Source organism: Streptomyces sp. NPDC091416, assembly GCF_044756845.1.
Classification (GTDB): Bacteria; Actinomycetota; Actinomycetes; order Streptomycetales; family Streptomycetaceae; genus Streptomyces.
Genome location: NZ_JBIVTU010000002.1, coordinates 450362 through 507199, shown reverse-complemented (window position 1 = coordinate 507199; position 56838 = coordinate 450362). Strand labels below are relative to the sequence as shown.

The 56838-nt window shown below is 72.1% G+C and carries 48 protein-coding genes, 1 tRNA gene and 1 pseudogene (1 of these 50 running past the window's edge); 23 read left to right on the top strand and 27 right to left on the bottom strand.

Features of this window, described 5'->3' with window-relative positions; translation table 11 throughout:
- Both ACIQMX_RS09150 and ACIQMX_RS09145 read left to right on the top strand, forming a co-directional pair.
- Nucleotides 1–829, top strand: the 3' portion of a protein-coding gene (locus tag ACIQMX_RS09150; protein WP_363065720.1) for a von Willebrand factor type A domain-containing protein. It extends 773 nt beyond the left edge of the window; only the last 829 of its 1602 coding nucleotides appear in the window; its start codon lies beyond the left edge, outside the window; its stop codon occupies nt 827–829.
- Nucleotides 830–916: 87 nt separating this feature from the next.
- Nucleotides 917–1366 carry a DUF1772 domain-containing protein gene (locus ACIQMX_RS09145; RefSeq protein WP_363065722.1) on the top strand — a complete coding sequence of 150 codons (450 nt, stop codon included), beginning with the start codon at nt 917–919 and terminating at the stop codon, nt 1364–1366.
- Between the two features lie 148 nt (nt 1367–1514).
- Here the strand turns inward: ACIQMX_RS09145 and ACIQMX_RS09140 are convergent, their stop codons facing one another.
- The 3 genes from ACIQMX_RS09140 to ACIQMX_RS09130 form a co-directional block, all read right to left on the bottom strand.
- Entirely contained in the window at nt 1515–1829 is a 315-nt protein-coding gene (locus ACIQMX_RS09140; protein WP_363065724.1) for an L-rhamnose mutarotase, read from the bottom strand.
- 167 nt (nt 1830–1996) lie between these two features.
- On the bottom strand, nt 1997–2686 hold the full coding sequence (locus ACIQMX_RS09135; protein ID WP_402475988.1) for an SDR family NAD(P)-dependent oxidoreductase: 690 nt from the start codon (nt 2684–2686) through the stop codon (nt 1997–1999).
- 262 nt (nt 2687–2948) lie between these two features.
- Nucleotides 2949–3021: transfer RNA gene (locus ACIQMX_RS09130), tRNA-Arg, on the bottom strand.
- Between the two features lie 308 nt (nt 3022–3329).
- Between ACIQMX_RS09130 and ACIQMX_RS09125 the strand changes: the two genes are divergently transcribed.
- From ACIQMX_RS09125 to ACIQMX_RS09110, 4 genes are all read left to right on the top strand, one after another.
- Entirely contained in the window at nt 3330–4982 is a 1653-nt protein-coding gene (locus ACIQMX_RS09125) for a dynamin family protein (protein WP_363066131.1), read from the top strand.
- Nucleotides 4979–6973 carry a GTPase gene (locus ACIQMX_RS09120; RefSeq protein WP_363065764.1) on the top strand — a complete coding sequence of 665 codons (1995 nt, stop codon included), beginning with the start codon at nt 4979–4981 and terminating at the stop codon, nt 6971–6973. The genes ACIQMX_RS09125 and ACIQMX_RS09120 overlap by 4 nt, the downstream gene beginning before the upstream one ends.
- Nucleotides 6974–7076: 103 nt before the next feature.
- Nucleotides 7077–7655, top strand: a complete 579-nt coding sequence (locus ACIQMX_RS09115; RefSeq protein WP_363065766.1) for a single-stranded DNA-binding protein — start codon at nt 7077–7079, stop codon at nt 7653–7655.
- 280 nt (nt 7656–7935) lie between these two features.
- Nucleotides 7936–9384: an LAETG motif-containing sortase-dependent surface protein gene (locus ACIQMX_RS09110; protein WP_363065768.1), complete on the top strand. Its 1449-nt coding sequence runs from the start codon at nt 7936–7938 to the stop codon at nt 9382–9384.
- A 236-nt stretch (nt 9385–9620) separates the two neighbouring features.
- Here ACIQMX_RS09110 and ACIQMX_RS09105 read toward each other — a convergent pair whose 3' ends face one another.
- Nucleotides 9621–9860 carry a metal-sensitive transcriptional regulator gene (locus ACIQMX_RS09105; protein WP_402476501.1) on the bottom strand — a complete coding sequence of 80 codons (240 nt, stop codon included), beginning with the start codon at nt 9858–9860 and terminating at the stop codon, nt 9621–9623.
- A 155-nt stretch (nt 9861–10015) separates the two neighbouring features.
- Nucleotides 10016–10417 carry a DUF302 domain-containing protein gene (locus ACIQMX_RS09100; protein ID WP_363065770.1) on the bottom strand — a complete coding sequence of 134 codons (402 nt, stop codon included), beginning with the start codon at nt 10415–10417 and terminating at the stop codon, nt 10016–10018.
- Between the two features lie 120 nt (nt 10418–10537).
- On the opposite strand from ACIQMX_RS09100, the gene ACIQMX_RS09095 reads away from it, so the two are divergent.
- The 9 genes and pseudogenes from ACIQMX_RS09095 (at nt 10538) to ACIQMX_RS09055 (ending at nt 17983) form a co-directional block, all read left to right on the top strand.
- Nucleotides 10538–11908, top strand: a complete 1371-nt coding sequence (locus ACIQMX_RS09095) for a rhodanese-like domain-containing protein (RefSeq protein ID WP_402475985.1) — start codon at nt 10538–10540, stop codon at nt 11906–11908.
- Nucleotides 11909–11937: 29 nt separating this feature from the next.
- Nucleotides 11938–12297 carry a rhodanese-like domain-containing protein gene (locus tag ACIQMX_RS09090; protein WP_402475983.1) on the top strand — a complete coding sequence of 120 codons (360 nt, stop codon included), beginning with the start codon at nt 11938–11940 and terminating at the stop codon, nt 12295–12297.
- The gene (locus ACIQMX_RS09085; RefSeq protein WP_363065774.1) at nt 12294–13037 is read left to right on the top strand and encodes a sulfite exporter TauE/SafE family protein; all 744 of its coding nucleotides are present in this window, start codon (nt 12294–12296) and stop codon (nt 13035–13037) included. The genes ACIQMX_RS09090 and ACIQMX_RS09085 overlap by 4 nt, the downstream gene beginning before the upstream one ends.
- 34 nt (nt 13038–13071) lie before the next feature.
- On the top strand, nt 13072–13641 hold the full coding sequence (locus ACIQMX_RS09080) for a rhodanese-like domain-containing protein (RefSeq protein ID WP_363065776.1): 570 nt from the start codon (nt 13072–13074) through the stop codon (nt 13639–13641).
- A gap of 42 nt (nt 13642–13683) precedes the next feature.
- A pseudogene (locus ACIQMX_RS09075) lies at nt 13684–14322 on the top strand (GntR family transcriptional regulator); the annotation flags it as partial.
- A gap of 137 nt (nt 14323–14459) precedes the next feature.
- Entirely contained in the window at nt 14460–14978 is a 519-nt protein-coding gene (locus ACIQMX_RS09070; RefSeq protein WP_402475982.1) for a hypothetical protein, read from the top strand.
- 232 nt (nt 14979–15210) lie between these two features.
- A complete protein-coding gene (gene ettA, locus ACIQMX_RS09065) occupies nt 15211–16875 on the top strand; it encodes an energy-dependent translational throttle protein EttA (RefSeq protein ID WP_363065780.1) in 1665 nt (554 codons plus the stop codon).
- Between the two features lie 5 nt (nt 16876–16880).
- Nucleotides 16881–17303 carry a thioesterase family protein gene (locus ACIQMX_RS09060; RefSeq protein WP_187285145.1) on the top strand — a complete coding sequence of 141 codons (423 nt, stop codon included), beginning with the start codon at nt 16881–16883 and terminating at the stop codon, nt 17301–17303.
- Entirely contained in the window at nt 17300–17983 is a 684-nt protein-coding gene (locus ACIQMX_RS09055) for a hypothetical protein (RefSeq protein WP_402475980.1), read from the top strand. Before ACIQMX_RS09060 ends, ACIQMX_RS09055 begins: the two co-directional genes overlap by 4 nt.
- A 114-nt stretch (nt 17984–18097) precedes the next feature.
- Here the strand turns inward: ACIQMX_RS09055 and ACIQMX_RS09050 are convergent, their stop codons facing one another.
- Together ACIQMX_RS09050 and ACIQMX_RS09045 are read right to left on the bottom strand one after the other, a co-directional pair.
- The gene (locus ACIQMX_RS09050; protein ID WP_363065785.1) at nt 18098–19147 is read right to left on the bottom strand and encodes a DUF2804 domain-containing protein; all 1050 of its coding nucleotides are present in this window, start codon (nt 19145–19147) and stop codon (nt 18098–18100) included.
- A gap of 78 nt (nt 19148–19225) precedes the next feature.
- On the bottom strand, nt 19226–19630 hold the full coding sequence (locus ACIQMX_RS09045; protein WP_363065787.1) for a globin: 405 nt from the start codon (nt 19628–19630) through the stop codon (nt 19226–19228).
- A 182-nt stretch (nt 19631–19812) separates the two neighbouring features.
- Between ACIQMX_RS09045 and ACIQMX_RS09040 the strand changes: the two genes are divergently transcribed.
- A complete protein-coding gene (locus ACIQMX_RS09040) occupies nt 19813–20940 on the top strand; it encodes an FAD-dependent oxidoreductase (protein ID WP_363065789.1) in 1128 nt (375 codons plus the stop codon).
- A 63-nt stretch (nt 20941–21003) separates the two neighbouring features.
- On the opposite strand, the gene ACIQMX_RS09035 is transcribed toward ACIQMX_RS09040, so the two are convergent.
- From ACIQMX_RS09035 to ACIQMX_RS08965, 15 genes are all read right to left on the bottom strand, one after another.
- Entirely contained in the window at nt 21004–21456 is a 453-nt protein-coding gene (locus ACIQMX_RS09035; protein ID WP_402476498.1) for a MarR family winged helix-turn-helix transcriptional regulator, read from the bottom strand.
- 190 nt (nt 21457–21646) lie between these two features.
- The gene (locus tag ACIQMX_RS09030; RefSeq protein WP_402475978.1) at nt 21647–23002 is read right to left on the bottom strand and encodes an FHA domain-containing protein; all 1356 of its coding nucleotides are present in this window, start codon (nt 23000–23002) and stop codon (nt 21647–21649) included.
- 106 nt (nt 23003–23108) lie between these two features.
- The gene (locus tag ACIQMX_RS09025) at nt 23109–24461 is read right to left on the bottom strand and encodes a VWA domain-containing protein (RefSeq protein WP_402475976.1); all 1353 of its coding nucleotides are present in this window, start codon (nt 24459–24461) and stop codon (nt 23109–23111) included.
- A gap of 100 nt (nt 24462–24561) precedes the next feature.
- Nucleotides 24562–25878 (bottom strand): PP2C family serine/threonine-protein phosphatase, encoded by a 1317-nt coding sequence (locus ACIQMX_RS09020; RefSeq protein WP_402475975.1) that lies wholly within the window; start codon nt 25876–25878, stop codon nt 24562–24564.
- On the bottom strand, nt 25875–28664 hold the full coding sequence (locus tag ACIQMX_RS09015) for a tetratricopeptide repeat protein (RefSeq protein ID WP_402475974.1): 2790 nt from the start codon (nt 28662–28664) through the stop codon (nt 25875–25877). Before ACIQMX_RS09015 ends, ACIQMX_RS09020 begins: the two co-directional genes overlap by 4 nt.
- Nucleotides 28665–28758: 94 nt before the next feature.
- Nucleotides 28759–30093, bottom strand: coding sequence for a hypothetical protein (locus ACIQMX_RS09010; RefSeq protein WP_363065799.1), 1335 nt, complete (start codon nt 30091–30093; stop codon nt 28759–28761).
- A gap of 98 nt (nt 30094–30191) precedes the next feature.
- Nucleotides 30192–31268: a glutamate ABC transporter substrate-binding protein gene (locus ACIQMX_RS09005; protein ID WP_402475971.1), complete on the bottom strand. Its 1077-nt coding sequence runs from the start codon at nt 31266–31268 to the stop codon at nt 30192–30194.
- 11 nt (nt 31269–31279) lie between these two features.
- Nucleotides 31280–32680: a hypothetical protein gene (locus ACIQMX_RS09000; protein ID WP_402475969.1), complete on the bottom strand. Its 1401-nt coding sequence runs from the start codon at nt 32678–32680 to the stop codon at nt 31280–31282.
- 382 nt (nt 32681–33062) lie between these two features.
- Nucleotides 33063–34037: an N-acetylglucosamine kinase gene (locus ACIQMX_RS08995; RefSeq protein WP_402475967.1), complete on the bottom strand. Its 975-nt coding sequence runs from the start codon at nt 34035–34037 to the stop codon at nt 33063–33065.
- Nucleotides 34028–35293: a 6-phospho-beta-glucosidase gene (locus ACIQMX_RS08990; protein ID WP_402475966.1), complete on the bottom strand. Its 1266-nt coding sequence runs from the start codon at nt 35291–35293 to the stop codon at nt 34028–34030. Before ACIQMX_RS08990 ends, ACIQMX_RS08995 begins: the two co-directional genes overlap by 10 nt.
- 3 nt (nt 35294–35296) lie before the next feature.
- Nucleotides 35297–36199 (bottom strand): carbohydrate ABC transporter permease, encoded by a 903-nt coding sequence (locus ACIQMX_RS08985; RefSeq protein WP_402475964.1) that lies wholly within the window; start codon nt 36197–36199, stop codon nt 35297–35299.
- A 1-nt stretch (nt 36200) separates the two neighbouring features.
- Nucleotides 36201–37142, bottom strand: a complete 942-nt coding sequence (locus tag ACIQMX_RS08980; protein WP_363065807.1) for a sugar ABC transporter permease — start codon at nt 37140–37142, stop codon at nt 36201–36203.
- A 10-nt stretch (nt 37143–37152) separates the two neighbouring features.
- Nucleotides 37153–38490 carry an ABC transporter substrate-binding protein gene (locus tag ACIQMX_RS08975; RefSeq protein WP_402475962.1) on the bottom strand — a complete coding sequence of 446 codons (1338 nt, stop codon included), beginning with the start codon at nt 38488–38490 and terminating at the stop codon, nt 37153–37155.
- Between the two features lie 68 nt (nt 38491–38558).
- On the bottom strand, nt 38559–39782 hold the full coding sequence (locus tag ACIQMX_RS08970) for an ROK family transcriptional regulator (RefSeq protein ID WP_363065811.1): 1224 nt from the start codon (nt 39780–39782) through the stop codon (nt 38559–38561).
- 270 nt (nt 39783–40052) lie between these two features.
- Nucleotides 40053–41123: a mechanosensitive ion channel family protein gene (locus ACIQMX_RS08965; RefSeq protein ID WP_402475960.1), complete on the bottom strand. Its 1071-nt coding sequence runs from the start codon at nt 41121–41123 to the stop codon at nt 40053–40055.
- A gap of 366 nt (nt 41124–41489) precedes the next feature.
- On the opposite strand from ACIQMX_RS08965, the gene ACIQMX_RS08960 reads away from it, so the two are divergent.
- Complete coding sequence (locus ACIQMX_RS08960; protein ID WP_359145042.1) at nt 41490–42026, top strand: HNH endonuclease; 537 nt, start codon at nt 41490–41492, stop codon at nt 42024–42026.
- 55 nt (nt 42027–42081) lie between these two features.
- Here ACIQMX_RS08960 and ACIQMX_RS08955 read toward each other — a convergent pair whose 3' ends face one another.
- From ACIQMX_RS08955 to ACIQMX_RS08940, 4 genes are all read right to left on the bottom strand, one after another.
- Nucleotides 42082–43425 carry an FtsX-like permease family protein gene (locus ACIQMX_RS08955; protein WP_402475958.1) on the bottom strand — a complete coding sequence of 448 codons (1344 nt, stop codon included), beginning with the start codon at nt 43423–43425 and terminating at the stop codon, nt 42082–42084.
- Nucleotides 43415–44125: an ABC transporter ATP-binding protein gene (locus ACIQMX_RS08950; protein WP_402476495.1), complete on the bottom strand. Its 711-nt coding sequence runs from the start codon at nt 44123–44125 to the stop codon at nt 43415–43417. Before ACIQMX_RS08950 ends, ACIQMX_RS08955 begins: the two co-directional genes overlap by 11 nt.
- A gap of 38 nt (nt 44126–44163) precedes the next feature.
- Nucleotides 44164–44721 carry a PadR family transcriptional regulator gene (locus ACIQMX_RS08945; protein ID WP_402475956.1) on the bottom strand — a complete coding sequence of 186 codons (558 nt, stop codon included), beginning with the start codon at nt 44719–44721 and terminating at the stop codon, nt 44164–44166.
- 115 nt (nt 44722–44836) lie between these two features.
- Complete coding sequence (locus ACIQMX_RS08940) at nt 44837–47836, bottom strand: beta-N-acetylglucosaminidase domain-containing protein (protein WP_363065820.1); 3000 nt, start codon at nt 47834–47836, stop codon at nt 44837–44839.
- 310 nt (nt 47837–48146) lie between these two features.
- On the opposite strand from ACIQMX_RS08940, the gene ACIQMX_RS08935 reads away from it, so the two are divergent.
- From ACIQMX_RS08935 to alc, 5 genes are all read left to right on the top strand, one after another.
- The gene (locus ACIQMX_RS08935) at nt 48147–48419 is read left to right on the top strand and encodes a hypothetical protein (RefSeq protein WP_363065822.1); all 273 of its coding nucleotides are present in this window, start codon (nt 48147–48149) and stop codon (nt 48417–48419) included.
- Nucleotides 48420–50651 (top strand): 4-alpha-glucanotransferase, encoded by a 2232-nt coding sequence (malQ, locus tag ACIQMX_RS08930; RefSeq protein WP_402475954.1) that lies wholly within the window; start codon nt 48420–48422, stop codon nt 50649–50651.
- A 20-nt stretch (nt 50652–50671) separates the two neighbouring features.
- Nucleotides 50672–50902 (top strand): hypothetical protein, encoded by a 231-nt coding sequence (locus ACIQMX_RS08925; RefSeq protein WP_148018711.1) that lies wholly within the window; start codon nt 50672–50674, stop codon nt 50900–50902.
- A 137-nt stretch (nt 50903–51039) separates the two neighbouring features.
- Nucleotides 51040–51960, top strand: coding sequence for a LysR family transcriptional regulator (locus ACIQMX_RS08920; protein ID WP_402475952.1), 921 nt, complete (start codon nt 51040–51042; stop codon nt 51958–51960).
- Between the two features lie 57 nt (nt 51961–52017).
- On the top strand, nt 52018–53157 hold the full coding sequence (alc, locus tag ACIQMX_RS08915; protein ID WP_363065829.1) for an allantoicase: 1140 nt from the start codon (nt 52018–52020) through the stop codon (nt 53155–53157).
- A gap of 250 nt (nt 53158–53407) precedes the next feature.
- Here alc and pepN read toward each other — a convergent pair whose 3' ends face one another.
- Nucleotides 53408–55987: an aminopeptidase N gene (pepN, locus tag ACIQMX_RS08910; RefSeq protein WP_402475951.1), complete on the bottom strand. Its 2580-nt coding sequence runs from the start codon at nt 55985–55987 to the stop codon at nt 53408–53410.
- Nucleotides 55988–56100: 113 nt separating this feature from the next.
- Between pepN and ACIQMX_RS08905 the strand changes: the two genes are divergently transcribed.
- The gene (locus tag ACIQMX_RS08905) at nt 56101–56658 is read left to right on the top strand and encodes a DUF1203 domain-containing protein (RefSeq protein WP_363065833.1); all 558 of its coding nucleotides are present in this window, start codon (nt 56101–56103) and stop codon (nt 56656–56658) included.
- Nucleotides 56659–56838 lie beyond the last annotated feature (180 nt).

The window sequence follows — 56838 nt, the reverse complement described above, 5'->3', positions numbered from 1 at the left end:
CTACGAGGAGGCCGTCGACGGCCACCGCGAGGGTGCCAACAACCGTGTCGTCCTGCTCTCCGACGCACTCGCCAACACCGGCGACACCGACGCCGATGCGATCCTGGAACGCATCGACTCGGCCCGCCGGGACCACGGCATCACCCTCTTCGGGGTCGGCGTCGGCAGCGACTACGGCGACGCCCTGATGGAACGCCTCACCAACAAGGGCGACGGTCACACCACGTACATCGCCGACGAGGAGCAGGCCCGCAAGGTCTTCGTCGACCAGCTGCCCGCGCACATCGAACTGACGGCGCGCGACGCGAAGGCGCAGGTCGCCTTCGACCCGAAGACCGTGGAGAAGTTCAAGCTGATCGGCTACGAGAACCGCAAGGTCGCCGACGACGACTTCCGTGACGACAGCGTGGACGGCGGCGAGATCGGCCCCGGTCACACGGTGACGGCGCTCTACGCCGTACGCCTGCGGGACGGAGCCTCCGGTCACGTCGCCACCGCGACCGTGCGCTGGCTGGACCCCGAGTCCCGGGCGGCGCACGAGGAGACCGGCTCCGTCGAGACCGGCGCGATCGACGGCAGGCTCTGGGGCGGAAGCAGTGCCCGGCTCCAAGTGACGGCAGTCGCCGCCTACTTCGCCGACCACCTGCGCGGCGGCGGTCTCCCGGGCGCACCCGGACTGGGTGAACTGGCAACCAGGGCCGAGGAACTGGCACGGACGACAGAGGACGCCTCGGTGACGAAGCTGGCCACCGCCATCGCCGAGGCGGACCGCCTCAAGGGCGCCCGCACCGACACCGGACCGGGTGCGGGCGAAGGCGAGATGGACTGACCGGCGCATCACGCCGCGGCGGGGGACCGGCCGTGCAGGCTTGCGGATTCAGCCTGTACGGCCGGTCCCGCAGGCCATGATGGGCCCATGGCCTCCCTGTTCCTGACGCTCGCCGTGATCACGACCGGCCTCTACGCCGGCTTCATGCTGACCTTCCTCGTCGCGATCATGCCCGGGCTCGCCGCGCTGCCCGACGCAGGCTTCACCGAGGCGATGCGCCGCTTCAACGAGAAGGTTCCCGGGCCCGCCTTCCTCGTTCTCTTCCTCGGCGTCATCGCCTTCCCGGCGGTTGCGGCCTTCACCGGGTACGGAGAGGACGGGTGGCCGCTGGTCGCCGCGGCGCTGGGGTGCGCCGTTGTCTCCCACCTGGTGACGATCGCGGGCAACATCCCGCTGAACCAGGCGCTGGCCGGCTCCGAGGGCGGCGACGACAGTGCGGCCCGTACCGCGTTCGAGACCCGCTGGAACGCCCTCCACCGTGTCCGCACGGCGCTCTCGCTGGCCGCCTTCGTCCTGCTGGCGGCCGCTGACGTCTGACGGGTGCGGGGACCGTCCCGGCGGTTGTCCGACGGGGCGCGGGCACCCGCCTCGGGGGCGCGTGACGGGGTGCGGGCACCCGCCTCGGCGGACGCATGACGAGGTGCGGGCGGTCGCGGTCAGGCCAGACGGGGCGCGGGCGTCGCGGTCAGGCCAGGTGGAAGACCTCGGTGAGCGGCACCATGGCCTCGTCCGCCGCCTCCGGCTGCTCGAAGAAGCCCGCCATGTCACGCTGCCACCGCTCGTTGACCTCGGTCCCGGCCATCGCCTCACGGGCCGCGTCGAAGTCCTCCGTCTCCAGATATCCGACGAGCAGCCCGTCCTCCCGCAGGAACAGCGAGTAGTTGTGCCAGCCCGCCTCGGAGAGCGCGGCGAGCATGTCCGGCCAGACGGCGGAGTGGCGCTCGCGGTATTCGGCGATGCGGTCCTTGCGTACGTTCAGCAGGAAGCAGACACGCTGCATGATCGGGACTCCCGGGCGAGGGGCGCCGGTGCGGGGCCGCAGGGCGCCCGTACTGAAAGGTTTCAATCGAGCTCGTCGAAAGTTAGACGGGCGACGGGCGCCGGGTCAATGGCGCAGACGGCCCGGCCGCCCCGCAGGTGCGATCGACGGCCCGCGGTCCCCGGCGCCTACCAGGGCAGAGGGCCCGCCGCGTCGAAGTAGCCGCCGGTCGGCCCGTCCGGCCCCGTCCGGGCCATCCGCACGATGATCTCGGCGCCCTGCTCGACGGTCTGCGCGCCCTCGTGCCGGTTCAGATCCGTCGCGGTGTAGCCGGGCTCCACGGCGTTGATCCGCATCTGCGGGAACGCCTTGGCGAACTGCACCGTGAGCATGTTGACCGTCGTCTTGGAGGCCGGGTAGGCGACACCCGGGTAGCCCTTGCCGGCCTGGGCCAGTGAGGCGAGGCTGCTGCTGACGTTGACCACGACCGGGGCGGCGGAACGTTCCAGCAGGGGCAGGAAGGCGTGGGTCACCCGGACCAGTCCGAAGACGTTGGTCTCGAAGACCTCCCGCATCACGTCGGCGGTCAGCTCCGCGGCTCCGATGATGCCGCCTTCCGGTGATCGCACCTCGATTCCGGCGTTGTTGATCAGCACGTCCAGGCCGCCGTCGGCCTCGATGGCGGCCGCTGCGGCGGCGACCGACGCGTCGTCGGTGACGTCGAGTTGCACGAACCGTGCGCCGAGCGCGGCCGCGGCCGCCGAGCCCCGCTCGATGTCGCGCGCTCCCACGTAGACGGTGTGGCCCGCGGCAGTGAGGCGGCGGGCGGTCTCGTGGCCGAGGCCCTTGTTGGCCCCGGTGATCAAAGTTGTCGTCATGGGGCCAGCGTCCTCCCGGGGCGATGCGGCCCGCCATCGGTTTACGACCGCCGCCCCCCGGGTCGCCTGCCCCCGGGCCGCCCGCCGGGCCGCTCGCCCCTCGGGGCCCCAGTCCGCCGGATCGCGCGCCCCCGGGCCGCTCGTCCGCCGGGTCGGGGCTGTGGTGCGGTGCTTACGCGTTCGCTACGTCGCCCTCGCTACCGTGCTGTGACCTGCTGAAAAGGCCCTCCCGAAGGAGGGCCTGATATGGGCTGGGCTGATGCGCCCCCGGCAGGACTCGAACCTGCGGCCAAGCGCTTAGAAGGCGCCTGCTCTATCCACTGAGCTACGGGGGCCGGGTGGTGGCCTGAAGCCCTGGACCCGGGCGGTCCGTGACCTTGCCGGGACAAGGATAGGGCTCCGATTGTCTCGGCCCGGTTGCTTCACCTGCGTGGCACGATGTGGAGGTTCGGTGAAGCGAGACGATAATCGCAGGTGGGTGCGATTCATGCATCGCTTTTGACGCCTGACGCCCCGGGTGTTGTGCACTCGTTATGCCTGCGCCCCACTCGTCCCCTCTGTCCGGACGGAGGAACCGGCGCGCAGAGGTGTCTATACGCTTCAAAAAGGCGCCAAAATTGGGCATTCTTCGCATGTGGTGACCTTGGACGTACGGCCTCAGCTCATCGACGCACTTTCCGCCCTGCGCGACCGTGTCGCTGCCGTGCGTCTTCCACTCCCGCTCCCAGGAGCTCCACGCGCCCGGCAGACCAGGATCGAGCTGCTCGCCCAGCTCGACGACTACCTGCTGCCCCGGCTCAAGGACCCCGAGGCCCCCCTCCTCGCAGTCATCGGCGGATCCACCGGCGCGGGCAAGTCGACGCTCGTCAACTCGCTCGTCGGGCGGCGTGTCAGCGAAGCCGGGGTGCTGCGGCCCACCACGCGGACGCCGGTGCTCGTCTGCCATCCGGATGATCATCACTGGTTCGCCGACATCCGGGTGCTGCCCCAGCTCACCCGCGTATGGCTGCCGCCCGAGGAGTCCGCCGACCCCGGCCAGTGCGACGACCTCGACGGACTCGACGGGAGCGCGGCCGAGGAAGGGACCGCACTGCGCGTGGAGACCGCCGCCGGACTGCCGCGCGGCCTCGCCCTGCTGGACGCTCCCGACATCGACTCGCTCGTCGTACGCAACCGGGTCCTGGCCGCCGAACTCATCTGCGCGGCGGACGTCTGGGTCATGGTGACCACCGCCTCCCGCTACGCCGACGCCGTGCCCTGGCATCTGCTGCGTACGGCCAAGGAGTACGACGCCTCGCTCGTCACCGTCCTCGACCGGGTACCGCACCAGGTCATCGCGGAGGTCTCCCGGCAGTACGGCGCACTGCTCACCAAGGCCGGACTCGGCGAGGTGCCGCGCTTCACCATCCCCGAACTGCCCGAGTCCGCCGGCGGCGGCAGCGGACTGCTCCCCACCACCGCCGTCGCCCCGCTGCGGGCCTGGCTCACCCACCGCGCGCAGGACCCGGCGGCCCGTCAGCAGGCGGTCGGGCGGACGGCGGCCGGGGTCATCGACTCCCTCGACGTCCGGATGCCGGCCCTCGCCGGAGCCGTCGCGGCGCAGTACGCGGCCGCCGTACGGCTCACGGGCGTGGTGGAGGAGGCGTACCGCAAGGAGGGCGCCCGCGTCCGCAAGCGGCTCCAGAGCGGCGGGGCACTCGCCGGTGACGCCCGGACCCGGTGGCGCGGCTACCCGCTCTACAGCACCTCGGAGGAAGTGCTCGACGCGCTCGTGGAATCGCTCGCCGCGCTCCTGGAGTGCGCGGTGGCCGCCGCCGACGAAACGATCCGTACGACCTGGCGGCGGGAACCCGCGGCGGCCGTCCTCGGCTTCGAGTCCGCAGGCCGGGAAGCGGGCGGCTGGGGGCCGCCCGAGGACATCCGCGGCCGGATCGCCATGACTGTACGGAGGTGGCGCCGGGTCCTGGAGGAACTGGCCGAGGAGGAGGTGCGGCTCATGGAACGCAACACCGCACCCGACACCGAGACCGTTGCCGCACTCCTCGCCGCCGCCGTCCTCGGCGGACGCCGGGCCCGCACCGCCGGAGAGGAACTGGCCGAACGCATCGGCGTCCAGGGCGCCCTGCGGCTGCGCGACAAGGGCGGCGCGCTGCTCACCACCTACCTCGACCAGGTGCTCGGCGGCGAACGCGACCGCCGGCTCGCCCCGCTGGACGCGCTCGACGTGGCCCCCGAGCCGCAGGCCGAACTGATCGCCGCGTTGTCCGTACTGCAGAAGGAGAGGTGGCAGCGATGACTGCCGTCACTGACGAAGGTCCGGGACAGGGCCGAGGACCGGCACCCGGGCGTGGCCCGGACGCTTCCGGTCAGGTCGGTTCCGGCTCGGTCGGTTCCGACCCGGGTCGTTCCGGCCCGGCCGGTTCAGGTCCGGGCGGATCCGGGAGCGGCGAGCGCCCCGGGTACGACGACGGCAGGCCGCCCGGCGGCTGGGACGACGGGCTCATCGCCCGCCGGGCAGCGGCCGCCACCGAGGAGACCGCGTCCGACGAGGCCCCCGCAGCAGTCCCGGAGGAAGACGTACGGCCCCAGGTCGAGGCGTACGTGCCCTCCGACAGCCCGCTCAGCTCGCGCCTGGACGCGCTGCGCGAACTCGTCGGCCTCTCCAGGGCCCGGCTGGAGCGGGCCGACCTCGCCGAAGCGGGGCGGGTGCTCGACGAGGCGGCGGCCCGCCGACGGCTCTCCTCCCGCCACACCGTCGTCGCCATCGCCGGAGCGAGCGGCAGCGGCAAGTCGACGCTCTTCAACTCCCTCGCGGGCGCTCAGATCTCCGAGACCGGGCTCCGCAGGCCCACCACATCCTCGCCCCTCGCCTGCTCCTGGACGGACGGTGCCGCGGGGCTGCTGGACCGGCTCGCGATCCCCGGGCGGCTCAGGCGCAGGCCGCAGCCGGGCAGCGCGGCGGCGGACGAGGCGCTCCAGGGCCTCGTCCTGGTCGACCTGCCCGACCACGACTCGGCGGCGCGGGGACACCGCGACCAGGTGGACCGGGTGCTGGCGCTCGTCGACGCGGTGATCTGGGTGGTGGACCCGGAGAAGTACGCGGATGCCGCTCTCCACGAGCGCTACCTGCGCCCGCTCGCCGGACACGCGGAGGTCACCTTCGTCGTCCTCAACCAGATCGACCGGCTGCCCGGCGAGGCCGCCGACCAGGTCCTGGACGACCTGCGCCGGCTCCTCGACGAGGACGGCATGGCGCTGGGCGAACACGGCGAACCCGGCGCCACCGTCCTGTCCCTGTCCGCGCTCACCGGCGACGGAGTCGGCGAACTGCGCGAACTCCTGGGCCGGTTCGTCCAGGACCGTACGGCGGCCACGCGCCGGCTCTCCGCGGATGTGGACGCCGCCGCGGACCGGCTCCGTCCGGTGTACGTCGCCGAGGGCCGGCCGGGACTGGGTGAGCGGGCCCGGGAGGAGTTCGCCGACCGCCTCGCGGAGGCCGTCGGCGCCGCCGCCGCGGGACAGGCCGCCGAACGCGAATGGCGCCGCAACGCCGGACGGGCGTGCGGGACGCCGTGGCTGAGGCTGTGGCGCTGGTACGAGTCGACCCGTCAGCCCGGCGGCCCGGACCGGGGCGCTCTGGGCGCCCCGCCCGAGGAACAGCTCACCGCACGCCAGCGCGTCGAGCAGGCCGTGCGCACGGTGGCCGACGACGCGGCCGACGGACTGCCCGGGCCCTGGGCGCAGGCGGTGCGCGAGGCCGCCGTGCACGGGGCGCAGGGGCTGCCGGAGGCACTGGACGAACTGGCGGAGCGGGCCGGGGAGCCGGTGGGCCGGGATCCGGACGACAGCGGTAAGGCCGGTGCGGCGGCGACAGGTCGTCGAGGGGGAGCGCCCCAGGTCCAGGCGGGGCGCGGTACGAAGCCCCCGCGGCCGGCCTGGTGGCCGGCGGCCGTGCTGGCACAGGTGGCGATGACGCTGCTGCAGATCTTCGGCGGTCTGTGGCTGGCCGGTCAGATCATCGGTGTCCTGCAGCCGGGGCTGCTGACGCCCGCTCTGGTGATGCTGGCGGGCATCATCGGCGGCCCGTTGGTGGAATGGTCGTGTGCGGCGGCTGCTCGGGGGCCGGCGCGCCGGTACGGCCAGGAGGCCGAACGCAGGCTGCGCGAGGCGGCGGCGGCGTGTGGGCGCGCGCGGGTGCTCGACCCCGTATCGGCGGAACTGGTGCGCTATCGGGAGGTGCGCGAGCGCTTCGTGGCGGTGACGGAGTTTTCCACAACGGGCCGTTAGTCCACAGGCTTCAGCAGGAATTCCGCCTTCCCTTCAGCATGGGATCAGTGACCGGACGCAGGAGTGCGGTCACCGATATCCGGACCGAAGGGGAGGCGGAGTCATGAACGAGACCTTGGTGACGCTGGTGGGGAACGCGGCGACCGGTGTGGAGTTCCGGGAAACGGCGAGCGGAGGAATGGCGCGATTCCGGTTCGCGGTGACGCCGCGGCGATGGGACCGGGAGAAGGAGCTCTGGACGGACGGGCACACCAGCTTCTACACGGTGTGGGCCTGGCGCACTCTGGCAACGAATCTGACGGGTTCCGTGGCCGTGGGGGAGCCCTTGGTGGTGCACGGCAGGCTGAAGGTGCGCGAGGAGGAACGCGAGGGGCAGCGCCGGACCTTCGTGGACATCGAGGCGGTGGCGGTGGGACACGATCTGACCCGGGGGACGTCGGCCTTCCGGCGCGTGGTCAAGGGCGAGCCGGGGCTGACGGCGCGGAACGGCACGCGGAGGGCCGACGAGCCGGACCAGTGGGCCGTGCGGGACCGTCCGGCGGTGCGCGAACAGCCCGCGGACCGGGCGGAGAAGAGGGATGCGGAGCATGAGCCGGCAGGCGCTGTCCGGGCGGAACGCCCTGCCGGCAGGCGTCGGACGGTACGTCAGAAGGCCGATCCGGAACTGGTGTCGGCGCCCTGACGCCTCATCCGGCGCGGCCACCGAGGACCGCATTCCGGCCCGCCCCCACCCCTTCGTCCCCTCCTCGGTCCTCTCCCCTTCCTCTCCCGGTCCTCTCTCCGGGGCGGACGTTACCCGGGATAACGATTCCGATTCGGAATGGTTGTCAGACGGTATGACGGGGGACTGTGCTTCGCTCGGTCTTTAGGATTCCTCAGTACTCACAGGGCACTTGAGTTGGCTGGCGGGACATTCCCCACACGCGTAACGGACGCGAGGGTCTCGCCCGGAGGGGAATTCTGTGTTTTCTGCTTCTTCAGCGACCGCCTCGTCATCCGCGACGACGGCCGAACCCCGACGGACCCGGGGCATAGCCCGGCTGGCCGCTTCGGTGGTGGCATCCGGCCTGGTCGTGGCCGGCGCCCTCACCGGCGCGGGCGGCGCGGTCGCCGACGAGGCGCCCCCGCACCAGGGCGGTGCGACCGCCACCCTGGACGGGCTGAAGACGTTCGACAGCGCGGTCCTGCGCGCCGACGGCAAGAACCAGAAGCTGCCCGCAGGGCTCTTCGAGATGACGGTCGACGGCGGCGGCAAGTTCAAGACGTACTGCATCGACATCCACAACCCCACTCAGGACCAGGCGAAGTACCTGGAGACTCCCTGGAACCAGACCTCGCTCGGCACGAACAGGAACGCCGGCAAGATCCGCTGGATCCTGGAGCACTCCTACCCGAAGATCGACGACCTCCAGGCGCTCGCCAGGGCGGCCGGCACGGGCCAGCTCACCGAGCGGACCGCGGCGGCCGGCACCCAGGTCGCCATCTGGCGCTACTCGGACAACGCCGACGTGACCGCGTCCGACGGCCAGGCGGAGAAGCTCGCCGACTGGTTGCAGAAGTCGGCCACCGACACCGCCGAGCCCAAGGCGTCTCTCGCCCTGGACCCGGTCGCGGTGTCCGGCAACTCCGGCAAGCGCGTCGGCCCCGTCACCGTCCGCACCAACGCCGGACAGGTGTCGGTGACGCCGCCCGCGGACGCCGCCAGCGGCGTCAGGATCACGGACAAGAACGGCAAGGCCGTCACCACGGCCTCCAACGGCTCCCAGATCTACTTCGACATCCCGGCGGGCGCCGCCGACGGCTCCGCGTCCCTGACGGTCCAGGCCACCACCTCGGTCCCCGTGGGCCGGGCCTTCGCCGGTGCCACCAAGAGCCAGACGCAGATCCTGGCCGGCTCCAGCGAGTCCACGGTCTCCGCGAGCGCCACCGCGACCTGGGCCGGCAAGGGTGCGATCCCGGCCGTCACCGCGAAGAAGAACTGCGCCAAGGGCGGCGTGGACGTCACCACCAGCAACACGGGCGACGAAGCCTTCACGTACGAACTGGGCGGCGCGGAGCACACCGTGGAGCCCGGCAAGACCGAGACGGTCACCGTCCCGGTCGCCGAGGACCAGGCGTACGACGTCACGGTCACCGGACCGGGCGGGTTCAGCCGCACGTTCAAGGGCGTCCTGGACTGCAAGACCACCGGCAACGGCACGGACGGCCTCACCACCCAGACCGCCGAACAGCCCACCACGACCACCGCCACGGCAGGCGGCGGCACGGCGGGCGCCGAAGGCAACCTGGCCGAGACCGGCAGCTCCAACGCCACCCCGATGATCGCGGGCATCGCGATCGGCCTGGTCGTCATCGGCGGCGGCGCTGTCTTCTTCCTCCGCCGGCGCAACGGCCAGTCCGCGGGCGAGTGACGAGCACGTACCCCAGGCGCACAGTCACGACGCGCTGACCACGGCCCCGGTAACGCTGCGGCGTACCGGGGCCTTCGCGTACCCGCAGGCCGTGCCGTTCCCGGCTGAGCTGCTTCCTGTCGCGCTGCTTCCTGGCCGCGCAGCTTCCTGCCGTGCTGTTCCCGGCTGAGCTGCTTTCTGTCGTGCCGTCCCGGTCGAGCTGCCCCCGCCTTGCGCCGGGGCCGGTCCGCCCGTGATCAGGCCAGGGTGAGGAAGAGCTTCTCCAGTTCCGCCTCGTTCATGGCGGGGGTGCCGCCGTCCTCGGGGGCGGTCAGGCACTCGCGCATGCTGCCGGCGATGATCTTGAAGCCGGCGCGGTCCAGTGCACGGCTGACAGCGGCGAGCTGGGTCACCACGTCCCGGCAGTCGCGGCCCTCCTCGACCATGGCGACGACCCCCGCCAACTGTCCCTGGGCGCGGCGCAGACGGTTGAGCACCGCGCGGGCCGAAGCCGCGTTCCCGAGGGTCGCGTCCGCGACGGTCGCGTCCGTAGTGGTGGCATCCGTGGCGGTCGCGTCCGCGACGGTCGCTTCCCGGGCGGTCGCTTCCCGGGCGGTCGAGGCAGCGGTCCCGCCGCTGTCCTGGGCGGGGTTCATCGGTCGAGTTCCGCGACGAGCCGGGCGAGCGCGTCGTCCAGTCTGCGCGTGGCCTCGTCCGCGACCGGGGCGATGGTGTCGAGACCGGTCATCGTGACCATGGTGGCGGGGTCCAGTGCCTGCACCACCGTCCTGGAGCCCTCGGTGCGAATCACCACGTTGCAGGGCAGCAGGAGTCCGATGTCGCGGTCGGCGTCGAGGGCTCGCTCCGCCAGCTGCGGGTTGCAGGCGCCCAGGATCAGGTAGTCCTCCATGTCCCGGCCGAGCTTGGCCTTGAGGGTCGCGGTCACGTCGATCTCGGTGAGCACTCCGAAGCCCTGATCGGCAAGGGCCTCACGAGCGGCGGCCACGGTACGGGCGAAGTCGGCACGGACGCGCACAGTCCTGTCGTATCCCATGATCTTCCTTCCTGAGAGCGGAGAAATGGGTCGATTTCACTCCGACTATACCCCCGGGGGTAATCTGTTACGGTGGTTTTAATACCCTGGGGGGTATCGAGTTCAGAGAGTGAGCAACGCATGTTCTTCGTGGAAACCATCGAGATCGAGGGTTTGGGCAACCGGCACTATCTGGCCGGGGGCGCCCAGGCCGCGGTCGCGGTCGATCCGCCGCGTGACATCGACCAGGTGATCGCGGCTGCCGCGCAGCGCGGGGTGCGCATCACGCACGTCGTGGAGACACACATTCACAACGACTACGTGACCGGCGGACCGGAGCTGGCCCGGCTGACCGGCGCCGCCTATCTGGTGCCGGCCGCCGCCCAGGTCTCCTTCGCCCGCCTCCCCGTCAGCGACGGCGACGTGATCGAGGTCGACGAGGAACTGTCCGTACGAGCCGTGGCCACTCCCGGTCACACCCCGCACCACACCGCCTACGTCCTGGAGGACGGCGGGACACCGGTCGCCGCGTTCACCGGCGGTTCCCTGCTCATCGGCACCGTGGGCCGCCCCGACCTGGTCGAGCCCCGCCTCACCGAACGCCTCGCCCGTGCCCAGCACGCCTCCGCGCACCGGCTGGCCGCGGAGCTGCCCGACGCCACCGCGGTCCTGCCCACCCACGGGTTCGGCAGCTTCTGCTCCTCCGGACAGGCAGAGGGCGACGCGAGCACCATCGGCCGCGAGAAGACCGTGAACGCCGCCTTGTCCCAGGACGTCGACTCCTTCGTCGCCGACCTGCTGGCGGGCCTGGAGGACGTCCCCGCCTACTACGCGCACATGGGCCCTGCCAACTCGGCCGGCCCCGCCCCTGTCGACCTGACCTCGCCCCGCCGTGCGGACGCGAAGGAGATCGCCGACCGCCTCGCGGCCGGCGAGTGGGTGGTGGATCTGCGCAACCGTGTCGCGTTCGCCCAGGGCCACGTGGCCGGCTCGTTCAACTTCGAGGCCGACGGGAAGATCGCCACCTACCTGGCGTGGATGATCCCCTGGGGCAAGCCCGTCACCCTGCTCGCCGAGACGGCCGAGCAGCTCGCCGAAGCCCAGCGCGAACTGGTCCGGGTCGGGATCGACCGTCCCGCAGCCGCCGCGACCGGGGCCCCGTCCGACTGGCTGCGCCCGGGCGACGCTCCGGCCTCGTTCCGCCGCGCGGACTTCGCCGGCCTGGCAGCCGAGTTCTCCGGGGCGGCGCACGCGCCCGTGATCCTGGACGTGCGCCGCGATTCCGAGCGGGCGGGCGGGTACATCGAGGGCTCGGTCCACATTCCCGTGCACGCACTGCACCAGCGGATCGGCGAGGTGCCCGCCGGAGAAGTGTGGGTGCACTGTGCCGGCGGCATGCGGGCCGCGATCGCGGCCTCGCTGCTGGACGCGGCCGGGCGCGACGTGGTCGCCGTCGACGACGGCTTCGACCGGGCCGCAGCGGCCGGGCTGACCATCCGCACCGCAGCTTGAACCCGCATCCGACCGAGAGGAGCCCCGCCATGCCCGTCCTTCCCACCGGTCCCGGCCGGCTCGATGTCGGGGAGGCCCACCGCATGTTCCGCGAAGCCACCGCCGTCCTCCTGGATGTGCGGGAGGCCGAGGAGTGGCGGGCCGGGCACGTCCCCGGTGCGCTGCACCTGCCGCTGTCCCGGCTGACGGCCGGAGCGAAACTGCCGGGCACGGCGGAAAAGGCGCGCCTCGTACTGATCTGCCGCTCCGGGAAGCGTTCGCAGGACGCCGCCCGCCTGCTGTGTGAACGGGGCTCGGACGCGGTCGACGTCACGGGCGGCATGAAGGAATGGGTGCGTCAGGGACTGCCGGTCCAGGACACTGCCGGGGCGCCGGGAACAGTCATATGAGCGTGCTCCTCCTTGCCCTGGTGGCGGGAGCGGTGGTCGGCCTGGCCCTGGGCGGACTGGGCGGTGGCGGCAGCGTCCTGGCGGTTCCCGCGCTGATCTACCTGCTCGGCTTCAGTCCCGTGGCCGCCACCACCGCCAGTCTGATCATCGTCGCCGCGACATCCATCAGTTCCCTGGTCGCCCACGCCCGGGACGGCAACGTCCGCTGGCGTTCCGGTCTGCTGTTCGCCGCCGCAGGCATCGGCCCCGCCATGCTCGGCGGCCTCGTCGCCGGCCACCTGCCCGCCCCGGTACTGACCGCCGCGTTCTCGGTGATCGCCGCACTCGCCGCCTGGCGCATGCTCCGCCCGAGCAGCCCCGCACCGGACCATCCACCACGGCCGGCCCGGGCAGCAGGGGCCGGAGCGGGCCTCGGCGCCGTCACCGGCGTACTCGGCGTCGGTGGAGGCTTCCTCGCCGTACCGGCCCTCGTCGGTGTCCTCGGCCTGCGCATGAAGGCAGCCGTTGGCACCAGCCTCCTGGTCATCGTCATCAACTCAGTCGCCGCGCTGGCCACCCGCACCGGCACCGCCGAGGGGCTCGACTGGGCCGTCATCGCTCCCTTCACCGGAGCCGCGATCCTCGGCGCCTGGGACGGCAAACGCCTCGCCGCGAAGATCTCCGGCAACCGCCTGCAGCACGTCTTCGCCTACGTACTGCTCGCAGTGGCCGCCCTCATGCTCCTCGACACCCTCGTCTGAACCATCCCACCCGAACCGAAGGACAGAACGAACCATGACCCCGACTCTCACCACCACCGACGTCCGTGAACGCCTCCACACCCTCGTCGTCATCGACGTACGCACGCCCGGTGAATACGCCGGCGGACATCTGCCCGGAGCCCACAACATCCCTCTCGACGACCTCGAACACGCGCTGCCCACCCTCCGCGAGGCGTCCGGCCGAGGCGACCTCCTCATGGTCTGCGCCTCCGGAACCCGCTCACAGAACGCGGGCGCCACGCTGTCCCGCAACGGCATACCCGCTGCCAGCCTCGAAGGCGGAACCGCCGCCTGGGCCTCGACAGGCGGCGAACTGCACCGCCCGGCCACCACGACAGCGACCACCTGGGCCATGGACCGCCAGGTCCGGCTCACCGCGGGCTCCCTCGTCCTGCTCGGGCTGCTCCTCGGCCAGGTGATCCACCCCGCCTTCCAGCTGCTCTCCGCCGGCGTCGCCGCCGGCCTCGTCTACTCCGCCCTCTCCAACAGCTGCGCCATGGCCACCCTGCTCGGCAAGCTCCCCTGGAACCGCGCCGGCCGTGCCGGCCTCGACGACACCCTCACAGCCCTGCGCAACCACTGACCGCGACGCGGCGGCACCCCGGCCCGTACGGGGAATCGGGGCATTCGACGGCGACAGCCGGTGCCGGGCCCGCCACCCGGGCCGCGCCCGGCGAACCAGGGAGTTCTGGAAGGCCGTGCGGGTTCCGGTACCTATGTAGCCGAGCCGAGCCGAGCCCCGGCCGCGCGTCCGGGTGGTGCGTTCCTCGGCCCGCGAGCAGCGTGACGATTCCCCGTTCCGTGTCGACATGCAGGCTGTGGGCAGGCATGGGGACGGGGAGAGTCGGACCGAGGCCAAGGTCCCGGCGCCGGCGGAGATCGCGGCGCGGCTCGGTGTCGCCGAAGGCGATCTGTGCGTCCGGACCGTTTACGAGTTCCTGGCCGATGGCAAGCCGGTGCAGTTGTCGACGAGCTGGGAGCCGTGCGACCTCACTGCCGGCACGCTCGTCGTCCTTCCCGAGGGAGGGCCGCACGCCGGGGCAGGCGTCGTGAACCGTATGGCTGCGATCGGGGTCACGGTCAGCCATGCCGTCGAGCAGCCGGAGCCGCGGCAGGCGACTTCGGAGGAGGCGTCTCTCCTCGGCATTCAGAAGGCCGCTCTTGTCACCCACATCAGGCGGACGTACTACAGCGACCAGGGGCGGCCGGTAGAGACGGCTGACATTGTCGTGCCCGCCGCCTATGCGAGATCGTTTACGAGATATCCCGGTCAGTCGTCACTAGGTTCCGGATGGGCGCCAACTTGGCTGTGTGCCTCAGTTGGCGTCGAACGCCGAGCGGGCTTCAAGGGCCGAGTGGAACGCACGGACGGGTGCGAGCTGTCCGAGGGAGGGTGGGACCGTGACGGCAAACAGTGAGCGGGAGCGCTGGGAGTGGGTGCCGGCGGTCGGCGTGGGGCCCTTGCGGTTCGGGATGAGTCCGGCCGATGTCTCCGTCGCGCTCCAGGTCCTCGCCCCGCAGGAACGGGTTGGCGGACCGTACTCACAGGAGAACTTCGCCGACGGGGTGAAGGTCTTCTACGACGACGACGGGGGCGGGCTGGCGTGCGTGTCCTTGGATGCGTGTGTGGGCCCTCAGGCCTTCCTCGCAGGTGTGGCGCTGGCCGGCCGTGATCCCGAGCAGGCGCACCAATTCCTCCTGGATCACGCCTCTGAGCACGGAAACTGCTTGCTCTACACGCCCGATGACTCCCCTGCCTTGGCTGATCTCGGGTTGCTTCTGCGGGCTCAGCGGGTCGGCGATGTGCTCTTGTCGCGGCCGCTCTTCGTGATCGAGGAGTGGCTCGAATCGGAGTACTACCGCGACCGTCTCCCGCTGGAAGGCGTCGCGGTCGTGCACGTATGGAACGAGCCCTCGTAAGGCGACTCGCGCGTGATTGTGCCGTGGCGTCTCCGGTAGCTCTGGGCCGTCTGTGGGCCGTGCGACGCCGCCCGAGGCCGACAACCAGCGACCGACAGTGACAGTCCAGCTACCGGGGATCGGCCGGAATCCCCAGGTCAGGCCCACCCACCGATACGGGTTTCCGTCAAGAGGTAGCCGTCAGGCAAGATGGGGTGTATCTGCCCACTCATCGATTGCCGGACGGTTTCTCTTGGCTGAGTACATCTACACGATGCGCAAGACACGCAAGGCGCACGGCGACAAGGTCATCCTTGATGACGTGACGCTGAGCTTCCTGCCCGGCGCGAAGATCGGTGTGGTGGGTCCCAACGGTGCCGGTAAGTCCACGGTGCTGAAGATCATGGCGGGCCTGGAGCAGCCGTCCAACGGTGATGCCTTCCTGTCGCCCGGGTTCAGTGTCGGCATCCTCATGCAGGAGCCCCACCTCGACGAGTCGAAGACCGTGCTGGAGAACGTCCAGGACGGCGCCGCCGAGATCATGGGCAAGCTGAAGCGGTTCAACGAGGTCGCCGAGCTCATGGCGACCGACTACTCCGACGCGCTCATGGACGAGATGGGCAAGCTCCAGGAGGACCTGGACCACGCCAACGCGTGGGACCTGGATGCTCAGCTGGAGCAGGCCATGGACGCGCTGGGCTGCCCGCCCGGCGACTGGCCCGTCACGAATCTGTCCGGTGGTGAGAAGCGCCGCGTCGCGCTCTGCAAGCTCCTCATCGAGGCGCCCGACCTGCTGCTGCTCGACGAGCCCACCAACCACCTCGACGCCGAGTCGGTGAACTGGCTGGAGCAGCACCTCTCGAAGTACTCCGGAGCCGTGGTCGCCGTCACCCACGACCGGTACTTCCTGAACAACGTCGCCGAGTGGATCCTCGAGCTCGACCGCGGCCGCGCCATCCCGTACGAGGGCAACTACTCCACGTACCTGGAGAAGAAGGCCACCCGCCTCAAGGTCGAGGGCCGCAAGGACGAGAAGCGGCAGAAGCGGCTCAAGGAAGAGCTGGAGTGGGTGCGGTCGAACGCCAAGGGGCGCCAGACCAAGTCCAAGGCGCGTCTCGCCCGGTACGAGGAGATGGCGGCCGAGGCGGACAAGATGCGGAAGCTGGACTTCGAGGAGATCCAGATTCCGCCGGGCCCGCGGCTCGGTTCCATCGTCGTCGAGGTCGAGAACCTCTCCAAGGCCTTCGGCGACAAGGTCCTCATCGACGACCTGTCGTTCACGCTGCCGCGTAACGGCATCGTCGGCATCATCGGTCCGAACGGCGCGGGCAAGACCACGCTGTTCAAGATGATCCAGGGCCTGGAGACGCCGGACAGCGGCTCCATCAAGGTCGGCGACACGGTCAAGATCAGTTACGTCGACCAGAGCCGCGCCAACATCGACCCGAAGAAGACGCTGTGGGCGGTCGTCTCGGACGAGCTGGACTACATCAACGTCGGTCAGGTCGAGATGCCGTCGAGGGCGTATGTCTCCGCCTTCGGCTTCAAGGGTCCGGACCAGCAGAAGCCGGCCGGTGTGCTCTCCGGTGGTGAGCGCAACCGCCTCAACCTGGCGCTGACGCTCAAGGAGGGCGGCAACCTGCTGCTCCTCGACGAGCCCACCAACGACCTCGACGTCGAGACCCTGTCCTCGCTCGAGAACGCGCTGCTGGAGTTCCCCGGTGCGGCCGTGGTCATCTCCCACGACCGCTGGTTCCTGGACCGCGTCGCCACGCACATCCTGGCGTACGAGGGCGAGTCCAAGTGGTACTGGTTCGAGGGCAACTTCGAGTCGTACGAGAAGAACAAGGTCGAGCGTCTCGGCGCGGACGCGGCCCGCCCGCACCGTGCCACGTACAAGAAGCTCACGCGAGGCTGATCGTCTTGGCTCGACACATCTACAGCTGCCCGCTGCGCTGGTCGGACATGGATGCCTTCGGGCACGTCAACAACGTGGTCTTCCTCCGCTACCTGGAGGAGGCGCGCATCGACTTCATGTTCCGGCTGGCGCCGGGCGACGGTTCGCCGTCGTTCGCCGGCGGGTCCGTCGTGGCCCGGCACGAGATCGACTACGTGCGCCCGCTGGTCCACCGGCACGCGCCGGTGACCGTCGAGTCGTGGGTCACGAAGATAGGTGCCGCCTCGCTCACGATCGCGTACGAGATCAAGGACCCGGAGCAGGTGTACGTACGGGCGTCGACCATCGTCGTGCCGTACAACCTGGCCGAGGAGCGGCCCCGGCGGATCACCGCGGAGGAGAAGCTCTTCCTCCAGGAGTACCTGGCCGAGGAGCCCGCGGCGGCATGACGGTGTCCGTGCAGTCGTTGCAGTTCGCCGACACGAGGGAGGCCGCGGATCTCGCGGCCTTCCTCGGCCGGCTGCTCCACTACGACCGTGCCGCGGCCGTACGGCTGCAGGCGGGCGGCGGCGCGCTGGCCGTGTTCGGCCGGCCGCCGTCGTTCGAGGTTCTGGCGATCAGGGCGGCGCGGCTGGCGGACACGCATCAGTTCGACGTGACCGTGTCCGCCGGAGAGCTCCTCGAGTCGCTGGAGGAGTCGACCCGCTCCGGCGCCCTGCCCGCACCGGTGACGGGGCCGCCCTGGACCGGTGTGCTGCCTCCGCGCGGCGGCTGGCAGGAGCAGCCGGGACTGCCGGGTCCCACCGCTCTGGGTGCGGCGGTGGGCGAGGCCGTCGCCGAGTTCCGTACGCGGGACGGGGCGCTGCCCGAGGACCGGCGCACACGGGCGGAGCGGGACCTCATCGGACGGGACATCTGGTCGCGGACCGTCGGCGGTACGGAGCTTCCGCTGCGCGCCGTGCACGCGGCGCAGGCCCTCGGGTTCCTGCGTGCCGCCCCGGACTTTCCCGTGGCCCTGCTGGCGTCCGGCGCCTGGCTGCGGCTGCGTACCCCTTACGGGTCCATCGCCCTGCGGCGGTCGGGCGCGGCGGGAGGCCTGGGGACGCTTGCCGTGTCCGTGGGCGGGTAGCACCCGCCCTCCGTGGGCGGGTAGCACCCGCCCTCCGTGGGCGGGTAGCACCCGCCCTCCGTGGGCGGACAGCACCCGCCCTCCGTGGGCGGACAGGACTGGCGAGAAGGCGCGTCACCAGCGCATGTGGACGTCCTCGGCCCAGCCCAGCAGGCGTTCGACGGGAATCTCGGTGCCGTCGTCGGTACGGACGCGCCCGTCGTAGTGGCCGAAGCACTGGTCGGTGCGGTTGTCGATCAGACCGGTCTCCGTGCGCGTCGACCGGTTGTGGAACGGGGTGAACGTCAGGTCCACCTGGCCGGACGACGGCGTACGGATGGTCCAGGGTGCGAGGTGGTCGGCCGGCGACCACTGCCAGTCCAGCTCCTCACCGATCTTGGTGAGCCGGCCGTCCACGCAGAGCCCGTTCTCGGTGGAGCCCGTGCCCGCCGTCCAGCGTCCGCCGAACTGGAGGCCCACCGTGTGGCCGCCGGTGCGTCCGGACGCGGCTCCCCAGTTCCAGTCGACCGTGCGCGGCCAGCGGCCGCGGCCGTGGTCCAGGACGGCCCAGGTGTCGTCGCCGTCGAACTCCAGGTACTCGGTGCCGATCCGGACCCGGCCCGACGCGGGGAGGGCGGTGTGCTTGGAGGTGTACTGGAAACGCCGTTCGCTCCACGGCACGACGACGGAGAGCGACTCGTGGTCCGGAGGCCGGGCGACCAGGAGGTCGACCTCCAGCGGCAGCAGGTCCTCGGTCAGGCAGCGGGCCCTGAGCCGGGTGCCGGCGTTCTCGTCGCGGATCTCGACCCGTACCTTGCCGCTGGACGGCCGCTCCGGGCCCACCACCACGTCCCGGGAGCCCGGGGCGCCCGCGACGGTGTCGGGGAGCTCGACGCCGAAACCGCCGGGGATGATCGCCGTGCGCTCCGACTCCAGCCCGCCCGGTGCGTATTCGAGCAGGTAGACCGTGTTCAGGGCGAGGAAGTCGAGATCGCTGACGGTCAGCGCCACCAGATGGGTGGGCGTCGTCACGCACCAGTACTCCCACCGCTTCGTCCGGCCCCAGCCGCGCAGGTTCGCGCGATGAAGAGGCGCCCGGGACCAGCCGACCGCAGCCGGGTTCAGGCTGCCGTCGGGCAGGCAGAGGTCGACCGGCTCGGTGATCTCGCGTTCGGACGTCGTCATGCGCGGATCCTATAAGGGGCCCGGCCGGCCCGGCCGGCGTGAGGTGGAGTACCGGATTCCGTACGCCTCGGCCGCGGGTCAGCCCTCGGTGTTCACCATCGACGCGGCCGCGTACGTGAGGTAGTCCCACAGCTGGCGCTCGTGCTCCGGGGCCAGCCCGAGCTCGTCCAGCGCCACCCGCATGTGGCTCAGCCAGGCGTCGTGCGCGGCGCGGTCCACCCGGAACGGCACATGCCGCATCCGCAGCCGGGGGTGGCCGCGCTCCTCGCTGTAGGTACGGGGACCACCCCAGTACTGCATCAGGAAGAGCGTGAACCGCTCCTCGGCCGGGCCCAGGTCCTCCTCCGGGTACATCGGCCGCAGCAGCGGGTCCTCGGCCACGCCCTCGTAGAAGCGGTGGACCAGGCGCCGGAAGGTGTCCTCGCCGCCGACCGCCTCGTAGAAGGTCAGCTCCTGCAGCGTGTCGCGCGGATTCTCAGTCACCCGTCCATGGTCGCAGACGCGTCGGCCGGGCAGGTGGCCCCAGGGGGCATGGATCGCGTCGGCCGGCCCCCGCCGTGAGCCCGGGGTGGTGGCTGCCCGGTCACTTCGTTGAAGTTCGTGATGCGAACTACTATGGTTCGTGTCACGAATGATTAATGCGGTCGTCGGGAGCGAGGGAACTGATGAGCGGAAATGTGCGGGCCGGGAACGTGAATCGTACGGTGGTGGTCATCGGCGGGGGATACGGCGGTGCGGCGGTCGCGAAGGCGCTCGACGAGGAGGCCGACGTCATCCTCGTCGAGCCCAAGGACGCGTTCGTGCACGCGGCGGGTTCACTTCGCGCGCTGGTCCGGCCGGACTGGGCGGACAACATCTTCTTCCCCTACGACACCCTCCTGCGGCGCGGCACCGTCCGTCGCGAGCGTGCCGCCGCCGTGGATCCCGGCGGGGTCACCCTGGCCTCCGGGGAGCGGATAGAGGCCGCGTACATGGTGCTCGCCACCGGCTCCGACTACCCGTTCCCGGCCAAGACGGAGACCGACCTGTCCGGCGAGGCGCTGCGGCGCATCCATGAGGCGCACGCCGAACTCGCCGCAGCCGAGCGGGTCCTGATCGCCGGGGCCGGCCCGGTCGGGCTGGAGCTGTCCGGTGAGATCAAGGCGGTCTGGCCGGACAAGCACGTGACCGTCACCGACCCCGCCGACCAGCTGGTGCCGGGCTTCCTGCCGGAGTTCCGTGAGGAGCTGCACCGCCAGCTGGACGCGCTCGGTGTGGAGCTGCGGCTGGGTACCGCCCTGGCCGGGCAGCCGCCGGCCGAGCCGGGCCGGGCCAAGCCGTTCACCGTGGCCACGGCCGACGGCGGCGAGATCTCCGCGGACATCTGGTTCCGCTGCTACGGCGGGCGCGCCAACGGCGACTACCTCGCCGACGGCCGGGTCGCCGTACGCACCCCGCTGGGCCGGGTCCGGGTCACCGAGGCGCTCAACGTCGAGGGCCACGACCACATCTATGCACTCGGGGACATCACGGACGTGGCCGAGGCCAAGATGGCCGGCCATGCGATGAAGCACGCCGACGTGGTCGCGGAGAACGTCCTCGCCCAGGTGCGCGGTGAGCGGCCCACGGCCACCTACCGGCCGTCCCCCGTGCCCTCGGCGCTGCTTCCGCTCGGCCCCGGCGGCGGGGTGGGGCAGGTGCCGTCACCCGAGGGGCCGGTCATCCTGCCAGCGGCCGCGGTCAGCGAGTACAAGGGTGCGGATCTGTTCATCGGGCGGTTCGCCGCGCTGTTCGGTGTGGCGCGCGGCCGATGACCTGAAGGTCCCGCCCGGCGGGCGGCGCTGCTTTCGGCGCACGCCCAGCGGCCTTTCGTGCGCTCAGGGAGCGGGCGGGGCGCTCTCGTCCGGTTCCATGAAGACCACGGGCACCTTGTTGCTCAGCACCAGCCGTTCGAGCAGCTTCGCGAGTTGATCGCGGTCGGCCCCGTCGAGGCCCGCCGACAGGGCGTCCACCCGTCGGCAGGTCCCGGCGTAGAACGCGTCGGCCAGTGCGTCGCCCTTCGCGGTGAGGGCGACCCGGACCGCGCGGCCGTCCTCGGGGTCGGGTTCGCGGCGCACCAGGCCGCGCTGGACGCTGCGGTCCACCAGGCCGGTGAGGCTGGACTTCGCGAGCCCCAGCATCGCGCCGAGCTCGCTCATTCCGTACGGCTGCACCATCAGTACGCACAGCAACTGTCCCTGCTGTGCCGTGATTCCGTGTTCGCGGCCGGAATCGGCGTACACGGCATTCACCAGGAACGAGGAGCGCACCAATGCGGTGACGATCCCCATCTGTCCGTGCCCGGCCTTTCGCATTTCCTCAGAATACGACAGGACGAGGTGGCGGGACGTCGCCGGGAGTGCTGACATTCGTCGTGCGAACTATGTGCGCCGCCCGCAGCAGGACGGCCGGTGCGGGCAGCGAAACGGCCGGCGACGGGGTGGTCACCCCCTCACCGGCCGTCGTACGCGTCCGCGCGGGTCAGTCCCGGCGGATCGTGATCGTCGTCCACGCCCCGACGTGCACCTGGTCGCCGTCCTGGAGCGGTACGGGGACGTAGGGCTGGATCGGGTCCTCGGCGCCGTTGAGCGTCGTACCGTTCGTCGAGTTCTGGTCGACGACGGCCCAACTGCTGTCCGGCTGCTGCACCAGCACCGCGTGCTGGTGCGAGACGCCCGGGTCCTCCGGAGGCACGGACAGGTCGATGTCCGGGGACTCGCCCGTGCTGTGCCGGCGGCGGCCGATGGTGATCTGGTTGCCGGTGAGCGGCAGCTGCTGCTCCGGGGAGTACGCCGGAAGGTTGAGCCCGGTGGCCTCGGGGCCGCTGCGCTGCATCATCGCCAGGAAGTACTCGCGGTCGGGCGCGATGACCGCGGTCCAGTTCATGGACAGCGGAGCCTGGCCCTGGCCCTGGCCCGGTCCCTGGCCGGGGCTCTGGCCCTGGCCCTGGCCCGGTCCCTGGTTCTGGCCCGGGTACGGCGGCTGCTGCATCGGCGACTGCGGGCCCTGGGCCTGCGAGGGCGGGGACAGCAGCCAGTCGTCACCGCCGGTCTGCGGTGCCTGGGGCTGCGGCGGGGCCGGCGGTCCGGGCTGCTCGAAGACCGGGGGAGCCGTCTGCTGGAAGGCCGGCGGCGCGCTCTGCTGCTGGAACGGCGGCGGAGGCGAACCCTGCGGTGAGTTCTGCTGCTGGAACGGCGGCGGCGGTGAGCCCTGCGGCGAGTTCTGCTGCTGGGCGTGCTGCTGCCCCTGGGGGAACCCCTGCGGGCCGCCCTGCTGTCCGTGCTGCTGGAACGGCGGCGGAGGCGGCGGGCCCTGCTGCTGTCCTTGCTGCTGGAACGGGTGAGGGGGCTGCTGGCCCGGTCCCGGAGGGCCGGACTGGCCGGGGCCCGCGGAGAGCGGCTCGGCCGACCGGTTGATCTGCGAAGGCCGCGAGCTCTGGTACTCGAACGGATCGCGGGGCTCACGCGGCTGCGGCGGACCGGGCGGCTGCTGGGCCTGGAAGCCGGGCGGCAGGTTCAGTCCGGGGACCGGACCGGCCGGAGCGCCGTGCTGCGGAGCCAGCGGCGTGTACGACGTGGCGGTGTTCGTGAGGAAGTTCCAGCGGCACTCCTCGCAGAACGGGGCCATGGCCTCGCGCGGGGTGCGGCACTGGGGGCAGAGCTCGGCATGCTGGGTCGCATCGGGGCCACCCTGCGGATATCCGTAGCCGGGCGCGGGTGGCGGGGGCGGCGGCGGGGGAACGGCGCCCGCGGGCGCGCCCGCCCCGGCCATGCGGTGGCCGCAGACCTCGCACCAGTCCTCGGAACCCGACTGGTGTCCGTTCGGGCAGGTCGGCATGTCGGCGCTTCCCCCTCTCCTCGTCCGGCCCGTGGGCCGTCATTCTTCTTGCGTCGCCGCCCGGCGGACCTGACCGGTCGGGCGGCTCACCAGTGCGGATATGTGACTATTTCTTGACGCGAACTGTCTTCGTGGAGCGCGTTTCGAGTGTCATCTCGTCCGCTTCCGCGACCTTCGCCTTCAGTCGCACAGTACCGGTCGCCGCGTCGACGACGTCTACCACCTTCGAAAGCAGTTTCGCAGTGTCCTCGTTCCCGGACGCAGATGCCAACTGCACCGCACGGCCGAGTTTGGCCGTCGCGCCGTCGAAGTCTCCCGACTTGCGTGCATCGAGCCCCTGCTGGATGACTTGTGCCAGTTCCGCCTGACCCGTGTAGTGCGCGACCTGCGGATTGATCGAGGTCGACGCCACCATGTCGTCCGTCCACACCGCCCGTACGAGCCCCTGCGAGAGCGTCCGGGGCGCGCCTCCGGCCGGGTCGGGAAGGATCAGCGAGACGCGCGCCGCCAGCATCTCCTGTCCGATTCCGGCCTCCGGTACCTGTACACACACGTGGTAGTCGCGGGACTCGTCGCCCCAGGAACCGGTGGGGTAGTCGCCCGCGCGCGGACCGGCCTCGGTCCTGCGGTCGGTCAGTTCGGCCACCGTCGGCGCGACCTGCTTCACGAACTTGATCTGTACGCCGACCGGGGTCCAGAGCCGCAGCGCCACGTCCGCGACCTCCTTGCCCATCGCGTTCTCCATCATCTGCGTGAAGTCGGCGGCCAGCCCGGACGGGTCGGCGACGATGTCGGCCGTGCCGAGCAGCGCCGAGGCGATCGCTGTGACCTCTTTCACTTCCCAGTCGGTCCCGACGCCGCGGGCATCACACGTGAACCGGCCGGCGCACGCGTCGAGCGCTGCCCGCAGGTCCTCCGGCGCCTCGTGCTCGTTGCGCCCGTCCGTCAGCAGGATCCCGTGCCGGATCTCCACGTCGGCGGCTCCGAGCAGCCGGTCGGCCAGTCGCAGCCACGTCCCGATCGCCGTACCGCCGCCCGCGCTGAGCCGGCGCAGGGCCTCCTTCGCCTGGGCCTTCGTCTGCGCGTCCGCGACCGCGAGCCGTCCGTTGCCCGGGTAGACGTCCTTGGCGACGTGGGTCCCGGCCACCACGGCGAAGGACGTGCCGTCGCGCAGGGTGTCGAGGGCCGCCGCCGTCGCGTCGCGGGCGTTGCGCATCTTCGTCGGCGGGTAGTCCATCGAGCCCGAGCAGTCCACCATGATCACCACCGCGGCGTCGGCGGCCCCGCCGGGCAGGCGCGTGGCCGTCGCACCCGTCAGCGGAACGCCACCGGTGGTGCCGCCCCCCGTAGAGGTGACCGTGATGATGCCGTTGACCTCACGGCCGCCCTCGGGCAGATATTCGTTCTGGTACACCTCGACGGAGAACTGCGGCACGTTCGACTTGGAGAAGTTGGCCATCTGATCGGCTCCTTGAGGCTCCACATGTCAGATGAAGACAGATGTGCGGACAAAGGCATCGGCGGTGCGGGGGCGGACGGAACGGGACTCACCCGCTGGTTCAGGCGGATCCTGCCCCTTGCGGCGGTACGGCGAACGGCACCAGGGCCACTGTTACGTTGTCGTGGCCCCCGCCGTCGAGCGCATGGCCCACCAGCACCTGGGCGCCGTGCAGCGGCCGTTCGTACGCGTCCTCGGGGACCGCGGCGGCCATTTCGGCCGCGGACTCCGCGTAGTTCCACAAACCGTCGGTGCAGACCACCACGAGTCCCGGCCGGTCCGGTTTGAACGACGCGGTGTGCGGCTCCAGTTCGTAGGCGTCCGCACCGAGCCAGCCCGTGATGGCGTGGGCGCGCTCGTCGGCGTACGCCTCCGCCTCGTTCATCAGGCCGGCCGCGACCATCTGCGCGGCCCAGGAATCGTCCTCGGTGAGCCGGGCCGGTGCGGCGCTGCGGTCCGCGGGCACCCAGTACACACGGCTGTCGCCGACCCAGCCGACGACCAGCAGACCGCTCGCCATGATCGCGCCGACCAGGGTGCAGGCCGGGGCGTTCTGATGGCGGTGCGGATCGTGCTCCTGCGCCTGACCGGGGTCCTGCGCCAGCCGGTTGACCGACTCGGCGGCGGCGACGATCGCCTCGTGCATCGCCTGCTGCGGATGCGTGCCGCGCGGCAGCGACTCCAGCAGCGCCTCGTTGGCGGCGTGCGCGGCGGCGGCCGAGGCCTCGTCGGGCCGGCTGGCCGACGACACCCCGTCGCAGACGATCGCGACGACGGCCGGCGAGCCGTCCGGCAGCGCGGTGGTGGACACGGCGAACGCGTCCTCGTTGCGGTGATGGCGCAGCCCGCGGTCGCTGACCGCGGCGACCGATCCGAGCTCCTGCTCCATGTGGTCGCGCTCGCGCGGCTGGGCGTGGCCGCAGTTCTCGCAGTAGCCGTCGTTGTCGACCCGTCCGGCCCGGCAGGCCACACACACCTTGGTGCCGGCCGCAGGGCTCGGAGCCGGGTCGGGGGAGGTACGGGGATCCGCCGCCGCCCCCGGGGCCGCGGGCGCGGCCAGCTCGAAGTCGCCCGACGCGCCCGGCCCGTCGGCACGGGCAGCCGGTGGCACCGAACGCTCCGGACCCGGCGCGGAACCCGGCGCCTGCCACGGCGCGGGCTCCACCGGCTCCGGGGCAGGCCCGGAACCGGCGACCGGCGCAGGCTTCCCGGCGGCCGGGGTGGCGATGGCGATGGTCGGGCGGTCCTGCGGCGGCTCGGGCACGGCCGACAGGTCGTACCCGCACGCACCGCAGAACAGGTCCCCCGGCTCCAGCGGCTCCTCGCAGCCGGGACACCTCGACAAGGCCGTCTCCTGTGGCTTCTGCGACATGTTCACACCCACGTTCGGGGGCGGAAACGGTTGGCCCGCTCCACCAGTTCGATCCTCTCGTCACCGGGCTCGGCCAGCCGGGCGAGCATCCGGTACGACCGCTCCAGCCCGAACCGCAGGCCGCGCTCGTCCACGTCACTGCCGAGCAGCGTCCTCGGCCCCTGCGCCCCGGCGTACGGGGCCGACTGCGGGTCCGAGGACCGCGCCGTGGGACTACCGGAGAGTACCCAGTCGAGCGCCGTCCCCAGCACCTCGGTCGACAACCGCTCGCGGCGCACCGCGTCCAGACCGAGCCCGGCCAGCCCCGAGACCTGCGCCGACGCGGCCATCAGATCATCGATCAGCGGGTCGTCCGGGGCCCGTTCGCGCAGCCGGGCCCGCACCGCGGCGACCCGGGCCGCCGTGAAGTGGATCGACGCCTCGGGCACCGACTCCAGGGTCCGGACGGCCCCGCCCCGGTCCCCGGCCGCCATCTGCACACGGGCCAGGCCGAACGCCGCGCTCACGAAGCTCGGGTCGGTCAGCCACACCAGCCGGTAGTACTCGGCGGCGTTGTCCAGCTGGCCCAGGACCTCCGCGCAGATGCCGAGCGCCAGCTTCGGCGCCGGCTCCCCGGGGAACGCGTCGTAGACCGCGTCGAAGGACAGGGCCGCGTTCTCCTTGTCGCCGGAGACCAGGGAGGTGAGCCCGCGGTACCAGACCACCCGCCAGTCGTCCGGGTGCTTGGCCTCCAGCGCGGTCAGGGTCTTCGTCGCGCCGGCGAGGTCGTTCATCTCCAGGGCGGCCCGCAGCTCGCGCAGCCGGGTCTCCAGCGAGGCGGCCGGCACGGACTGGAGTGCGGCGATCAGTTCGGCGGGTGCCGAGGCCATCACCCCGGCGAGGAAGCCCGCGTTGGGATCGCTCGCGTCGACCCGGGGCACCGGCAGGGCGAGCGAGGTCCCGCGCACATCGAGACCGGCCAGCCCGGGGCCGCTCGCGGCGTACGGACCCGCAACGGCACCCGGGTCCGCGAGCGGGACCCGGGGAGCCGGGATGACCGCCTGGTCCGGCGCGTACGGGAGCGGCGCGCCGCCTCCCGCACCGCCCGGGGCGCCGCCTCGGACATGCGTGGTGGTGGACGGCACCGGACCGGCGCCCGCGGCGAACCCGGCAGGCGGTCCGGCGGGCAGGGCGCCCGGGACTCCGCCGGGCGGCGCCACCGCCGCCGGCGGGGACACGGGCGGTGCCGGCGGCGCTCCGCCGCCCTTCCGCCGCCCGAAGAGTCCCGCCCGGCCGGGCTCCGGCGCCCTGGCCCCCAGACGCGAGACATCACCGGTCAGGACCGCGAAGAGCTCCGTGTCGGTGACCCGCAGCTCCGCGCCGAACAGTGTGGACAGCGCCGGACGCGGACGTCCCGTCTGCAGCGACACCACCTCGCGCAGTACACCCGTCAGCTGCTCCGCCATCTCCGAGGCGGAGGCGAACCGCCTCGCCGGATCGGGATCGGTGGCCCGCACCAGCAGCCGGTAGAACGACTCGTAGGTCCGGAAGACCTCGATGTTGTCCGGGTCCGGCAGCGAGTCCACGAAGACGTTCGTGTATCCCTGGAAGTCGAAGGTGAGGACCGCCAGCGTCCGCGCGACCGTGTACAGGTCGGAGGCCACCGAAGGGCCCGCCTCCGCCACCTCCGGCGCCTGATACCCCACCGTGCCGTAGATGGCCGACTCCTCGTCGTCCATCCGGCGCACCGCGCCCATGTCGATCAGCTTCAGCTGGTCCTCGGTCTGGATCGCGTTGTCGACCTTGAAATCGCAGTAGAGCAGGTTGCGGCTGTGCAGATGACCCAGCGCCTCCAGCGCCTCGATGCCGAACGCGCACGCCTGCTCGACCGGCAGCGGATCCCGCTTCCCGGCCGGGGTGCGGCGCTCGTTGGCGATCTCCTTGAGGGCCTTGCCGCCGACGTACTCCATGACGATGTAGCCGTCGAGCGATCCGGTCCGCTGGTCGAGGTGCTCGACGAAGTTGTAGATCCGGACGATGTTGGAGTGCTCGATCTCGGCGAGGAACCGGCGCTCGGAGATGGCCGCCGCCATGGCGTCCTGGTCACCGGTGTCGAGCAGGCCCTTGAGCACGACCCAGCGGTCCGAGACCGCGCGGTCCACGGCGAGGTAGACCCAGCCGAGCCCGCCGTGCGCGAGACAGCCCGCGACCTCGTACTGGCCGTGGACGATGTCGCCCCCCTGGAGCTTGGGCACGAAGGAGTACGGATGGCCGCACTTGGTGCAGAACCCCTCCGTACGCCCAGGCCGCTCGCCCCGGGCCCGGCCCACCGGCGCCCCGCAGTCGGAACGCGAGCAGAACCGCTTGCGCTCCGGCACCTCCGGGTTCTCCATCACGGCGGTACGCGGATCGGGGCGCGGCACGTCCGGGACGAGCACCAGCCCGGCCCCCAGCCGGTTGCGGCCCGAGGACCCGGTCGACCTGGCCGACGAACGCACCGAGACCGAACGCGAGGCGGCGCTCCCGGACAGCGCGCGCGAGAGCCGCCCCGACACCGAACGCCGCGACGTCGACGAGCGCGAGGAGGACCGCGAGGACGCCCTCGACGAGGAGGCCTGCGAACTGCTGCGGGCCGACGAGCTGTTGCTGCCCCGGCTGCCCCGGCCGCCGCCCGCGATGCCGGTGGGCGGAGAGCTCACCATCCCGTTCGGTGACACGACCGGCGCCAGACCGCAGGTGTCGCAGTACAGCTCACCGCCGCCCATGTCCTCGTAGCTGCCCTCGCACGCGGGGCGCTGGCACTGCGTACTCATGGTCATTCCCCCTGTTCGCCCCGCCGCCGCGGCGGCCCCGACGCTCCGTCACTATCCGTCCCGCACACCCCGTGCGCCGAATTCCCCGCGCCTGTCATGGGTGCCCCCGCCGGTCCTCGGGGCCCGAAGGCCCGCGCCCGGCCAGCATGTCCAGCGCCGCGTCCTGATAGCGCTGGACCGCCAGCGCGGCGACCCGCAGATCGCACGGGGCGCTCCACAGCATCCGGCGCGCCGCGTCGTACCGCTCGATGAGAACCGGGTCCTCGGCCAGTCCGTGCCGGGCCACCTTCGCCTTGTAGGCGTCGAGCCGGCCCCGCAGCTCCGCCCGCACGGCCAGCGGCGCCGTGACCGCCGTCAGCTGCTCCCGGGCCCGCAGCAACTCCTCGCCGGCCTGCTGTTCCAGGGCCTCCAGCAGGGGTGAGAGCCGGTGCCACTGGGCGTGCCTGCGGTACTCCGACGCGGCGGCCAGCCGCTCCTGGAGCGCCGTCGGCGGGCCGTTGACCACGGGCACCTCGGAGGCGGCGATCTTCGCCAGGACCTCACCGCGCGCCGCCCTCGCCTCGGCCAGGGTGCGGTCGGCCCGGGACAGGACATCGCGCAGCTGGACCAGGCGCTGCTCGGCGTCCTGACGGACCGCGAGCACGGCCTCGATCTCCCGCCGCACCTCGTCCAGCGCCCGTGCCGCCCGGTCGTAGCGCGTCGTGTCCGGGCGTCCGCCGCCCGGTGCCGAACTGCCGGGGCCCGGCAGCCAGAACGCCAGCGGGTCCGAGATGACCTGCACCCGCAGCGTGGCCAGCTCCTGGACGATCGACTCCAGGTCGTCGCCCGCCGGGTGTTCCCCGGGCCGCACGCCGACCGAGTGCGCCAGCGAGTGGGTGCGGCGCAGCTCGGCGGCGAGCAGGTCTATCCGGGCGGGCATCGCCGACCACACGGAGTCGGAGGCGACGACCATGTCGAGCGAGCGCGCGTACAGGTCGTTCATCCGGCGGACCAGGTCCTCCAGCGTGAAGCGCTCCGAGAGCCGGGCCGGACCGGTGATCGAGGGATCGTGGCCGGCGGCGGCGTGTGCCACCGTGACGCCCGGGCCGCGCAGCAGCTCGGTGAGCGCCACCAGGTCCTCGCGGTTGGGCTGCCGGCGCCGGGCGCGCACCTCGCGCGCCCGGTTCAGGGCGCCCGCGTACGCGTCGAAATAGGTCCACAGCAGGGTGATCGACTGCTCGGTGGAGCTCCAGCGCTCCTTGGTGACACCGGTGAGGTCGGCGCCCTCCAGCAGCCGGCGGCCGGCGTGGTCCTGCAGGGCGAGGAGCGAGGTCTCGATCGCCTCGTGCTCCGCACCGAGCCGGGCCAGCGCTCGGTCGGCCTCGTCCCGGTCCATGACCGGGCCGGGAGGCCGGGCCGCGTAGCTGGGGAAGGGGCCCGCGACGCCCATCGATCACCTCTCCGCTCTTTCTGCCGGGCGGGGGCCCGGCAGGATCAGTGCTGTCGACCGCCGGCCGGTCCTCAGTCGCTCACCGGCCGGGAACCGCCCTAGTCCCTGTACTTGGGCGCCGGCGGCGCCGTTATCCCGGGCAGGCCGTCCTTCAGCCAGTTCCGGTACGACTGCATCCACAGGCTCTGCGCACCACCGGCGCGGTAGTCGACGAGCACCTTGTTGACCCGGGACACCAGGTCGTCGGCGCCCTTCTTCGTGGCCACGCCGTAGTACTCGGTGGTGAACGGCGCGCCCTTGAGCTCGACGGCCGGGTCCTGGGCCGCCTGGCCGGCCGCGAGGGCGTTGTCCGTGACGACCGCGTCGACCTCGCCCATCTGGAGCCGCACCAGGCAGTCCAGCTGGTTGGGGACCGTGAGCTTGTCCTCGTCCGCCGCGCTGCCGTCGTGCTCGTCCTTGAACACGGAGCCGAACGACTCCTTCTCCAGCGCCTCGTACGCGGTGGAGCCCTCGGCGGTGCAGACCCGCTTTCCGGCCAGCGAGGAGTTGAAGCCGGTGATCTCCTCGTCCGCCTTCGCCGGGTCCGTGGCCTTCGGCGCGAGGACCTGCTGACCGGCCTGGAAGTAGGCCGTGGAGAACGACACCTGCTTCAGGCGGGCGCAGTTGATCGTCATCGTCCGGACGACGACGTCGACCTTGTCGTTCTCCAGCGCGGCGATGCGCTGGTTGGTGGGGATCGCCCGGAAGATCACCTTGTCCGGGCTGCCCAGGATGTCCTTGGCGATGGCCCGCACCAGGTCGATGTCGAAGCCTTCGAGATTCCCGGACTCCGGGTTGCGAAAGCCCCACTGGAAGCTGTTCTGGTCGACGCCGGCGATCAGCTTGCCGCGGTCCTTGATCCGCTTGATCGCGTCGCCCTCCGCCCGGCCGGGCAGCAGGCTGGCCTCCGGGTCCGTGCAGTCGTCGGCCCGGGTCTGGGTGGCGTGGGCCGTCCCCGGTCCCGTGCCCTGCTCGTCGAAGGCGTCGTTGCCGCTGCGGGAGAGCGGCAGCAGGGTCAGCGATGCCGTCACCGCGCAGGCCGCGGCCATGGCGGTCACACCGCCCCAGCCGCGCAGCCGGTGCAGCCGGCCCCCGCGGGCCGTTCCCGGGCCCGTCCTCGGGTCCTTCGCTGTCATCGCTCCCCCTGTCACCGGAACTCCGAGAGCCTGCGGTTGACGCCGACGATCGCCGCCACCGCGCCCAGCACGGCAAGGGCCGCGGCGCCGATCGGCAGCCCGCCCAGGGCCCCGCGCCCGTCCTCGGCGGCCCGGGTGAATTCGCTCTGCTCGTGGGCGAGCGCCTTCCGCAGCGCTTCGTCCACCCGGCTGAAGGACTCACCCGTCGAGTTCTTCGCCCCGATGATCTGCTCCAGCGCGGTGTCGTAGTCGCCGCTGTCATCGGTCTTGCGGGCGGTCCGGTGGCGGCTCTGCCACTCGGTGACCGCCGCGGTGGCGTCGGCCACGGCCTTGCCGCCCTCGGTGTCGTCGGTGTCCTCGGCGAAATGCGCTGCCCTGCCCAGCTCTTGTCCGAGTGCCTTCATGGCCGTGCCGTAGTCGGTCTCGTACTTGTCGCTCTTGCCGTCCGCGGTGAGTACCGCACCACGGGCGACGACGGTGAGGTTCTCGCTGGAGCGCGCCTTCAGCGAGTCGATGCGCGCCCGGTTGAGCACGTCCAGGGACTGCTGGCCGTGTGTGTTGGCCTCGGCCAGATCGGACCGGGCCACCGAGTGCCCCACCGCCAGCCACAGCAGGACCACGGTCGCCGCCGCGGTCGCCGCGAGCAGGCCGTGGTTGAAGACCCGGTTCGTCCTGCGGTAGTTGCGCCGCTGGGCCCAGAACAGCACGGCCAGCGCGATGACGCCGATGCCCAGGGAGAAGAACGGCCACGTCCGTGCGGAGTGGTAGTCCTGGTCGAGCCGGTCCGTCTCCGCCGTGTACAGCCGCTCGGCGGCCGGCAGCAGCTCGTTCGCCATCTTCTGGTTGGCGTAGCGGAGGTAGGCGCCGCCCAGGGGCAGACCCTGCCGGTTGCTGGCACGGGCGCGCTCGATGAGCCCGGTGTAGCGCGGCAGTTCCTGGTTGAGCGTGGTGATCTCGTGGCCGGACCTCGTCGACGCGTCCGTGTTGGCCGCGGCCTTCACCAGCAGCCGGGAGGCGTCGTCGATGTCCTTCACGTACCGGTCGTGCACCGCGCGCGGCTCCTGCGCTCCGGCCAGGAACCCGCTCGCGGCCGCCGCGTCCGCATCGGCCAGCGAACGGTAGATGCCCGCCGCGTCCGCGCTGAGCGGCTGACTGCGTTCCACCACGTCGTTCGCCGCGGCCGCGCGGTCGCTGATCTCGAACGCCGTCACCGCCCCGAACGCCACGACGAGCAGCGCCAGCACGGCCCCGATGATCTGGAGCCGGCCGGGCTCGGTGGTCGCCGCGGCACGCAGCCGCTCCGTCACGACCGCCCGGACACTGTGCGGCGGCGGCGCGGGCACGGCCGCCGGCGCAGGGTGCCGCTCCGGCGCGTGGTGCGGCGCCGGGCGTACATTCGGCGGGTATGTCACTTGACCTCCCCCTCGGTCACTGACGGTGGCCCGCCCCCCGGCCGATCGGGGGACTGGTACCCGGCCAGAAGTATGGCCGCAGGGACCGGCGTCCACAGGCGAACGCACGGATCCTGCACCGGTCCACGAAGCAGCCGACTGTGATCAGCCGCGGTCACACAGCATTCGATCAAGGTCGACGCCGCCGATCAAGACGATCGGCGGAGCAATCCCCGCAGCATTCCTGAAGCGATGCCCTGGGCGATCCCGAAGCGATCCCCCGAGCGCATCGATCCCCCACTCATGAACACGTCCGGGGCAACTGATCGGTTCCCGTACGAAGAAGACGCCCCGTAACCCGAAGGCTACGGGACGCCTCCGACATCCCGGCGCGACCGTCCCGTCAGACGTACTGCGCCCGGAGCCTGGCGTGCACGTCCGGTGCCGCGCCCAAGTGGTCCAGGCCCAGCAGCCCCGCGCCCAGCACGGGGGACTCCTTCACCACCCGCACGACCGCCTTGGGCGCGCGCACGGCGAGGAGTTCGCCGATCCGTGTGTCCAACTGCGGGTGGCGGGCGGCCAGCACGCTGCCACCCAGGACGACCGGCACCACCTCGTCGAGCAGCCCCAGGCGGGACAGGGCCACCGAGGCCAGTGCCACGACCTCCTCGGCCAGCCGGTCCACCAGCGCGCGCGCCACCGTGTCGCCGGCCGCCGCGGTCGTGAACAGCACCGGTGACAGCTCATGCCGCCGCTCCTGCGCGATCCGGCCCAGGTGCAGCGCCTCGATCAGCGCGTACATCGAGCCGAGCCCGAAGTGCGCGGGCAGCGCCCTGGCCAGCTCGGTCGGCTCGCCGCGGCCGTCCTCGCCGCGCGAGGCGAACCACATCGCCTCCTCGGAGAGCCCCGAACCGCCGCCCCAGTCACCGGATATCCGGCCGATCGCGGGGAAGCGGGCGGTCCGGCCGTCCGGCACCATGCCGACACAGTTGATCCCCGCACCGCAGACGACGGCCACTCCGCGCGGCTCGTCGGCCCCGGCCCGCAGGATCGCGAAGGTGTCGTTGCGCACCACCACCGTGCGGCCCCAGCCACGGGCGCGCAGGGCCTCGGTCAACTGCTCCTCCTCGACCGGCAGATCGGCGTTGGCGAGGCAGGCGGACACATGGGCGACGGACCCGGCGTCCACGCCGGCGGAGGCCAGCGCCCGCTCCACCGCCGAGCCGAGTACATCCACGGCCGTGCCGACACCGACCACCGGCGGCTGGAATCCACCGCCGCGGGCCGTGGACAGCACGGTGCCGTCCGCACCTATGAGTGCCACGTCGGTCTTGCTGTTCCCCGCGTCGATCGCGAGGACCGAACCGTTCACGCCCACGCGAGGTGCTCCCGGTTGTGCGCGATCAGCTTGTCGGTGAGCGCCTCGGCGTACTCGAACTGGCCGATCAGGGGGTGTGCGAGCAGCGCCTTGAACACCCGGTCGCGGCCACCGCGCAGCGCGGCCCCGAGCGCCAGATCCTCGTATGCCGTCACCTGGGCGATCAGGCCGGCGTACAGCGGGTCCAGCTCCGGCACGGCGAGCGGCGTGGCCCCCGTGCCGTCGACCCCGGCCTGCACCTCGATGACCGCGTCGTCCGGCAGGAACGGCAGCGTCCCGTTGTTGTACGTGTTCACCACCTGCACCGCGGAGCCGCCGCCGCCCAGCAGCGAGGCCGCCAGGTCCACGGCCGCCTCCGAGTAGAAGGCGCCGCCGCGCTTGGCGAGCAGCGCGGGCTTCTCGTCCAGCGCCGGGTCGCCGTACATGGCGAGCAGTTCCTTCTCCATCGCGGCGACCTCGGCGGCGCGCGAGGGCTTGGTGCCGAGCTCCCGCACGACCTCGTCGTGCGCGTAGAAGTAGCGCAGGTAGTACGAGGGGACGACGCCGAGCCGGTCCACGACCGCGCGCGGCATGCGCAGGTCGTCCGCGATCGCGCCGCCGTGCTCGGCGATCAGCCGGGGCAGCACGTCCTCGCCCCCGGGGCCGCCGAGACGCACCCCGAGCTCCCAGCTCAGGTGGTTGAGCCCGACGTGGTCGAGGTGTACCTCACCGGGGCTCACGTCGAGCAGCCGGGCGAACTTCCGCTGGAAGCCGATCGCCACGTTGCACAGGCCGACGGCCTTGTGACCCGCCTGGAGCAGCGCCCGGGTGACGATGCCGACCGGGTTGGTGAAGTCGATGATCCACGCGTCCGGGTTGGTGCGCCGGACCCGTTCGGCGATGTCCAGCACGACGGGGACGGTGCGCAGGGCCTTGGCGAGGCCGCCGGCCCCGGTGGTCTCCTGGCCGACGCAGCCGCACTCCAGCGGCCATGTCTCGTCCTGGTTGCGGGCGGCCTGGCCGCCCACGCGCAGCTGGAGCAGGACCGCGTCGGCGTCGGCGACGCCCGCGTCGGTGTCCGAGGTGGTGATGATCCTCCCCGGGTGGCCCTGCCTGGCGAAGATCCGCCGGGCGAGGCCGCCGATGAGTTCGAGCCGGTGGGCGTCCGGGTCGACGAGCACGAGCTCCTCGACCGGCAGGGTGTCCCGCAGCCGGGCGAATCCGTCGATCAGTTCAGGGGTGTAGGTGGACCCGCCACCCACTACTGCGAGCTTCATGAATCAGCCCTTTACTCCGGTCAGTGTGACGCCCTCGACAAATGCCTTCTGCGCGAAGAAGAAGACGACGATCACAGGGGCCATGACCAGAACGGTCGCGGCCATGGTCAGGTTCCAGTCGGTGTGGTGTGCGCCCTTGAAGGACTCCAGTCCGTAACTCAGCGTCCAGGCACCCGGGTTCTCGGAGGCGTAGATCTGGGGGCCGAAGTAGTCGTTCCAGGCGTAGAAGAACTGGAAGAGGGCGACGGCGGCGATGCCCGGCCTGGCCATCGGGATCACGACGCGCAGCAGGGTGCGGAACTCGCCGCAGCCGTCGACCTTCGCCGCGTCCAGGTACTCGTTGGGGATGGTCAGCAGGAACTGCCGCAGCAGGAAGATGGAGAACGCGTCGCCGAACGCCATCGGGATGATCAGCGGCCAGAGCGTGCCGGACATGTCCAGCTGCTTGGCCCAGAACAGGTACATCGGGATGACGACGACCTGCGGCGGCAGCATCATCATCGAGATGACGAGCATCAGCGACAGATGCCGTCCGCGGAAGCGGAACTTGGCGAGCGCGTACGCCACCGGCAGCGAGGACACGACCGTGAGGACGGTGCCCAGACCCGCGTACAGCAGGGTGTTCTTCCACCAGGTCAGAAAGCCCGGAGTGTCGAACACCTCCTTGTAGTTGCTCCACTCGAAGGGATGCGGCCACAGGTCACGGGTCAGTGCCTGCTGGTCGCTCATCAGGGAGGTGAGGAGGAGGAAGACGAACGGCAGCACGAAGAAGAGCGCGGCGGCGACGCCGAGCGCGTGCACGGCGATCCAGTGCAGCAGCGACTTGCGGCGTGCCACGCGCTCGGCCGGGGTGACGGGGTCACTCGCCGGGCCGGCGGCCTTCGGGGTGTCGAGAACCTGCGCCACGTCACTCACCTGCCTGGATCAGTCCGCTGCGGCGCCGCATCAGCAGTGCGGTGAACGCCATGGCGAGGACGAAGAGAACGAGCGCCACCACACAGGCGGAGCCGTAGTCGAAGCGCTGGAAACCGAGGTTGTAGACCAGCTGCGGAAGCGTCAGTGTCGACTTGTCGGGATAGCCCGGCTCGAACTGCTGCCCGGAGCCGCCCATGACGCCGGAGGCGACCTTCCCGGCCACGAGCGGCTGGGTGTAGTACTGCATCGTCTGGATGATGCCGGTGACCACGGCGAACATGATGATCGGCGAGATGTTCGGCAGCGTCACGAACCGGAACCGCTGGTACGCGGACGCCCCGTCCAGCTCCGCGGCCTCGTACTGCTCCTTCGGTACGTCGAGGAGCGCGGCCATGAAGATCACCATCAGGTCGCCCACGCCCCACACCGCGAGGGCGGTCAGGGCCGGCTTGGACCAGGTGGCGTCGGTGAACCAGCCGGGGGTGCCCATCCCGAGATCGCCCAGGATCGAGTTGACGGGGCCCGTGCCCGGGTTGAGCAGGAAGACGAACCCGAGCGTCGCGGCGACCGGCGGGGCCAGGTAGGGCAGGTAGAACAGCGTCCGGAAGACCCCGGTCCCCGTCTTGATCTTGGTGATCAGCAGCCCGACACCGAGTCCGAACACCACCCGGCAGGTGACCATGACCAGGACCAGCCAGAGCGTGTTGCGCAGGGCGGGCCAGAACAACGGGTAGTCGGTGAAGACGAACGACCAGTTCTGCAGCCCGCTGAACTCCGGGGCCGCGAAACCGTCGTAGCTGGTGAAGGAGAAGTAGAGCGTGGAGATCAGCGGGTAGGCGAAGAAGACGCAGAACCCGATCAGCCACGGCGACATGAAGGCCGCCGTCCGAAGCGCCGAGCGACGGCGCTTCGAGCGGAGTGTGTACGTGCTCATCGCGTCGGCCCTACTTCGCCTGGGCGATCGCCGCGTCGATCTCCTTGGCCGTCTTCTCCAGACCCGCCTTGATGTCCTTCTGGGTGCCCTTCTCGACCTCGAAGGCGAGGTTCTGCAGGGAGACCAGGTACGCGCCGCCGTTCACCGAGGGCGGGGTGGTGGTGGACTTCGGGTTGGCCGCGATGTCCAGGAAGGTCTTGAAGCGCGGGTCGTACGTCAGCTTCGGCGACTTGAGCGCCGCCAGCGTCGAGGGGACGTTGTGGATGGCGTTGGCGAAGTTCACCACCGCGTCGGTGTCGGTCGTCATGAACTTCACCAGCTCCCAGGCGGCGTTCTGCTTCTCGGAGGTGGCGGCGATCCCCGCGATGGTGCCGGTCAGATAGCCCTTGCCGTACGTGTCGGCCTCGCCGTCGGCGACGGGCATCGGGGCCACACCGATCTCGAACTTCGGCTTGGTGTCCTCGGCCATGCCGAGCCGCCACTCGCCGTCCAGCTGCATGGCCACCTGGCCGGTGTGGAACGGGTGCTTCGCGCCCCACTCGTCACCGAAGCCGGTACGGAACTTCTCCAGCTTCCGGTAGCCGCCGAGGGAATCCACCAGTTTCTTCTGGGTGGTGAGCATGTCGGCGAAGGCCGGGTCCTCGGCGATGTTCGACTTGCCGTCGGCGTCGAAGTACGTGGGGTTCCAGCCACCGAGGTAGTGCTCGGTCGTCGACTCGTAGCCGTGGTAGTTCGGCATGAAGCCGAGCTGCTCGTACGAGTCTCCCTTGGTCTTCGTCAGCTTCTTGGCGTCGGCGGCGAACTCGGACCAGGTCTTCGGCGGGCTCGTGATCCCGGCGTCCTCGAACGCGTCCTTGTTGTAGTAGAGGCCGTACGCGTCGCCCAGCAGCGGCACGGTGCAGCGCACGCCGTCGAACTGCGTGTACTCGTTCATCGCCTTCGGGAAGGTCGCGTCCGCGTCGATCCCGTCCTTCTTCAGGAACGGGTTGAGGTCGACGAAGGCCTTCGACGAACAGAACTTGCCCACATTGTTCGTGGTGAACGAGGACACGACGTCCGGAGCCTTGGAACCGCCCGCCCGGAGCGCCTGATTGATCTTGTCGTCGGTCATGTTGCCGACGACCTTCACATGGATGTTGGGATGTGCCTTCTCGAAGGCGTCGATGGTGGCCTGGATGCCCTTGACCTCGATCGGGGCACTCCAGCCGTGCCAGAAGTTGATGGTCGTCTCCTTGGACGCGTCATCGCTGGCACCGGAACTGCTCTGCCCGGTACAGGCGGAGGCGAACAGGGCTATCGCGGCGGTCGCGGCGAGCGCGACGGCCGCCTTCCGGCGGTTTCCGGACATGGTGAGGTCTCCCGGTGAAGGGTTGGTTTGGGACAAGCGGAAGGAAGGCGTACGGGGAGGTGCTGGGTTCAGCGCGAGGTGTCGAACACTTCGTCGCGGGTGGTGGCGAGCGCGCTCTCCAGCGCGCCGCGCAGTACGGGGCGGTGGGTCACCTGGCCGGCGATCAGCCTGGGCCGCGACGCGGCCAGCTCGGCGAGTTCGGCGGCCACCCGGCCGCGCAGCGGTTCCCCGCCGCGCTCGATCAGCTCACCGGACAGCACGACGACCTCGGGGTCCAGCACGGCGACCATCGAGGCGAGGCCGGTGGCCAGACCGGTGGCGAACAGATCGAGGAGCCGGCCGTACGGCCCGCCCTCGTCCCGCTCCACCGCCGCGGCCGCCCGGCCGACCAGCTCGGCGGCGATCTCGTGATGGGTGCCCGGACCGCGCACCGCCGCGTCGTCGATACCGAGCTCACGGGCCAGCCTGGCGAGTACCTGGGCGCCGGCCAGTTCCTGGAAGCCGCCCGCGTTCGCCTTGGTGACCTGGCGGACCAGCGGCGCGCCCGGCACCGGAAGGAAGCCGACCTCGCCGGCGCCGCCGGTGAAGCCGCGATGCAGCCGCCCGTTGATGACGAGGGCGGCGCCGAGGCCCTCCTCGTTCCACAGGAGCACGAAGTCCTCGTGCCCCCGCGCCGCGCCCAGCCGCTGCTCGGCCACCGCGACCAGGTTCACGTCGTTCTCGTACTCCACCGGCATCGGCAGGAAGGCCGCCAGCTCGTCCAGCAGGGTGGGGGAGTGCCAGCCGGGCAGGTGCGAGGCGTACCGCAGCCGGCCCGTGCCCGGGTCGAACGCGCCCGGCGTGCCGATGACGACCCGGTGCACGTCGGACCGGGTCAGCCCGGCCTCCTTGACGGCCCCGTCCAGCGCGTCCGTGACCTGCCGGACCACGCTGTCGGCGCGGCGCCCGGGGGTCCGCAGCTCGAACTCCCCGACGGTCTCACCCGTCACATCGGCGACGGCGGCGACGATCCGCTGGGCGTTCACATCGAGCCCGGCGACATGCGCGGCCGACGCGTTGACGGCGTACAGCTGGGCGTTGGGTCCGGGCCGCCCGGCCGCGGTCCCGGTCGCGACGACCAGTCCGGCCGCCTCCAGGCGGGCCAGCAGCTGGGAGGCGGTGGGCTTGGACAATCCGGTCAGCTTCCCGATCCGGGTCCGCGACAGGGGGCCGTGCTCCAGCAGCAGATCGAGGGCGGCGCGGTCGTTCATGGCGCGCAGAACGCGGGGGGTACCCGGGGTGGTTCCGGCCATGGTCACTGCACCTGCCCTCTGTTAGGAAACTTTCCTGTTCGGTGGGAGGACCGTAGGGCGCGCATCACCTGGGCGTCAATGGCCTGCACCGCGGTGGCGGCCAAAGCGTTACCTGAGCCGGGGGCGGCGCGGCCCGGGCCGGTGCGGCGTCACGGAGGCGTGGATACCCAACGGCGCACACGGGCAATCGAGTTGCCCCGGGAGCATGCGGGAGGGGCACCCCGCAGACCTCGCGGGGCGCCCCTCCTGCATGCGGCGTACGGCCGCGCGCTACTTCGTGATGTTCGGCGTCGCCGGCGGGATCGGTGTCGTCGCCAGGGACTGCGGTGAGGTGGCCGAGGCGTAGGCCGACGGGGCGGCCATCGCGGCCGTGGGGTCGGCGGCCGAGGGCTCGTCCGGCTGGGCCGGGATGCCGCCGACCATGCGGATGCCCGCCTCGTCGAGGGCGCGCTTGATGCGCCAGCGCAGCTCGCGCTCCACGCCCAGCGCCTTGCCCGGCATCGTCTTCGCGGTGACCCGGACCGTCATCGAGTCCAGCAGCACGCTGTCCAGGCCCAGGATCTCCACCGGCCCCCACAGCCGCTCGGTCCACGGGTCGTCCTTGGCCATCAGCTGGGCGGCCTCGGTGATCACGGTACGGATCTGCTCCAGATCCTCCGTGGGGCGCACCTGCACGTCGACCCCGGCGGTGGACCAGCCCTGGCTCAGGTTGCCTATCCGCTTCACCTCGCCGTTGCGGACGTACCAGATCTCGCCGTTGTCACCGCGCAGCTTGGTGACCCGCAGGCCGACCTCGATGACCTCGCCGGAGGCCACGCCCGCGTCGATCGTGTCGCCGACGCCGTACTGGTCCTCAAGGATCATGAAGACGCCGGACAGGAAGTCGGTGACCAGGTTGCGGGCTCCGAAGCCGAGCGCCACCCCGGCGACGCCCGCGGAGGCCAGCAGCGGGGCCAGGTTGATTTCGAACGCGCCCAGGATCATCAGGGCGGCCGTGCCGAGGATCAGGAACGAGGCCACCGAGCGGAGTACGGAGCCGATCGCCTCCGAGCGCTGCCGGCGCCGTTCCGCGTTGACCAGCAGGCCGCCGAGCGCGGTGCCCTCCACCGCCTGGGCGCTGCGGTTCATGCGCTCGATGAGCTTGGTCAGCGTGCGGCGGACGGCGATGCGCAACGCGATCGCGATCGCGGCGATGAGCACGATCCGCAGACCGGTGTTCAGCCAGGTGGACCAGTTCTCCTCCACCCAGCTCGCGGCGTTGCCGGCCTGCTTCGCGGCTTCGTCCAGCGAGCCGCCGGGCTCGGGCGACGGGGCTGCGGCCAACAGGGCGGACAGGGGCACGGCGAAACCTCCAGTTGGGCGAACGCTGAACAACCACACTAACGGGGCATCCGGAATGCTCCGTTGCCGTGAGGAAGGGGAGAGACGCGTCTCACCCGGGGATAGGGGAGAGGGAAGGGACGTGTTCCGCGAGGCGGTGTGTGCGAGCGGCCTGTGGCCGATCGCACACCGGGAGCGCTCGCGGCGGGCAGGCCCCCGAAGCGCCTGATCCGGCGCGTCCCGTCGTACGGGCGGCAGGGCCCCGGAAGAAAATCCTTCCGGCCCGTTACCCGCACGTGGTGGCGCTTCGACCAGGCAGGAGGGGAGACTGAGACCGGATCGTCCCGGCGCGAGCCACGCGCCGCCGGCGTACAAGGAGGCGTCCACGTGCCGCATGTCCTGGTTCTCAACGCGTCGTACGAGCCACTCGGCGTCGTACCGCTCCGCCGCGCGCTCGTCCTCGTCCTCGAGAACAAGGCCATCTGCCTCGAGGAGTCCGGCGCCTTCATCCACAGTGCCACCCGTGCTGTTCCGGCCCCGAGCGTCGTCCGGCTGAAGCGGTTCGTGCGCGTCCCCTACCGGGGGCCCGTCCCGCTGACCCGGCGGGCGCTCTTCGCCAGGGACGGCGGGCGCTGCATGTACTGCGGCGCCGCCGCGACCAGCGTCGACCACGTCATTCCGCGCAGCCGCGGCGGACAGCACGCCTGGGACAACGTGGTGGCCGCCTGCCGCCGCTGCAACCACGTCAAGGCCGACCGCCATCTGCCCGAGCTCGGCTGGCGGCTGCACCAGCAGCCCGCACCCCCGACCGGACTGGCCTGGCGGATCATCGGTACGGGGCACCGCGACCCGCGCTGGCTGCCCTACTTGCAGCCGTTCGGCGCGGACGACGCGATGGCCCGGATCGACGGCATCTCAGCCTGACGATCCGGGCTTCCGTGTCTGCGGGTCATGCCTCCACGGGCGGGCCGGGCGGGTGTCAGGCGAATCGCAGCTCCGCCGGGTGAGCCATGCGGCGCAGCAGCGGCAGCGACGTCGCGGCGGCCAGCAGACACGCGGCGTACACCGTCACGGGGACGAGCAGCGGCAGCATGGACGGCGCCGTTCCGGGCGCGGCCACGGCGGTGTACGCGAGGTGGACCGCCATGCCCCCGATGGTCGCGAGCAGGACCGCGGGGGCCAGGGGGAGCGCGGTCTCCAGGAGCGTGGCCCGGGCCAGCACCGTGCGCGGCACCCCGGCCGCGGTCTGTGCGGCGAGACCCCTGCGCCGGGTGGCGAGGGACTCCGCCGTGCCCACGGCGAGGCCGAAGAGGCTGATGGCGAGGGCCACCAGGATCGCGGCCCCCGTGAGGTCGATGCCGTTCGTGTAGAAGGCGAGGCCCTCCGGCGTGCGGATGCCTCTTCCCCGCAGCTCGGCGAGCACCACCTCCCGTACCCCCACGAAGGCGATCCCGACGACGGTCACGAGAAGCAGCGCGGCATGGGTCCGCGCGGCGGCCCACGGGTCGTCCCTGAGACGGCCCGCGGCGATCATGACCGCCGGGCTCCTCGCGCTCTCCGCCAGCCGCCGGCCGATGCGGGCGGCCGACGCACCGGCCGTCCAGACCGCACCCGCGCCGGTGAGGAGCACCAGGCCGAACACCAGCATCGGCAACGACGCCGCGGCCGGGCTGCTGCCCCGCACCACGAGGGCGTACGCCCCGAAGGCGATCGGCAGCGCGGCGGCGAACAGGATCAGCAGCGTCCGGGGCCCGCGCTCCGGACGCACCCGGCGCACCTCGCCGAGCGGTGACGCGACCACCCGGCGCAGGGCCAGCACGCTCACCAGCGCACCGGCCACCGGCACGCCGAGGACGACCACCACGAAGGCCACCCAGGCCGACGCGGGCGGTGTGTGTCCTTGCACGGCGAGAGCCACGGCGACGACGGCGAGCCCGCCGGACGACCCCGCCAGGCAGACCGGCGCGGACTCCAGCGCGCTGATACGGCGCACCTGCGCGGGCGACGCTCCGGCGAGCCGCAGCCCGGCCATCCGCCGGTCGCGGTGCACGGCTCCGATCCGGGCGCACTGACCGAGGAGGCCGAACACGGGAACGAGCAGGAGGAGCAGAGCGGCGACCACTCCGGCGCGCTCGCCGGGCTGGTTCAGCAAGCCGTGTGCGAACGGGATCGACACCTGCCCCCGGACCGCGGCGACCGTGATCGCGGCGAGCGCGAACCCGGTGGCGAGCAGGGCGCCCACCGCGGTGAGCGCGATCCGCCACCACTCACGGCGGTCCGAGCCGCGGGCCAGCGTCCAGGCGATGCGTGCGTCAGCCCTCATGGTGGGCGGCCTCCTGGGCGTTCTCCTGGACGGCGAAGGACAGGGCGCCGGAGTGGACGGCCCCGTCCCGCAGCCACACCTCCCGGTCCGCGTACGCCGCGATCTGGGCGTCGTGCGTGATGAGCAGCACCGAGGCGCCGGACTCGCGGGCGGCGTGCACCAGCGCGGTCATCACCTGTTCCCCGGCGAGCGAGTCCAGGGACCCGGTCGGCTCGTCCGCGAAGACGGCCTTCGGCCCCGTCACCCATGCCCGTGCCAGCGCCACCCGCTGGCCCTGGCCACCACTCAGCTCCCCGGGCCGCAGCGCGGCCTGTCCGCGCACCCCGAAGCGCTCCAGCCACTCGTCCGCCCGGTCCTGCGCCGCGGCGCGGGCGGTTCCGGCGAGGAGCAGCGGGAGCATCACGTTGTCGCGCACGGTGAGTTCGGGGATCAGCTGTCCGAACTGGAAGACCACGCCGAAATCGGTGCGGCGCAGCTCGCTGAGCCGGTTCTCCGACGCCCGGTCCAGCCGCTCCCTGCCGTACGACACCTCGCCCTCGTCGGGGCGGACGATGCCCGCCAGGCAGTGCAGCAGCGTCGACTTCCCGCTGCCGCTGGCTCCGGTGACGGCGAGGATCTCGCCGGCCCGGAGGGCGACCGAGGCGCCGCGCAGTGCCTGTGACCTTCCGTACTGCTTCGTCAGGGCGTTGGCTCTGATCATGGGTTCCGCGGCCCCCGAGGGCTTCTCGGCCGGTGTGTTCATACTGCGTCGACCTCCGAGGTCAGGGTGGTGAGACGGGTGGCCGTCGTGGCCATCCATCGCACGTCGGCGTCCAGATGGGCCAGGGCGTAGTCGGCCGAGAGGACGGTGGTCAGATCGGTGCCCGGTGTGGTCTTGAGACCGGTCAGCTCGTGCATGCGCACCATGTGGGCGGCACGCTGGGCCATGAGGTACGTGGCCGCCTCCGCCGTCCGGTCGCTGCCCTCGGCCCCGGCGACCAGGAGCGAGATGACGACCTTGGCGAAGATCTCGTTCGTGACGAAGGGGGCGGGCGGCGTGACCCCTCGGGCCCACGTGGCGAGCTCGTCCGCTCCCTGGTCCGTGGCGCGGTACAGGGTGCGTTCGGGGCCGCCGTCGGAGTCGGTGCCTTCCACGGCGGCGAGGTCGTCCCGTACGAGGCGTTGCAGGGTCGTGTAGACCTGTCCGTAGGCCAGCGGGCGGGCCTGGGGGAAGAGTTCGTCGTATCGCCGTTTGAGGTCGTAGCCGTGGCTGGGACTTCCGGCAAGCAGGCCCAGGAGGATGTGACGGGTGCTCATGAGGGGCGACTATATACTCAGTATATGTACTGAGTGAATACTTGGGCGTGAGCGATGCCCACAAGGCGCCGGGGAGCGGCGGACCGGGTGCCGCGCGACAGCGCGTCGGCCGGGCCTACTCCGCCACGGCGTAGGCCTGGACCGACCAGAGCGAGTAGCCGTACTCGGTCGCCCGCCCGTCGCCCTGGACCCGGATGAAACGGGTGTCCTTCGCGTCCATCCGGACGGACTCGTGGCCGCCCCGGCCGTTGCGGACGGTGGCCGCCGTGCGCCAGGTGCGCCCGTCCGCGGAGACCTGTATGCGGTAGCGGGAGGCGTACGCGTCCTGCCAGTCCAGGACCACCTGGCCGACCCGGGCCGGGGCCGGCAGTTCGGCCTGCCACCAGGCGCCGTCCTCGGGCGGTGAGGACCAGCGGGTCTTCAGGTCGCCGTCCGACGCGGCGGCCGCCGGGAAGTCCGCGGTCTCGTCGCCGGACGAGGAGGCGGTGGCCGTACGCAGCAGATCGGGGCCCGCCGTGCGCGGGAAGGCCCGGACGGTCAGCGTGGTCTCCTCGGTGCCGAAGGAGAACGGCACCGCGTACTCGCCCGCGGGCGTGTCCGCGGGGACGGTGATCTCCACGGGCACCTCGGTACGGGAGCCGCGCGGCACGGTCGTCTGCTTCGGCACCCGCACCTTGATGCCCTTGGGCGCCTTCGCGGTGAGCGCGCCCCGGACCTCGGCCGGGCGGCGCGCCGAGAGCCGGGCCTCGACCCGCAGCGGCTTGCCGCCGATCTCGGCGTCCGTCTCCCCGCGTGCGAGATCGAGCCGGGCGGCGGGTTCGTCGCCGAACCACGGCACCAGGGAGCGCACCCGGGGGGCCGTTCCTGCGGACGGGGCCGTACCCGCGAGCGGCGGGATGATCAGGGACGGTGTGCCGGCGAGCACCGGGGTGGCGGTCGGCCAGCTGATCCGGACGGCGTCCACCCGCAGGCCCTGGCCCGGCGACTGGGTCCAGCCCCGCGCCGACAGAGCGCCGAGGCTCTGCCAGCCCTCGCCCGGCACGTGCGCCTGGACCGTCGCGCCCGACGCCGTCGAGGCGTCGCCGGGCACCGTCATCGCGGTGACGGCCTCCAGCGGGCGCGCCCGGTCGAGGTGCAGGGTGTAGCTGCCCGGAGCCTCGGTCACCGTGCCGTTGTCGCGGTCCGATCCCGTCCAGGCGTCGGCCTCCTTGCGTACCCGGTCGAGGAACGGGCCGAGCACCCCCTTGCCGACCGTCGCGCCGCCCTTCTTCACGGCCTTGACCGCCGGCTCCAGGCCCAGCGCGGCCTCCCAGGCGGCCGCCCCGTCGTCGCGCGCCTGCGCCTGGAGCAGATCGACGGCCAGCTCGCCCGCCCGGCCGTAGCGGGCCAGCTGCTCGCTCCACGGGCGCACTTCGTCATCGAGGTGTCCGCCGGCCAGTCCGGTCAGCCGCTGCGGGGTCTCGCGCATCACGGTGAACGCGGCCCGCAGCCGGCGCGCCGCCTCTTCGCGGGCCGGGGCGCCGTCGGCCGTACGGGACTTCCAGAACGCGGCGAGCAGCGGCCGCAGATACGCCGATTCGTCACCGCCCAGCACGGATCCCGCGCTGTTGCCCGCCAGTGCGCGCAGCGCGTCCCGGCTGCGGGCGTCGCCGCCCGCGAGATCGTCCAGGGCCGCCTGCCAGGACTCCTGCGGCTGGTACCCCTTCGGGTTCCAGGCGAAGTCGGCGGCGGTGAACAGCGGGATCCGGGACGCGGACGGCTGCTCCATCGCGTTGGCCAGCAGCGCCGCCGAGCCGATGGCGACGGCCGGGTCCCGGCCGGTGTACGGGCCCAGGAAGATCCGGTCCTGCGCGTAGTCGTTGACCGGGTAGTTGTCCATCGTGACCAGCGGATGGCGGAACGTGGTGCGGGCACCGGCCAGTTCGCCGCCGGTGATGGTCCTCGGCACGACCCCGACGCCGGTCCAGGCGACCTGGACCCGCTCGTCGAGCTCCCCGGCGAGCGCGGTCCGGTAGTCCGTCGCCCCGTCCTGGTAGAACTCCGTCGGCATCATGGACAGCGGCTCGGAGCCCGGATGCCGCTCCGCGAGATGCCGCGCCACCGCGCTCACGACCCGGGCCTGCGCCCTGGCCGCCGCCTCCGGGCCGCTGCCGAAGGTGTCGGCGTCGGCCGAGCAGTGCCACTCGCTGTAGCTGACGTCCTGGAACTGCACCTGGAAGACCCGCACCCCCAGGGCCCACATCGCGTCGATCTTCTTCGTCAGCGCCTTCACGTCGCGGTCCGACGACAGACACATGGACTGACCCGGAGCCACCGCCCAGCCGAGCGTCACATGCTCGGCGGCGGCCCGCTCGGCCAGCGCGCGGAACTCGGCGCGCCGCTCGGCGGGGTACGGGTCGCGCCAGCGGGCCTGCCGGTACGGGTCGTCACCGGCCGCGTAGAGGTAGCGGTTCTGCTTGGTGCGCCCCATGAAGCCGAGCTGGGCGAGCCGTTCCTCCTGCGACCAGGGCCGGCCGTAGAAGCCCTCGGTCATCCCGCGTACGGCACCGGCCGGCCAGTCCCGGACGGTGACGCCGGCGATCCGGCCGCCCCCGGCCAGCTGACGCAGCGTCTGCACGGCGTGGAACAGGCCGTCGTCGCCGACGCCGTCCACGGCGACGGTGTCCCGGCCCGCGACCCGGCCGACCGCGATCCGGTAGCCGCCGGACGGCAGATCGGCGCGGTCGGGCGCCCGCAGCGTACGCAGCGCGTCCGCGGCGCCGTCCCCGCCGAACCGGATGACGGGCCCGCCGCCGGGCAGCGTCTCGTGGACGGACCGCACGCCCGCGTCGCGCAGCACCTGGCGGAGCGCCTCGACCGCGTACGGATCGGCCCCGGCACCGGCGACGAGCGTCACGTCGCCGGAGAGCGGGACGGGGGACCCGGCCACCTTGATGCTCTGCGGGCGCGGCCACACGGCGGGCGGCGCGGCGTCGTCGGTGCGGTCCGGCGAGGTCACGGGGTGGGTGCCGGGCGGCGAGGGGGCGGCGACGGCCGCGGGGGCCCCCGCGGAGAGCAGCCCGCCGAGCACGGCCACGGCGACGGCCGCCGCGTGCTTCCTGCGCCTGAGCTGCATGCCTGTCTCCCTACGCGCCCACCGATGGGCTCCGAGCCCACCACCCGCGCGCGAGAGTGTCAATGTGCGGGGTCACCGTGGTGTAAATGCCCGATATGACAGTCGTGGTGAGGGGTTCGCCGTGCCCGGTGACACACGCGAAAGACCACGCCGAATGGCCGAAACGAGCGGACGTCTTACGGAGAACCCGCCCTCGGGGAACGGAATGTGACCCGGAGCACGTTCAACTCGTTGTCATCATGCCTACGTCTGCGGCCGCGTCCGCTGGGTAGGTCTGCTGTGTCCTGTTCTCCACGGCCAGGAGGCCACCATGCCCGCAGCTGCGCAGCTTCTGCTCTCCGCCCTGTCCAAACAGGTACCGGGTCCTGCCCCGTACATCAGCGCGCTCCCGGCCACGCCCAGCACGCCCGGCCCGCTCACGAGCGAGGCGCCGCTGGCCGATGCCATACCCCTGACCAGCGAGCCCCCGCTCGCCGACGCCACACCACTGACCAGTGAACCCCCGCTCGCCGTCCTCGCCCCGCTGACCAGCGAGCCGGCTTCTTCCGGCAGCGCTTGGGGCATGGAGTCCCCAGGAGTCTGAATGGGCTTGTCCCGGCTCGCCGCACTGCACGGCGTCGCCACCTCCTTCTCCCCGTCCGCCGATGTCACGGTGCCCGTCCCCGAGGGCACGGTCGTCGCGGTGCTCGCCGCGCTCGGCGTCGACGCCGCCACGCCGGAAGCCGTACGGGAGGCGCTCGCCGCCGCCGAGTCCGCGGCCGGCTCCCGGCTGCTCCCGGCCACCGTGGTGGTCTGGGCCGGCGAGCCGCTGCCCCCGGCCCTGACCGCACTGCCGCCCGGCACGGAGCTGACGGTCCGCCCGGAGGAGCCCGACGCGGCCCCGCCGGCCCCGATGCGCGTCCCCGCCGGGGGTACGGTTCCGGCCGAATCCCGCCCGGATGACGCCCGGGCCGCCGAGGCCGCCGCGGCGCCGGCCACGCACAAGGTCTCCGCCGCGCCCGGATGGTGGGCCGAACCGCCGCCGGGGGTGTACCGGCTGACCGTCCGGGCCCCGGGCGCGCCGGACCGCAGGAGCGGCCCGGGCGGGCCGGTGACGGAGACCTGCACGCTCGTGGTCGCCCCGGCCCGGGTACCGCAGCCGCCCGGGCGCAGCCACGGCTTCCTCGTCCAGCTCTACTCCCTGCTCTCCGCCCGCTCCTGGGGCATGGGCGACCTCGGCGACCTCGCCGACCTCGCCTCCTGGTCCGGGCGCTGCCTCGGAGCCGGCTTCGTCCAGGTCAACCCGCTGCACGCCGCGGTACTGGGCAACCCCACCGACCCCTCGCCCTACCGCCCGTCCTCACGGCGGTTCCCCGACCCCGTGCACCTGCACATCGAGTCCGTCCCGGAGTACGGGCACGCGCCCGAGCCCGCCGTCCTCGACGACCTGCGCCGCCGGGCCGCCGAACTCAGCGAGGCCGTGCTGAACAAGGGCGCCCTGATCGACCGGGACGCCGTCTGGGAGCTCAAACGGCAGGCCCTCGGCATCCTCGTCGGCGTCCCCCTCACACCCGGCCGCCGCGCCGCCTACTGCGACTTCCTCGCCGCGCAGGGGCAGGCCCTGGAGGACCACGCCCTGTGGTGCGCCCTCGCCGAGATGCACGGCTCCGACTGGCACACCTGGCCGGCCGGCCTGCGCGACCCGCGCTCCAGGGAGACCGCCCGCGCCCGTGCCGAACTGCTGGACCGGGTCGACTTCCACTGCCGGCTCGCCTGGCTGACCGACGCTCAGCTCGCCGCCGCCCAGCGCGCCGCGAAGGACGCGGGCATGGCCGTCGGGATCGTCCACGACCTCGCCGTGGGCGTGCACCCCGGCGGCGCCGACACCTGGGCCCAGCAGGACGCCTTCGCGCACGGCATGTCCGTCGGCGCACCCCCGGACGCCTTCAACGCCCGCGGCCAGGACTGGGGGCTGCCGCCCTGGAGACCCGACGCCCTCGCCGCATCCGGCTACGCCCCGTACCGGGGACTGCTGCGCGGGCTCCTCGCGCACGCCGGGGCCCTGCGCATCGACCACGTCATGGGCCTCTTCCGCCTCTGGTGGGTGCCCGAGGGGCGTCCGCCCACCGAGGGCACCTACGTCAGCCACGACGCGGAGGCGATGCTCGCCGTCCTCGTCCTGGAGGCCCACCGCGCAGGCACCGTCGTCATAGGGGAGGACCTCGGCACCGTGGAACCGGGCGTCCGCGAGGCGCTCGCCCGCCGAGGCGTCCTCGGCACCTCCGTGCTCTGGTTCGAGCGCGACTGGTCGGGCACCGGCCGCCCGCTCGCCCCGGAGGAATGGCGCGAGGACTGCCTGGCCACCGCCACCACCCACGACCTGCCGTCCACCGCCGCCCGGCTGACCGGCGACCACGTGACGCTGCGCCACCGCCTCGGCCTGCTCGCCCGACCGCTGGAGGAGGAGCGCACCGAGGACGGCACCGACACCGCGGAGTGGCTCGGCCTCCTCTCCCGCCTCGGCCTGCTCCCCGAAGGCGGCGACGACGAGGAGGCGGCCGTCCGCGCCGTCCACCGCTTCCTGCTGCGGACTCCCGCCCGCATGGCCGGGGTCTGGCTCCCGGACACCATCGGCGACCGCCGCCCGCAGAACCTGCCGGGCACCTGGGACCAGTACCCCAACTGGCGGCTGCCCATCGCCGACGCCGAGGGCCGGCCCGTCACCCTGGAGGAACTCGCCGCCTCACCCCGGCTGCACCGGCTGATGGAAGTCCTCCGGCCCCGTCAGGAGCCTCCGAGGACCCGTACGGCACCCCCGGGCGCGCGGCCCACGTAGGCGTTCGCTACGTTTGCACCGTGGACAAGAAGAACGCTATGCGCGCCGGCGCGGTCGCTGCCGGTACGACGCTGATGATGCTGCTGATGTCGTCCCCCGCGCTCGCGCTCACCCGCGACGACGGCGACGACCCGGGACCGGGCCTGAGCGTGATCGACACGATCGGTCTGTTCGTCGTGGCCCCCCTGGCCCTGTTCGCGGTCATCGCGGGCCTGGTCATGGTCCTCGACAAGTCCAAGAAGCAGGCCTAGTCCTCCCACCGGACACACCCAGGACATCCCGGGTGCGCCGCTCGGTACCCACGTACCGAGCGGCGCATTCGCATGTCCGGAGCGGGAACGGGGGCCGGGCCCGGGGCGGAGCACGGCACGCCCGGTAGGTTGCGGCCATGACCGAGTGGGACGTCAAGAAGCTCCGCATCCTGCGCACCCTGCGGGACCGGGGCACCGTCACCGCGGCCGCCGAGGCGCTCCGCATGACCCCGTCCGCCGTCTCCCAGCAGCTCTCCAACCTCTCCAGGCAGCTCGGCGCCCCCCTGCTGGAGGCGCAGGGCCGGCGCGTGCGCCTGACCGACGCCGCCCATCTGGTGCTCCGCCACGCCGAAGCGGTCTTCGCCCAACTGGAGCGCGCCGACGCCGAACTGACCGGGTATCTGCACGGCGAGGCGGGCGAGGTGCGGATCGCGGCGTTCGCCACCGCCGTGCCCGCCCTGGTCGTGCCGGCCGTGCAGGCGCTGCGTGACGAGGATCGGCCGGGGCCGGACGTACGGGTCCGGGAGGCCGAGGCGGGGCAGGCCTACGAACTCCTCGCCGCCGGTGAGGCGGACCTGGCGCTCTCGTTGGCCGCCCACGCCCCGACCGCCCGTGACCCGCGCTTCGCCGTGCTGCCGCTGCTCGCGGACCCGCTCGACGTGGCGCTGCCGGCCGGTCACCGGTTCGCGGACGCGCCCGGGCTGCGGCTGGCGGACCTGTCCGCCGAGCCATGGATCTTCGGCGGCTCCGGCCCCTGGTCCGAGATCACCACCGCCGCGTGCGAGGCCGCGGGCTTCGTCCCGGAGCAGGCGCACAGCGCCTCCGGCTGGACCGCGATCCTCGCCATGGTCGAGGCGGGCATGGGCATCGCGCTGATCCCCCGCATGGCGTCCGCGGAGCGGCAGGGCCGGGACGGTGTGGTGATGCGGGTCCTCGAAGCGGACCGGCCCCGGCGCCATGTGGTGGCCGCGGTCCGCCAGGGGGCCGAGCAGGGCCCGGCGGTGGCCCGGGTGCTCGCGGAGCTGCGCCGGGCGGCACAACCATTCAACTGTCCTTAACGATCCATGCGAAAACTTTCGATGGACCTAACGGCTCCGTCGTACGACAGTGAACGCATGACCTTCGGACAGAATGAGAACCACCACGAGGACCCCCACGCCAACGACGCGGCCCCGTACGGCGGTGGTGACCCGTACGCCGACTACCGCACCACCGACCTCCCCTTCACCGAGCTCGTCGACCTCGCCGACCGGCGGCTCGGCGCGGGCGTGATCGCCGCCAACGACGAGTTCTTCGCCCAGCGCGAGAACCTCCTGGTCCGCGGACGTGCCGTCTTCGACCCCGAGCACTTCGGGCACAAGGGCAAGATCATGGACGGCTGGGAGACCCGCCGCCGACGCGGCGCGGACGCCGCACACCCGTTCCCCGCCCCGGACGAGCACGACTGGGCCCTCATCCGGCTCGGCGCCCCCGGCATCATCCGCGGCCTCGTCGTCGACACCGCGCACTTCCGCGGCAACTACCCGCAGCGCGTCTCGGTCCAGGCAACCTCCGTCGCGGGCTCGCCCGGCGCCGCCGAACTCCTCGCCGACGACGTGAAGTGGGACGAGATCGTCCCGCCGACCCCCGTACGCGGCCACGCCGCCAACGGCTTCGAGATCACCGGCGGCCGCCGCTACACCCACCTGCGCCTCTGCCAGCACCCCGACGGCGGCATCGCCCGCCTGCGCGTGCACGGCGAGGTGCTCCCCGACCCGTCCTGGCTCGCGGCACTCGGCACGTTCGACCTGATCTCGGTCCTGAACGGCGGCAGTTACGAGGACGCCTCGGACCGCTTCTACTCCTCGCCGACCCAGATCATCCTGCCCGGCACGTCCCGCAAGATGGACGACGGCTGGGAGAACCGCCGCCGTCGCGTCCGCGACACCAACGACTGGGTACGCTTCCGGCTGCCCGCCCAGGGCGCGGTCCGCGCGGTCGAGATCGACACGGCCTACCTCAAGGGCAACGCGGCCGGCTGGATCGCCCTCCAGGGCCGTAACGGCGAGACGGGCGAGTGGTTCGAGATCATCCCGCGCACCCGGCTCCAGCCCGACACCCTGCACCGCTTCCCGCTCCGCGCCCAGGCCGTCGTCACGCACGTCCGCCTCGACGCCTTCCCCGACGGCGGAGTGGCCAGGATGCGCCTGCACGGCTCGCTGACCGAGTCCGGCGCGGCCGCCCTGGCCCGCCGCTACGAGGAGTCGGGCGCGTAGGGCCTCTCGTGTGGATCAGGCCGGGCCCGCGTGGCCCATCTCGGCCTGATCCGGGCGAAAGGCCCCGGCCGGCCCCGCGACCGCCGCCCGGCGAACGGCTGAGCCCCGCGCCCCGTTCGCCGGGCGGCCTCGGCCACGCGAAAGGGCCCGGACCGGCGACGTACGCCGGTCCGGGCCCTCGGCCGATTCCCGCGGAACCGCCGGCGCGGGGGCAGGTGCCGTGGACACCCGCCCCCGCTGCCTGCCGTACCTACGCGGTGGCCGCCGCGGCGTCCGCGGCCCGGGCCTTCAGCGCCCGCTCCACGCCCGACCGCGACTCCGACATCAGCCGGCGCAGCGCGGCGCCCGGCTCGGCCGAGGCCAGCCAGGCGTCCGTGGCGTCCAGGGTCTCCTGCGAGACGTGGAGCGCCGGGTAGAGACCGATGGCGACCTGCTGCGCCATCTCGTGGCTCCGCGAGTCCCAGACGTTCTTCACCGCGGCGAAGAACTTCTCGGAGTACGGGGCCAGCAGCTCGCGCTGGTCGGTCTGGACGAACCCGGCGATGACCGCCTCCTGGAGGGAGTTCGGCAGCTTGTCGGACTCGACGACCGAGGCCCAGGCCTCCGCCTTCGCCTCCTGGGAGGGCCGCGCCGCGCGGGCGGCCGCCGCGTGGCGTTCGCCCGCCGCCGTCCGGTCACGGGCGTACTCGGCGTCGATCTCCTCGTCGTCCAGCAGCCCGGTGGCGGCCAGCCGCTCCACGAAGGCCCAGCGCAGCTCGGTGTCGACGGCCAGGCCCTCGATCGCCTCGGTGCCGTCGAGCAGCGCCTGAAGCAGGTCGAGCTGCTGCGGGTTGCGGGCCGTGGCCGCGAACGCGCGGGCCCACGACAGCTGGTGGTCGCTGCCCGGCTCCGCCGCGCGCAGGTGCGCGAGCGTCGCCTCGGTCCACTGGGTCAGACCCGCCTCGCGCCACTCCGGCGCCGCGTACATGTCCAGCGCCATCTTCACCTGACGGTGCAGCGACTGGACGACGCCGATGTCCGACTCCTTGCCCACCCCGGACAGGACGAGCGAGAGGTAGTCGCGCGTGGCCAGTTCGCCGTCGCGCGTCATGTCCCAGGCCGACGCCCAGCACAGGGCGCGCGGCAGCGACTCGGTGAAGTCGCCCAGGTGCTCCGTGACGACCCGCAGCGACTCCTCGTCGAGCCGGACCTTCGCGTACGAGAGGTCGTCGTCGTTGAGGAGGATGACGGCCGGGCGCGCGGTACCGGCCGGGAACGGCACGGTGGTCCGCTCGCCGTCGACGTCCAGCTCGATCCGGTCCGTCCGGACCAGCTTGCCGGACGCGGCGTCCAGGTCGTAGCAGCCGATCGCGATCCGGTGCGGACGCAGCGTCGGCTCGCCCTTCGCGCCGGCGGGCAGCGCGGGCGCCTCCTGGAGGACGGTGAACGAGGTGACGTGCCCGTTGGCGTCCGTCTCGATCTCCGGGCGCAGGATGTTGATGCCGGCCGTCTCCAGCCACGCCTTCGACCAGGTCTTCAGGTCGCGCCCGGAGGTCTTCTCCAGCGCGCCCAGCAGGTCGGACAGGCGCGTGTTGCCGAACGCGTGCGCCTTGAAGTACGCCTGGACGCCCTGGAAGAACGCGTCCATGCCGACGTACGCCACCAGCTGCTTCAGGACCGAGGCGCCCTTGGCGTACGTGATGCCGTCGAAGTTGACCAGGACGTCGTCGAGGTCACGGATGTCCGCCATGATCGGGTGCGTCGAGGGCAGCTGGTCCTGGCGGTACGCCCACGTCTTCATGGAGTTGGCGAACGTCGTCCAGGAGTGCGGCCACTGCGAGCCGTCGGCGTACGCCAGGCAGGCGATCGACGTGTACGTGGCGAACGACTCGTTCAGCCACAGGTCGTTCCACCACTCCATGGTCACGAGGTCGCCGAACCACATGTGGGCCAGTTCGTGCAGGATCGTCTCGGCCCGCGTCTCGTACGCCGCGTCCGTCACCTTGGACCGGAAGACGTACTGGTCACGGATGGTGACCGCGCCCGCGTTCTCCATCGCGCCCGCGTTGAACTCCGGGACGAAGAGCTGGTCGTACTTGGCGAAGGGGTACGCGTAGTCGAACTTCTCCTGGAACCAGTCGAAGCCCAGCCGCGTCACGTCGAAGATCGCGTCCGCGTCGAGGTACTCGGCGAGCGAGGGCCGGCAGTAGATGCCGAGCGGGACGGTCTGGCCGTCCTTCTCGTAGCTGCTGTGCACCGAGTGGTAGGGCCCGACGATCAGGGCGGTGATGTACGAGGAGATGCGCGGCGTCGGCTCGAACGACCAGACGTCGTCCTTGGGCTCGGGCGTCGGCGAGTTGGAGATCACGGTCCAGCCGGACGGGGCCTTCACGGTGAACCGGAAGGTGGCCTTCAGGTCCGGCTGCTCGAAGCTCGCGAAGACGCGGCGGGCGTCCGGAACCTCGAACTGGGTGTACAGGTAGGCCTGCTCGTCGACCGGGTCGACGAAGCGGTGCAGGCCCTCGCCCGTGTTGGTGTACGAGCAGTCGGCGACGACCTTCAGCTCGTTGGAACCCGCCGCCAGATGCGCCAGTGCGATCCGGGAGTCACGGAACACGGCCGCGACGTCCAGCGCCCTGCCGTTCAGCTCGACCTGGTGGACCGCCGGGGCGATCAGGTCGATGAAGGTCTCCGCACCGGCTTCGGCGGAGTCGAAGCGCACGGTGGTGACGGACCGGTAGGTCCCACCCTCCTGCGCTCCGGAGAGGTCGAGATCGATCTCGTACGCGTCCACGGTCAGCAGGCGCGCCCGCTCCTGTGCCTCTTCGCGGGTCAGATTGGTGCCAGGCACGCGGTCATCTCCTTGATATGTGATGTTTCCGGTCATCCTTCCACGTGACCGGCGCCCAAGGCGATGTCCAATTTCCGCCGGACCGTGCTGGTGGGGCGGGCCATTCTCGTCATATGACCAGTTACGAGGCACGCGCGATCGACCCGGCCGCACTGAAGGAACTACGGGACACGGACGACGCGGGGCGCGCCTGCGTCCCGTACACCGCCACGGACGCGGGCAGCCCGCTGCGCTGCTGCCTTCGGGGCAACGAGGCGGGGGAGAGGATCGCCCTCGTGTCGTACGCGCCGCTGCGCCGCTGGGCGGCCGCGACGTGGGCCCGTCCCGGGGCGTACGACGAACAGGGGCCGGTCTTCATCCACGCCGAGGAGTGCGAGGGGCCCTCGGCGGACCGCTCCGGCTACCCGTTCTCCCGGGCGGGCGCGCTGCGCACCGTCCGCCGCTACGACGCGGAGGGGCACATCGTCGGCGGCCGGCTGATGGAGATCCCGGCGGACGAGGAGCGGGGGTACGACGAGGCCATCGCGGAGGCGTTCGCCGATCCGGAGGTGGCGCTGGTGCACGTGCGGGCCGTGGAGTACGGCTGCTGGCACTTCGAGGTGCGGCGCCCGGCCTCAATCCCCTCCGGCCTCATCAGCCCTTCCGGCCTCTCAAGCCACTCCGGTGACTGAGGAGCGGGGGTGGGGGGGGGGGGGCCCCGCCCCCCCCCCCCCCCCGCGGGGGGGGCCCCCCCCCCCGCCGCCCCCCCCCCCCCCCCCCCCGGCCCCCCCCCCCCGGGGGGGGGGGCGGGGGGCCAAGTCCTCTTTATGGACCCCCTCGCGGCCGCCCGTCGGGGGCACCCTCACCCCGGG

What these genes read in the sequence shown, in the direction of transcription:
- ACIQMX_RS08945 (WP_402475956.1), bottom strand. Translation starts at nt 44,721, where the DNA reads ATGAGCACCCGTCACATCCTCCTGGGCCTGCTTGCCGGAAGTCCCAGC.
- ACIQMX_RS08905 (WP_363065833.1), top strand. Translation starts at nt 56,101, where the DNA reads ATGACCAGTTACGAGGCACGCGCGATCGACCCGGCCGCACTGAAGGAA.
- ACIQMX_RS09090 (WP_402475983.1), top strand. Translation starts at nt 11,938, where the DNA reads ATGCCCGTCCTTCCCACCGGTCCCGGCCGGCTCGATGTCGGGGAGGCC.
- ACIQMX_RS09100 (WP_363065770.1), bottom strand. Translation starts at nt 10,417, where the DNA reads ATGGGATACGACAGGACTGTGCGCGTCCGTGCCGACTTCGCCCGTACC.
- ACIQMX_RS09080 (WP_363065776.1), top strand. Translation starts at nt 13,072, where the DNA reads ATGACCCCGACTCTCACCACCACCGACGTCCGTGAACGCCTCCACACC.
- ACIQMX_RS09120 (WP_363065764.1), top strand. Translation starts at nt 4,979, where the DNA reads ATGACTGCCGTCACTGACGAAGGTCCGGGACAGGGCCGAGGACCGGCA.
- ACIQMX_RS09115 (WP_363065766.1), top strand. Translation starts at nt 7,077, where the DNA reads ATGAACGAGACCTTGGTGACGCTGGTGGGGAACGCGGCGACCGGTGTG.
- ACIQMX_RS09145 (WP_363065722.1), top strand. Translation starts at nt 917, where the DNA reads ATGGCCTCCCTGTTCCTGACGCTCGCCGTGATCACGACCGGCCTCTAC.
- ACIQMX_RS09035 (WP_402476498.1), bottom strand. Translation starts at nt 21,456, where the DNA reads ATGGGGATCGTCACCGCATTGGTGCGCTCCTCGTTCCTGGTGAATGCC.
- ACIQMX_RS09015 (WP_402475974.1), bottom strand. Translation starts at nt 28,664, where the DNA reads ATGAGTACGCAGTGCCAGCGCCCCGCGTGCGAGGGCAGCTACGAGGAC.
- ACIQMX_RS08990 (WP_402475966.1), bottom strand. Translation starts at nt 35,293, where the DNA reads ATGAAGCTCGCAGTAGTGGGTGGCGGGTCCACCTACACCCCTGAACTG.
- ACIQMX_RS09040 (WP_363065789.1), top strand. Translation starts at nt 19,813, where the DNA reads ATGAGCGGAAATGTGCGGGCCGGGAACGTGAATCGTACGGTGGTGGTC.
- ACIQMX_RS09010 (WP_363065799.1), bottom strand. Translation starts at nt 30,093, where the DNA reads ATGGGCGTCGCGGGCCCCTTCCCCAGCTACGCGGCCCGGCCTCCCGGC.
- ACIQMX_RS09135 (WP_402475988.1), bottom strand. Translation starts at nt 2,686, where the DNA reads ATGACGACAACTTTGATCACCGGGGCCAACAAGGGCCTCGGCCACGAG.
- ACIQMX_RS08940 (WP_363065820.1), bottom strand. Translation starts at nt 47,836, where the DNA reads ATGCAGCTCAGGCGCAGGAAGCACGCGGCGGCCGTCGCCGTGGCCGTG.
- ACIQMX_RS08950 (WP_402476495.1), bottom strand. Translation starts at nt 44,125, where the DNA reads ATGATCAGAGCCAACGCCCTGACGAAGCAGTACGGAAGGTCACAGGCA.
- ACIQMX_RS09140 (WP_363065724.1), bottom strand. Translation starts at nt 1,829, where the DNA reads ATGCAGCGTGTCTGCTTCCTGCTGAACGTACGCAAGGACCGCATCGCC.
- ACIQMX_RS08920 (WP_402475952.1), top strand. Translation starts at nt 51,040, where the DNA reads ATGACCGAGTGGGACGTCAAGAAGCTCCGCATCCTGCGCACCCTGCGG.
- ACIQMX_RS09050 (WP_363065785.1), bottom strand. Translation starts at nt 19,147, where the DNA reads ATGACGACGTCCGAACGCGAGATCACCGAGCCGGTCGACCTCTGCCTG.
- malQ (WP_402475954.1), top strand. Translation starts at nt 48,420, where the DNA reads ATGGGCTTGTCCCGGCTCGCCGCACTGCACGGCGTCGCCACCTCCTTC.
- ACIQMX_RS08935 (WP_363065822.1), top strand. Translation starts at nt 48,147, where the DNA reads ATGCCCGCAGCTGCGCAGCTTCTGCTCTCCGCCCTGTCCAAACAGGTA.
- ACIQMX_RS08955 (WP_402475958.1), bottom strand. Translation starts at nt 43,425, where the DNA reads ATGAGGGCTGACGCACGCATCGCCTGGACGCTGGCCCGCGGCTCGGAC.
- ACIQMX_RS08970 (WP_363065811.1), bottom strand. Translation starts at nt 39,782, where the DNA reads ATGGCCGGAACCACCCCGGGTACCCCCCGCGTTCTGCGCGCCATGAAC.
- ACIQMX_RS08975 (WP_402475962.1), bottom strand. Translation starts at nt 38,490, where the DNA reads ATGTCCGGAAACCGCCGGAAGGCGGCCGTCGCGCTCGCCGCGACCGCC.
- ACIQMX_RS09025 (WP_402475976.1), bottom strand. Translation starts at nt 24,461, where the DNA reads ATGGCCAACTTCTCCAAGTCGAACGTGCCGCAGTTCTCCGTCGAGGTG.
- ACIQMX_RS08980 (WP_363065807.1), bottom strand. Translation starts at nt 37,142, where the DNA reads ATGAGCACGTACACACTCCGCTCGAAGCGCCGTCGCTCGGCGCTTCGG.
- ACIQMX_RS09095 (WP_402475985.1), top strand. Translation starts at nt 10,538, where the DNA reads ATGTTCTTCGTGGAAACCATCGAGATCGAGGGTTTGGGCAACCGGCAC.
- ACIQMX_RS09005 (WP_402475971.1), bottom strand. Translation starts at nt 31,268, where the DNA reads ATGACAGCGAAGGACCCGAGGACGGGCCCGGGAACGGCCCGCGGGGGC.
- ACIQMX_RS09030 (WP_402475978.1), bottom strand. Translation starts at nt 23,002, where the DNA reads ATGCCGACCTGCCCGAACGGACACCAGTCGGGTTCCGAGGACTGGTGC.
- ACIQMX_RS09085 (WP_363065774.1), top strand. Translation starts at nt 12,294, where the DNA reads ATGAGCGTGCTCCTCCTTGCCCTGGTGGCGGGAGCGGTGGTCGGCCTG.
- alc (WP_363065829.1), top strand. Translation starts at nt 52,018, where the DNA reads ATGACCTTCGGACAGAATGAGAACCACCACGAGGACCCCCACGCCAAC.
- ACIQMX_RS09055 (WP_402475980.1), top strand. Translation starts at nt 17,300, where the DNA reads ATGACGGTGTCCGTGCAGTCGTTGCAGTTCGCCGACACGAGGGAGGCC.